Annotated in this window: 53 protein-coding genes (2 of these 53 cut by a window edge); 20 read left to right on the top strand and 33 right to left on the bottom strand. The window is 68.8% G+C overall.

Features of this window, described 5'->3' with window-relative positions; genetic code table 11:
• Window positions 1–1,232 carry the 5' portion of a fumarylacetoacetate hydrolase family protein gene (locus AC07EQ_RS19125; RefSeq protein WP_478389255.1) on the bottom strand. Its footprint begins 280 nt before the window's first position, so the window shows 1,232 of its 1,512 coding nt (coding positions 1–1,232); it begins with the start codon at window positions 1,230–1,232; the stop codon falls past the left edge of the window.
• A 217-nt stretch (window positions 1,233–1,449) separates the two neighbouring features.
• On the opposite strand from AC07EQ_RS19125, the gene AC07EQ_RS19120 reads away from it, so the two are divergent.
• Window positions 1,450–2,166 (top strand): GntR family transcriptional regulator, encoded by a 717-nt coding sequence (locus AC07EQ_RS19120; protein WP_478389365.1) that lies wholly within the window; start codon window positions 1,450–1,452, stop codon window positions 2,164–2,166.
• 133 nt (window positions 2,167–2,299) lie between these two features.
• Here the strand turns inward: AC07EQ_RS19120 and AC07EQ_RS19115 are convergent, their stop codons facing one another.
• The 8 genes from AC07EQ_RS19115 to AC07EQ_RS19080 all read right to left on the bottom strand — a co-directional run bounded on the left by AC07EQ_RS19115 (window position 2,300) and on the right by AC07EQ_RS19080 (window position 12,445).
• Window positions 2,300–3,634 carry an MFS transporter gene (locus tag AC07EQ_RS19115; protein WP_478389254.1) on the bottom strand — a complete coding sequence of 445 codons (1,335 nt, stop codon included), beginning with the start codon at window positions 3,632–3,634 and terminating at the stop codon, window positions 2,300–2,302.
• Window positions 3,631–4,719, bottom strand: a complete 1,089-nt coding sequence (locus AC07EQ_RS19110) for an MBL fold metallo-hydrolase (RefSeq protein WP_478389253.1) — start codon at window positions 4,717–4,719, stop codon at window positions 3,631–3,633. Before AC07EQ_RS19110 ends, AC07EQ_RS19115 begins: the two co-directional genes overlap by 4 nt.
• A gap of 69 nt (window positions 4,720–4,788) precedes the next feature.
• A complete protein-coding gene (locus tag AC07EQ_RS19105) occupies window positions 4,789–5,664 on the bottom strand; it encodes a LysR family transcriptional regulator (protein ID WP_478389252.1) in 876 nt (291 codons plus the stop codon).
• Window positions 5,665–6,143: 479 nt separating this feature from the next.
• A complete protein-coding gene (locus tag AC07EQ_RS19100; protein ID WP_478389251.1) occupies window positions 6,144–7,175 on the bottom strand; it encodes a LacI family DNA-binding transcriptional regulator in 1,032 nt (343 codons plus the stop codon).
• A gap of 104 nt (window positions 7,176–7,279) precedes the next feature.
• Window positions 7,280–9,490 (bottom strand): arylsulfatase, encoded by a 2,211-nt coding sequence (locus AC07EQ_RS19095; RefSeq protein WP_478389250.1) that lies wholly within the window; start codon window positions 9,488–9,490, stop codon window positions 7,280–7,282.
• Window positions 9,491–9,565: 75 nt separating this feature from the next.
• Entirely contained in the window at window positions 9,566–10,525 is a 960-nt protein-coding gene (locus AC07EQ_RS19090; protein WP_478389249.1) for a formylglycine-generating enzyme family protein, read from the bottom strand.
• Window positions 10,522–11,808 carry an MFS transporter gene (locus AC07EQ_RS19085; protein WP_478389248.1) on the bottom strand — a complete coding sequence of 429 codons (1,287 nt, stop codon included), beginning with the start codon at window positions 11,806–11,808 and terminating at the stop codon, window positions 10,522–10,524. The genes AC07EQ_RS19090 and AC07EQ_RS19085 overlap by 4 nt, the downstream gene beginning before the upstream one ends.
• A 502-nt stretch (window positions 11,809–12,310) precedes the next feature.
• Complete coding sequence (locus AC07EQ_RS19080; RefSeq protein ID WP_478389247.1) at window positions 12,311–12,445, bottom strand: hypothetical protein; 135 nt, start codon at window positions 12,443–12,445, stop codon at window positions 12,311–12,313.
• 116 nt (window positions 12,446–12,561) lie between these two features.
• Here AC07EQ_RS19080 and AC07EQ_RS19075 point away from each other — a divergent pair, with 116 nt between their 5' ends.
• Window positions 12,562–13,014, top strand: a complete 453-nt coding sequence (locus tag AC07EQ_RS19075; RefSeq protein ID WP_478389246.1) for a carboxymuconolactone decarboxylase family protein — start codon at window positions 12,562–12,564, stop codon at window positions 13,012–13,014.
• A gap of 104 nt (window positions 13,015–13,118) precedes the next feature.
• Window positions 13,119–14,327 (top strand): MFS transporter, encoded by a 1,209-nt coding sequence (locus AC07EQ_RS19070; RefSeq protein WP_478389245.1) that lies wholly within the window; start codon window positions 13,119–13,121, stop codon window positions 14,325–14,327.
• Between the two features lie 389 nt (window positions 14,328–14,716).
• Here AC07EQ_RS19070 and AC07EQ_RS19065 read toward each other — a convergent pair whose 3' ends face one another.
• From AC07EQ_RS19065 to AC07EQ_RS19055, 3 genes are read right to left on the bottom strand one after another with little or no spacing between them, the layout of a single operon-like run.
• Window positions 14,717–16,012: a metal-dependent hydrolase family protein gene (locus AC07EQ_RS19065; protein ID WP_478389244.1), complete on the bottom strand. Its 1,296-nt coding sequence runs from the start codon at window positions 16,010–16,012 to the stop codon at window positions 14,717–14,719.
• A gap of 4 nt (window positions 16,013–16,016) precedes the next feature.
• The gene (locus AC07EQ_RS19060; RefSeq protein WP_478389243.1) at window positions 16,017–17,486 is read right to left on the bottom strand and encodes an MFS transporter; all 1,470 of its coding nucleotides are present in this window, start codon (window positions 17,484–17,486) and stop codon (window positions 16,017–16,019) included.
• 23 nt (window positions 17,487–17,509) lie between these two features.
• Window positions 17,510–18,172, bottom strand: a complete 663-nt coding sequence (locus tag AC07EQ_RS19055; RefSeq protein WP_478389242.1) for a TetR/AcrR family transcriptional regulator — start codon at window positions 18,170–18,172, stop codon at window positions 17,510–17,512.
• A gap of 82 nt (window positions 18,173–18,254) precedes the next feature.
• On the opposite strand from AC07EQ_RS19055, the gene AC07EQ_RS19050 reads away from it, so the two are divergent.
• Window positions 18,255–18,689, top strand: a complete 435-nt coding sequence (locus tag AC07EQ_RS19050) for an SDR family NAD(P)-dependent oxidoreductase (RefSeq protein ID WP_478389241.1) — start codon at window positions 18,255–18,257, stop codon at window positions 18,687–18,689.
• Window positions 18,686–19,525, top strand: coding sequence for an SDR family NAD(P)-dependent oxidoreductase (locus tag AC07EQ_RS19045; protein ID WP_478389240.1), 840 nt, complete (start codon window positions 18,686–18,688; stop codon window positions 19,523–19,525). Before AC07EQ_RS19050 ends, AC07EQ_RS19045 begins: the two co-directional genes overlap by 4 nt.
• 95 nt (window positions 19,526–19,620) lie before the next feature.
• Here the strand turns inward: AC07EQ_RS19045 and AC07EQ_RS19040 are convergent, their stop codons facing one another.
• The 4 genes from AC07EQ_RS19040 to AC07EQ_RS19025 form a co-directional block, all read right to left on the bottom strand.
• Window positions 19,621–19,836: an acyl-CoA dehydrogenase family protein gene (locus AC07EQ_RS19040; RefSeq protein ID WP_478389239.1), complete on the bottom strand. Its 216-nt coding sequence runs from the start codon at window positions 19,834–19,836 to the stop codon at window positions 19,621–19,623.
• A gap of 571 nt (window positions 19,837–20,407) precedes the next feature.
• Window positions 20,408–21,022 carry a LysR substrate-binding domain-containing protein gene (locus AC07EQ_RS19035; protein WP_478389238.1) on the bottom strand — a complete coding sequence of 205 codons (615 nt, stop codon included), beginning with the start codon at window positions 21,020–21,022 and terminating at the stop codon, window positions 20,408–20,410.
• 40 nt (window positions 21,023–21,062) lie between these two features.
• Entirely contained in the window at window positions 21,063–22,259 is a 1,197-nt protein-coding gene (locus AC07EQ_RS19030; RefSeq protein WP_478389237.1) for an epoxide hydrolase family protein, read from the bottom strand.
• 332 nt (window positions 22,260–22,591) lie between these two features.
• Window positions 22,592–23,305 (bottom strand): GntR family transcriptional regulator, encoded by a 714-nt coding sequence (locus AC07EQ_RS19025; protein ID WP_478389236.1) that lies wholly within the window; start codon window positions 23,303–23,305, stop codon window positions 22,592–22,594.
• A gap of 121 nt (window positions 23,306–23,426) precedes the next feature.
• On the opposite strand from AC07EQ_RS19025, the gene manD reads away from it, so the two are divergent.
• Genes manD through eda form a run of 6 tightly spaced genes read left to right on the top strand, consistent with a single transcriptional unit; the run spans window position 23,427 to window position 30,127 of the window.
• Window positions 23,427–24,635, top strand: coding sequence for a D-mannonate dehydratase ManD (gene manD / locus AC07EQ_RS19020; protein ID WP_478389235.1), 1,209 nt, complete (start codon window positions 23,427–23,429; stop codon window positions 24,633–24,635).
• A 5-nt stretch (window positions 24,636–24,640) separates the two neighbouring features.
• Window positions 24,641–26,095 (top strand): mannitol dehydrogenase family protein, encoded by a 1,455-nt coding sequence (locus AC07EQ_RS19015; protein ID WP_478389364.1) that lies wholly within the window; start codon window positions 24,641–24,643, stop codon window positions 26,093–26,095.
• A gap of 42 nt (window positions 26,096–26,137) precedes the next feature.
• Window positions 26,138–27,508 carry an MFS transporter gene (locus AC07EQ_RS19010; RefSeq protein WP_478389234.1) on the top strand — a complete coding sequence of 457 codons (1,371 nt, stop codon included), beginning with the start codon at window positions 26,138–26,140 and terminating at the stop codon, window positions 27,506–27,508.
• On the top strand, window positions 27,505–28,545 hold the full coding sequence (locus tag AC07EQ_RS19005; protein WP_478389233.1) for an L-idonate 5-dehydrogenase: 1,041 nt from the start codon (window positions 27,505–27,507) through the stop codon (window positions 28,543–28,545). The genes AC07EQ_RS19010 and AC07EQ_RS19005 overlap by 4 nt, the downstream gene beginning before the upstream one ends.
• Window positions 28,542–29,504, top strand: coding sequence for a sugar kinase (locus AC07EQ_RS19000; protein WP_478389232.1), 963 nt, complete (start codon window positions 28,542–28,544; stop codon window positions 29,502–29,504). Before AC07EQ_RS19005 ends, AC07EQ_RS19000 begins: the two co-directional genes overlap by 4 nt.
• Window positions 29,501–30,127, top strand: a complete 627-nt coding sequence (eda, locus tag AC07EQ_RS18995; protein WP_478389231.1) for a bifunctional 4-hydroxy-2-oxoglutarate aldolase/2-dehydro-3-deoxy-phosphogluconate aldolase — start codon at window positions 29,501–29,503, stop codon at window positions 30,125–30,127. The genes AC07EQ_RS19000 and eda overlap by 4 nt, the downstream gene beginning before the upstream one ends.
• Before the next feature lie 213 nt (window positions 30,128–30,340).
• On the opposite strand, the gene AC07EQ_RS18990 is transcribed toward eda, so the two are convergent.
• Both AC07EQ_RS18990 and AC07EQ_RS18985 read right to left on the bottom strand, forming a co-directional pair.
• Window positions 30,341–30,706, bottom strand: coding sequence for a peptidase inhibitor family I36 protein (locus AC07EQ_RS18990; protein ID WP_478389230.1), 366 nt, complete (start codon window positions 30,704–30,706; stop codon window positions 30,341–30,343).
• A gap of 194 nt (window positions 30,707–30,900) precedes the next feature.
• Complete coding sequence (locus AC07EQ_RS18985; RefSeq protein ID WP_478389229.1) at window positions 30,901–31,656, bottom strand: TetR/AcrR family transcriptional regulator; 756 nt, start codon at window positions 31,654–31,656, stop codon at window positions 30,901–30,903.
• Between the two features lie 218 nt (window positions 31,657–31,874).
• Between AC07EQ_RS18985 and AC07EQ_RS18980 the strand changes: the two genes are divergently transcribed.
• A complete protein-coding gene (locus AC07EQ_RS18980; protein WP_478389228.1) occupies window positions 31,875–33,269 on the top strand; it encodes an NAD(P)/FAD-dependent oxidoreductase in 1,395 nt (464 codons plus the stop codon).
• Between the two features lie 211 nt (window positions 33,270–33,480).
• Here the strand turns inward: AC07EQ_RS18980 and AC07EQ_RS18975 are convergent, their stop codons facing one another.
• Together AC07EQ_RS18975 and AC07EQ_RS18970 are read right to left on the bottom strand one after the other, a co-directional pair.
• Entirely contained in the window at window positions 33,481–35,169 is a 1,689-nt protein-coding gene (locus AC07EQ_RS18975; RefSeq protein WP_478389227.1) for an amidohydrolase, read from the bottom strand.
• 30 nt (window positions 35,170–35,199) lie between these two features.
• Entirely contained in the window at window positions 35,200–36,714 is a 1,515-nt protein-coding gene (locus AC07EQ_RS18970) for an APC family permease (RefSeq protein WP_478389226.1), read from the bottom strand.
• Window positions 36,715–37,115: 401 nt separating this feature from the next.
• On the opposite strand from AC07EQ_RS18970, the gene AC07EQ_RS18965 reads away from it, so the two are divergent.
• Window positions 37,116–38,054, top strand: a complete 939-nt coding sequence (locus AC07EQ_RS18965; RefSeq protein WP_478389225.1) for a LysR substrate-binding domain-containing protein — start codon at window positions 37,116–37,118, stop codon at window positions 38,052–38,054.
• On the opposite strand, the gene AC07EQ_RS18960 is transcribed toward AC07EQ_RS18965, so the two are convergent.
• From AC07EQ_RS18960 to AC07EQ_RS18925, 8 genes are all read right to left on the bottom strand, one after another.
• Window positions 38,051–39,046: an amidohydrolase family protein gene (locus AC07EQ_RS18960; protein WP_478389224.1), complete on the bottom strand. Its 996-nt coding sequence runs from the start codon at window positions 39,044–39,046 to the stop codon at window positions 38,051–38,053. The two genes, AC07EQ_RS18965 and AC07EQ_RS18960, sit on opposite strands and share 4 nt — an antisense overlap.
• Before the next feature lie 2 nt (window positions 39,047–39,048).
• The gene (locus AC07EQ_RS18955; RefSeq protein ID WP_478389223.1) at window positions 39,049–39,570 is read right to left on the bottom strand and encodes a 3-hydroxyanthranilate 3,4-dioxygenase; all 522 of its coding nucleotides are present in this window, start codon (window positions 39,568–39,570) and stop codon (window positions 39,049–39,051) included.
• A gap of 280 nt (window positions 39,571–39,850) precedes the next feature.
• Window positions 39,851–40,264: a RidA family protein gene (locus tag AC07EQ_RS18950; protein WP_478389222.1), complete on the bottom strand. Its 414-nt coding sequence runs from the start codon at window positions 40,262–40,264 to the stop codon at window positions 39,851–39,853.
• Window positions 40,261–41,028, bottom strand: coding sequence for a 2-keto-4-pentenoate hydratase (locus AC07EQ_RS18945; protein WP_478389221.1), 768 nt, complete (start codon window positions 41,026–41,028; stop codon window positions 40,261–40,263). The genes AC07EQ_RS18950 and AC07EQ_RS18945 overlap by 4 nt, the downstream gene beginning before the upstream one ends.
• Window positions 41,025–42,053, bottom strand: coding sequence for a 4-hydroxy-2-oxovalerate aldolase (gene dmpG, locus AC07EQ_RS18940; RefSeq protein ID WP_478389220.1), 1,029 nt, complete (start codon window positions 42,051–42,053; stop codon window positions 41,025–41,027). Before dmpG ends, AC07EQ_RS18945 begins: the two co-directional genes overlap by 4 nt.
• Window positions 42,050–42,997, bottom strand: coding sequence for an acetaldehyde dehydrogenase (acetylating) (locus tag AC07EQ_RS18935; RefSeq protein ID WP_478389219.1), 948 nt, complete (start codon window positions 42,995–42,997; stop codon window positions 42,050–42,052). Before AC07EQ_RS18935 ends, dmpG begins: the two co-directional genes overlap by 4 nt.
• Window positions 42,994–43,806: a 2-keto-4-pentenoate hydratase gene (locus tag AC07EQ_RS18930; RefSeq protein ID WP_478389218.1), complete on the bottom strand. Its 813-nt coding sequence runs from the start codon at window positions 43,804–43,806 to the stop codon at window positions 42,994–42,996. Before AC07EQ_RS18930 ends, AC07EQ_RS18935 begins: the two co-directional genes overlap by 4 nt.
• Window positions 43,803–45,278, bottom strand: a complete 1,476-nt coding sequence (locus AC07EQ_RS18925) for a 2-hydroxymuconic semialdehyde dehydrogenase (protein WP_478389217.1) — start codon at window positions 45,276–45,278, stop codon at window positions 43,803–43,805. Before AC07EQ_RS18925 ends, AC07EQ_RS18930 begins: the two co-directional genes overlap by 4 nt.
• A 291-nt stretch (window positions 45,279–45,569) precedes the next feature.
• Between AC07EQ_RS18925 and AC07EQ_RS18920 the strand changes: the two genes are divergently transcribed.
• A complete protein-coding gene (locus AC07EQ_RS18920) occupies window positions 45,570–46,853 on the top strand; it encodes an MFS transporter (protein ID WP_478389216.1) in 1,284 nt (427 codons plus the stop codon).
• A 32-nt stretch (window positions 46,854–46,885) separates the two neighbouring features.
• Entirely contained in the window at window positions 46,886–47,722 is an 837-nt protein-coding gene (locus AC07EQ_RS18915) for an MBL fold metallo-hydrolase (protein ID WP_478389215.1), read from the top strand.
• Between the two features lie 130 nt (window positions 47,723–47,852).
• On the opposite strand, the gene AC07EQ_RS18910 is transcribed toward AC07EQ_RS18915, so the two are convergent.
• The 3 genes from AC07EQ_RS18910 to AC07EQ_RS18900 form a co-directional block, all read right to left on the bottom strand.
• Window positions 47,853–48,779 carry a LysR substrate-binding domain-containing protein gene (locus AC07EQ_RS18910; RefSeq protein WP_478389214.1) on the bottom strand — a complete coding sequence of 309 codons (927 nt, stop codon included), beginning with the start codon at window positions 48,777–48,779 and terminating at the stop codon, window positions 47,853–47,855.
• Complete coding sequence (locus tag AC07EQ_RS18905) at window positions 48,779–49,684, bottom strand: alpha/beta hydrolase (protein ID WP_478389213.1); 906 nt, start codon at window positions 49,682–49,684, stop codon at window positions 48,779–48,781. The genes AC07EQ_RS18910 and AC07EQ_RS18905 overlap by 1 nt, the downstream gene beginning before the upstream one ends.
• 156 nt (window positions 49,685–49,840) lie before the next feature.
• Complete coding sequence (locus AC07EQ_RS18900) at window positions 49,841–50,128, bottom strand: hypothetical protein (protein WP_478389212.1); 288 nt, start codon at window positions 50,126–50,128, stop codon at window positions 49,841–49,843.
• Window positions 50,129–50,599: 471 nt separating this feature from the next.
• Between AC07EQ_RS18900 and AC07EQ_RS18895 the strand changes: the two genes are divergently transcribed.
• The gene (locus AC07EQ_RS18895) at window positions 50,600–51,160 is read left to right on the top strand and encodes a hypothetical protein (protein WP_478389211.1); all 561 of its coding nucleotides are present in this window, start codon (window positions 50,600–50,602) and stop codon (window positions 51,158–51,160) included.
• A 96-nt stretch (window positions 51,161–51,256) separates the two neighbouring features.
• A complete protein-coding gene (locus AC07EQ_RS18890) occupies window positions 51,257–51,592 on the top strand; it encodes a helix-turn-helix domain-containing protein (protein ID WP_478389210.1) in 336 nt (111 codons plus the stop codon).
• 58 nt (window positions 51,593–51,650) lie between these two features.
• Here the strand turns inward: AC07EQ_RS18890 and AC07EQ_RS18885 are convergent, their stop codons facing one another.
• On the bottom strand, window positions 51,651–52,415 hold the full coding sequence (locus AC07EQ_RS18885; RefSeq protein WP_478389209.1) for an SDR family NAD(P)-dependent oxidoreductase: 765 nt from the start codon (window positions 52,413–52,415) through the stop codon (window positions 51,651–51,653).
• Window positions 52,412–52,729, bottom strand: a complete 318-nt coding sequence (locus AC07EQ_RS18880) for a hypothetical protein (protein ID WP_478389208.1) — start codon at window positions 52,727–52,729, stop codon at window positions 52,412–52,414. The genes AC07EQ_RS18885 and AC07EQ_RS18880 overlap by 4 nt, the downstream gene beginning before the upstream one ends.
• A gap of 70 nt (window positions 52,730–52,799) precedes the next feature.
• On the opposite strand from AC07EQ_RS18880, the gene AC07EQ_RS18875 reads away from it, so the two are divergent.
• From AC07EQ_RS18875 to kdpA, 3 genes are all read left to right on the top strand, one after another.
• Entirely contained in the window at window positions 52,800–53,675 is an 876-nt protein-coding gene (locus AC07EQ_RS18875; protein WP_478389207.1) for a LysR family transcriptional regulator, read from the top strand.
• Window positions 53,676–54,451: 776 nt separating this feature from the next.
• Window positions 54,452–54,538, top strand: a complete 87-nt coding sequence (kdpF, locus tag AC07EQ_RS18870; protein ID WP_478389363.1) for a K(+)-transporting ATPase subunit F — start codon at window positions 54,452–54,454, stop codon at window positions 54,536–54,538.
• Window positions 54,538–55,861, top strand: the 5' portion of a protein-coding gene (gene kdpA / locus AC07EQ_RS18865; RefSeq protein WP_478389206.1) for a potassium-transporting ATPase subunit KdpA. 329 nt of this gene lie beyond the right edge of the window; the window shows 1,324 of its 1,653 coding nt (coding positions 1–1,324); it begins with the start codon at window positions 54,538–54,540; the stop codon falls past the right edge of the window. The genes kdpF and kdpA overlap by 1 nt, the downstream gene beginning before the upstream one ends.

The raw sequence follows: 55,861 nt of genomic DNA, 5'->3' as shown, positions 1-55,861 counted from the left end.
CGCCGCCCGAGGACGGCAGGGTGCGGACCTCCGGAGAACGTGGGGATGTCGAGTTCGGCGACCGCGTTCCAGTCCCGCACGCCGCCGTCGGTGACGATGCCGGCCGCGCCCCGGACCTGGGCCCGCAGCGCGAGGATGTCGCCGACCGTCCCACTGCCGTGCTCGCCGCGGGCCTCGACCACCAGCACGTCACCGGGACCGAGCGCGTCGAAGGCCCGCTTCTGCGCGTTGTACCCGCCGCCGTGGCTGCGGAAGAGGTCCTCGCGGGCCGGCACGAAGCGCAGCGTGCGTGCTCGGCCGATCATCTTCCGGCCGGGATGGTTGGTGCGCACGCCGTCGATCGACAGCTGGTTGTAGCCGTGCTTGCGCAGCTGCGACGACAGCGTCGCCACCGAAACCTTCTGCAGCTTCGCCATCAGCTCGCCGGTGAGCTCGAACGCCGCCGGCTCCGCGGCGAGCCCGGCGGCCTCGCGACTCCCCCACGCCTCGGCCCGCTGGTGATCGTCGGGCGCCGGCTGCGCGCTGAAGGCCGGCAGCGGGACCGCCCCCTCGACCACGGTGGTCCGCAGCCGACCTGTGCGGTGCTCGGTGTCCGGGACGTCCACCTCGACCTCGACGACATCGCCCGGGACCACCACCGAGGATCCGGCGGGAGTGCCGGTGAGCACCACGTCGCCGGGTTCCAGGGTGATCAGCTGCGACAGGTCTGCGATCAACTCGCCGAACGGGAAGGTGACGGTGCCCGCGGAATCGTCTTGGACGAGCTCGCCGTTCACCCAGGTCCGGACCCGCAGCGCGGCCGGGTCGACCTCAGCGGCGGGCAGGGCTACGGGACCCAGCGGCGTGTAGCCGTCACCGCCCTTCGAACGTAAGTTCGAGCCCTTGTCCGCGGCCCGCAGGTCGTAGACGCCGAGGTCGTTCGCCGCGGTCACGGCGGACACGTACGACCATCCGTCCTCGCGCGCGACCCGGCGGGCGGCCTTGCCGATCACCAACGCGATCTCGCCCTCGAAGGCCAGCAGTTCGGCCCCCAGGGGGCGTTCGACGGCCTGGCCGGTGACCGCCAGCGAGGTCACCGGCTTGAGGAAGTACGACGGTTTGGCCGGCGCCCGGCCGCGTTGGGCGATTCGCGACGGGTAGTTCAGGTGCAGTGCGATCACCTTGCCCGGCCGCCCGACCAGTGGGTGCCAAGCGAGTCCTTCGGCGGGAGAACGGCCATCGTCGTGCGTCATGCCGTGGATCGTATATGATGACGTATCTGATATCAACGCCGAGTGCACACCCTCGACGGAAGGGATCGGGACGCACGCGGCGCCTCGGGCAAAATAAGGTGGACACCAGCGAAACGAGGACGCATGACACCCCTTGTGTCGACCGGAGTCCTGCTCAACCGCACCTAAGGGGACCGTGATGCAACCCAGCCACAAGAAACCGCGAAACGCGAGTCCAATCCCGGACGCAACCACCACTGAAAATCGCGGAGAGGCGGACAGTGTCGCCACCAGCAAATCCCAACGGGCATACGAGTGGCTCCACGATCGGATCGTCTCGCACCGCTTCACGCCGGGCTACCGGTTGGTGTTGAGCCAGATCGCCGGCGAGCTCGGCATCAGCGTGGTCCCGGTCCGCGAAGCCATTCGTCGGCTGGAGGCCGAAGGACTGGTCACCTTCGAGAAGAACATCGGCGCCCAGGTCGCCCTGGTGGATGAGGGCGAATACGTGACCACGATGCAGACGCTGGCGGTCGTCGAAGGTGCCGCCACCGGTTTCTCCGCCCCGCTGCTGACCGCCGACGACCTCGCCAGGGCACGGGCGGTGAACCAGCGGATGCGGGAGAGCCTCGAGCACTTCGACCCGCGCCGTTTCACCGAGCTCAACGAGGAGTTCCACGCCGTCCTGTTCGCCCGCTGCCCCAACGAGCACATCACCGACCTCGTGCGCCGCGGCTGGAGCCGGCTGCGCATGCTGCGCGACTCGACCTTCAGCTTCGTACCGGGCCGCGCCGTCGAATCCGTCGCCGAGCACGATCACCTCGTCGCACTGATCGAGAACGGCGCCGACCCCATCGAGATCGAACTCGCCGCGCGCCGGCACCGCACCGCCACCCTCGACGCGTTCTGGCGATTCCAGCGCGACCACGATCAGCCGCACGGCACGGAGAAGTAGGGCTCTCCCGGCGTGTCCGGGGGCAACCAGGTGTCCGGGGCCGGAGCCGAGCATTTTCGGACCAGAACCCGCGTGGTCGACTCCACCACGCGAACTGTGGTGATACCGCCATTGCACGCGGTGGCCCCGGCTACTACTTGGTCTCACCGGTGAGGTCGACGTCGCGGCCCTCCCGGGTGGCCAGCACGCAGGCCGCGGAGACCAGGAACGACAAGGCCCACACCAGTCCGATCAGCCACAGGTCGCCACCGGCCGCGAGCACCAACCCGGAGGCGATCACCGGGGTGAACCCGGCGCCGAGCGTGGAGGCCGTTTGGTAGGCCAGGGACGCGCCGGTGTAGCGCATCCGGGTCGGGAAGAGCTCGGCGACGAACGCGCCGAACGGTCCGAAGATCACGCCCTGGATGATGCCGTTGGCCAGGAAGAGGCCGATCGCGAAGCCCCACAGCGTGCCCGACTGCAGCAGCAAGATGATCGGGTACGCCAGCACCGCCCCGGCGAGCATGCCGGCGAGCATCACGGGCTTGCGGCCGAACCGGTCGGACAGGCGGGCGGCGAACCAGATCCCGACGATCGTCAGCGTCGCCCCGACCGCCTTGACGTTGAGCACTCCGGTCCGGTCCACACCGAGTTCGATCGCGTACGCCACCGCCCACACCGTCATCAGACCCTGCACGGTGTAGGAGCTCATCCCGGCGACGATGCCGAGCACCAGGTTGCGCGGGTACTGCGCAACGACCTCCAGCAGCGGGATCTTCCGGCGCTCGGCCTTGGTCTCCAGCTCCAGGAACAACGGCGTCTCGGACACCTTCAGCCGGATCAGCAGGCCGATGGCGATCAGCACGGTGCTGAGCAAGAACGGCACCCGCCAGCCCCAGCTGAGGAACTGCGCGTCCGGCAACGTCGAGAACGCGGACACCACCAGGGTCGCGAGCACGGCACCAGCAGGCCCGCCCATGTTGGCGAAGCTCGCCGCGAACCCGCGTCGCTTCGACGGGGCGTGTTCCAGCGCCACCAGCATCGCGCCGCCCCATTCGCCACCGACGGCCAGGCCCTGCACCAGCCGGAGCACGACCAGCAGGGTCGGTGCCGCGACGCCGATCTGGGCGCTGGTCGGCAGCACGCCGATCGCGGTGGTGGCCGCCCCCATCAGCACCATCGACACGATCAGCACGCCCTTGCGGCCGAGGCGATCGCCGAAGTGGCCGAAGACCGCGCCGCCGAGCGGGCGGGCGACGTATCCGACGGCCAGCGTGCTGAACGAGGCGAACAGGCCCACCGCGGGCGGCATCCCGGCGAAGAACAACTTGCCGAACACGAGGCTGGCGGCGGTCGCGTACAGGATGAAGTCGTAGAACTCGATGGCGCTGCCGATGAAGCTCGACGCCAGGATGCGCCGCATTTCCCTGGTATTGAGACTGTCCGATGTGGATTCTTCGCCCGCTGGAGCGGCGGTCCGCGTCTTCACGATGCGGACACCTCCTCCTCCGGGACGCGGACTCCGGCGTGCGGCGTGCCGAAGGGGAGCACGTCGAGGTCGTCGGGGACGACGAAGGTGCCGTGGCACCGCGCGGCTGCGGCATCCCACACCGATCGCGGCGTGGTGCCGGGCACCAGGTGGTGCAGGGCCAGCGCCTTGGCGCCCGCGGCATTGGCGATGTCCACCGCCTGCGCCGGGCTGGTGTGCGACTTGGTGTGGTGATCGATCGAGGCCTGCGCGGTCGGCCCGCCCTCCGCGTAGGTGCGGTGGACCCAGTCGAAGTCGATCGCCTCGTGCAACAGCAGGTCGGTGTCGCGGGCGAGGCGGACCAGGTTGTCGCACGGCGCGGTGTCCCCGGAGACGGTGACGGAGCCGTGCGCAGTGTCGAAGCGGAACGCGAACGCTGGTGCGATCGGTGGGTGGCGCACGAGGGTGGCCGTGACCGTGACCAGTTCGTCGGCGTAGATCTCGAACGGCTGCATGCCTTCCGGCGTCGGGTTGTCGTTCGGGTGGTAGCCGGTGTCCTCGGGGATGCGGATGTCCTCGGCGCGGAAGTAGTCGAGCGGGCTGGGCCGCAGCGCATCGAGCACGCGGTCGTTGAGGTCGGTGGCGTGGGCGGCCATCAGGTGGTGGAACATCGCCGCCGTGCCCGGGGTCGGCTGCCCGGGGAACACCGGTGACGGGGCCACCATCGCGCGGGGCGCGACGGGCGGCAGCGCTCCGCGGTCGCCCGGTCCGATGATCCGGATCGGGGGCCGGCCCTCGGCCAACGTGAACATGCCGAAGATCGCCAGGCTCGCCAGGTCGACGGTGTGGTCGGAGTGCAGGTGCGTGAGGAACACCGCGCGCAGCGAGTTGATCGGGATACCGGCGAGGTTCAGCTGCCGCCCGACGCCGTGACCGGCGTCGACGAGGTAGGCGTGGTCGCCGGCGAGGACGGCCGTGGCGATGCCGGAGCGCTTGCCCGCATCCGCACCCGACCACCAGCGGGGCCCTCCTGCGGTGCCGAGGGTGACGACCCTCGGGCGCGGATCGGCGGCGCTGCCGCGGCGGAGGATTGTGGTGTCGGTCATGCGGACGATTGGAAACCACTCCACCGATCGGCACAAATACCAAGTTTCGCGCTTACCGATAGATTCCGTCTATGTCCGGTGCAGCAGCATTTCCTGGAACGCTTGCGCGGCAGGGGACAGCTTTCCCGGGCGGCGGAAGAGGCCGATCCGGCGGTTCAGCACCGGTTCCATCGAACACAGCACTGCCCCTTCGAGCTCGGCCAGGCGCGCGAGGGGGCGCGGCAGCACGGCGCATCCGGCGCCGGCGATCACCAGATGCAGCGCGGATTCGCGGTGGCCGACCTCCACCACGACGTTGGGCTCGGTGCCCCGGCGTTCGGCTTCGGCGCGCAGCAGATCGCGCACCAGGGTGCCCTCGAACCCGGTCACCACGTCCCTGGTCAGCAGTTCGTCGATGGTCATCCGCCCGTCCGGCGGAGTGCTGCCCGGCGGCAAGGCGATGACGAGTTCCTGCTCGCCGATCGGGACGCTCTCCAGGTCGTCGGCCGGACGCGACATCACATCGGCGAGGCCGAGTTCGGCCTCCCCGGTGCGCACGGCCGCGCGCACGTCGTCCTCGGACTCCGGCTGGTTCAACCGCACCCTGACCTGCGGATGGCGAGCGCGGAACCGGCCGATCACGTGGGCCAGCGGCTCCAATGCGAGCGTGGGCAACGTGACCAGGTCCAGCCTGCCCGCCATCAGCCCGGCGACCTCGCGCACCGCGGCCCGCCCGGTCTCCATCTCGCGCAGCGCTCGGCGGGCGGAGTCGATCAACGCGGCACCGGCAGCGGTGAGCCGCACGCTGCGCGGTAGCCGGTGGAAGAGTTCCGCACCCAGTTCCCGTTCGAGGACCTTGATCGAATGCGACAGCGAAGGCTGCGCCACGTGCAGTGCGGTGGCGGCTGCGGTGAACCCACCGTGGTCCACCACGGCGAGGAAGTACTCGAGCTGACGTCGTTCCACGCGCTCACGTTAGGCGAAGGGTGACGCGCGACCAGAACCTGCTTTTGGACAACGACTCCCGAACAGCAAACGAGCCGACGCTGGATACGGCACGAACGACATTGCCACCTCACCGCTGCGCATCGCCCGTTGCTTCGCCGGACCCGCGCCAGGGTCATTCACCTTCTGCTGCGGTATCGGCGTGGCGCCGCAGTTCGGCCTCCGCGGCCGAAGCCTTCGTCCCCTGTTCACCAGGAGCCGGTTCCCTGCTGTCCGATTGCTGCTGCGGTCCCTCCGCCGGTTCGGAGGAATGTTCCCTCGGCGTCTGTTTTCCCTGCGTCATGACATCCGCCTTCGCATACGAAGCAACGGCCGGATGATGGAGCATCCGCCCACCTTTCTCATTCCCCCGTGGCCGGTACGGCAAACGCGAGGTCAACGTCAACGTTGCCGACACCGACCGGAACGGCGTCGGACCGGGAGCCGGCGGAGACGAATCGTCAGGAACGCTCGGCGGTTTCCGCCGGATTCACCGAGGAGTCCCGGATGACGAGCCGGTGCGGGAGATGCGTGAGGTGGGGAACGGTCCGCCCGGCGACCGCGGTGGTGAGGGTGTCGACCGTGCGCCGCCCGAGGTCGTCGAGATCGATGCTGATCGATGTGAGGGCCGGGCGGAGGTAGTCGGCCAGGGGGACGTCTTCACAGCTGACGATGCCGACGTCCCGGGGGATGCCGAGCCCGTGCTCGGACAGCGCCCGCATGGCTCCGAGCGCGATCGGCGTGTTCGCCGCGACCACTCCCTGGATTTCCGGACCGCGGTCGAGGAGTTCGCCGAGTGCGAGGTGAGCTTTGTCGTGCCGGAAGTTTCCGGAGATGATCCATCGTCGGTCCGGTTGCCGTCCCGCGCGCCGGCAGGCTGCTTGGAAACCGCTGCGAAGCAGCCTTGAGATCGCGGAAGTGCGACTACCGCCGAGGAAGACCAACGGCCATCGATCCTGCGCCAGCAGATGCTGGGTGGCCTGGTCGGCGGCGAGCTGGTGATCGGTGACGACCGCGGGCACGTCCAGCCCCGGGAGCGGGAGTGCTGCCGACACGACGACGAATCCCTGATCGAGGGCGGCCGCGATCGCTTCCCTGACCGGATCCACGTCGAGGGTGTCCGCGGTGGCGATGATCGCGCCGTCGACGGCGCGGCTCGGCAGCGTTTCGAGGAAGCGGATGAGCCGGTCCTGACGATGGTCGAGGTCGCAGAGCACCACGTTGTAACCGTGCTCTTCCGCTGCGGACTCCACCGCCTTGGCCAGTCTGGCGTGGAACGGCTGCGACACGTCACCGACCAGCAGCGCGAGGGTGTCGAAGTGCCCGCGCCGGAGGTTTCGCGCGACTGCGTTCGGCCGGTATTCGAGCTCGCGCATCGCGGCCAGCACCTGATCGCGCTTGTCCGGCGTGACCATGTCGGGATGGTTGAGCACGCGGGACACGGTGGCGGGCGACACTCCGGCGAGTCGCGCGACGTCGCTGATCTTGGGCATGTCCACCGTTCCGCTACTGGTCCACCGCTACCGATGTTAGCTCCCACCGGCCGCGGGGCCGGCAATCGCCGTGGCCGGAACGCCCGCGGTCCCGGGTGGTCGTCTCATTCGGTGCCGTGGATCGCCTCCGCCAGTTCGTCGAGCGGGAGCTCTTCGAGGAAGTCGATGGTCACGTCGACCAGGGCGTGGCCGGGGAAGGCGAATTCCCCCTCGTACGAGCGGGAAACCTGGCTGACCGGATCGCGCCCGACGTCGAGGCCGAAGCACGAGAGGTGCGCCGAGGTGATCGGGATCTCGGTCTTGGCCACGATCTCGTCCCCGATGAGGAGGTCGACGTGCGCCGAGCGGTCGTCCCGGCGTTCGAGTTGGAATCCGACCTCGCACGGACCGTCGGGCACCGGGGCCGACGAGCAGGTGGACCGCTGGTCGAGCAGGAGGTGCTCGAAAACGGCTCGTCCGTGCTGGAGGTAGAGGACGTACCCCCCATAAGAGCTGCCGCTGGCCAGCAGCACCCCTTGTTCGGTACCCGTGACGCGGTTCAGGCGCGCGGTGACCCGCATGGAACGGTCACTGCCCGTCACGGCGCTCGCCAGGGGAACGTGCCCTTGCCCGGGCCGCAGCACGATGCGCCGACGGCCGGGTAGTCCCTGCGGGCCGCGCAGACCCAGCAGCTCCTTGAGCGGCCGGTCATCGAGCGGGAAGACCGAGTTCGCGGCGGCCTCCTGCTCCCACAGGTCTTTCAGGCGCCGCAGCCGTTCGGGATGGTGGGCGGCCAGGTCACGGTGCTCGGAGAAGTCGGATGTCGTGTCGTACAGCCGCCATTCGTCCCGCTCGTAGTCGGCGCCGGTGGCGTGCTCGGTGACGGCTTTCCAGCCGCTGTGCCAGATCGCGCGGTGGCCGAACATCTCGAAGTACTGCGTATCCCGCGGCGCCGGGCCGTCCTGGAACGTCGGCTCGATGCTTCGACCGTCCATGCCCGGTTCCGCGCCGGTACCGGCCAGATCGAGCACCGTGGGCGCCAGGTCTATGACGTCGACGAACTGGTCGCGCACCTCACCGGCTCGGCTGATGCCGTCCGGCCAGTGCACCACGAGCGGGGACCGAATCCCGCCGAGATCGACGAACTGCTTGTACCTGCGGAAGGGCGTGTTGCCGGCCATCGCCCAGCCCTCGGGGTAGTGGGCGGGACCGTCCGGCCCGCCCAACCGGTCGAGCCGCGCCAGCTGTTGGTCGATCGTTTGCGGGATCCCGCTGTAGGGGCCGTTGATGTCCACGGCACCGTCGGGCCCGCCTTCCCGGCTCGCCCCGTTGTCGGACATCACCGCGATCACGGTGTCGTCGAGCACGCCCCATCGTTCGAGTGCCGCGACGACGCGCCCGAGCTGGGCGTCGGTGTGTTCCAGGAAGCCCGCGTACGCCGCCTGCAGGTGCGTGTAGAGGGTTCGCCGCTCAGCGGACAACGCGTCCCAGGCAGGAACTCCGGGGTTGCGGGGAGCGAGCTCGGTGCCCTCCGGTACGAGGCCGGAGGCGATCTGGCGGGCGAGCCGGTCCTGGCGGGTCCGGTCCCAGCCCTTGGCGAACACCTCGACGTACGGATCGATGTACTCCCGCGGGGCCTGGAACGGTGCGTGCGTCGCGCCGAAGGCGAGTTGCAGGTAGAACGGATCGCCCAGGCGGAACGCGAGGTGGTCGCCGACGAAGCCGATCGCCCGGTCCGCGAGGTCTTCGGACAGGTGGTACCCCTCGGTCCGCGGCGGGGCCACCGCGTGGTTGTCCTCGTACAGCTCGGGCGCGTACTGGTCCGTACATCCGTCGAGAAACCCGTAGAACCGGTCGAAGCCGCGCGCCAGCGGCCAGTTGTCGAACGGGCCCGCAGGAGTGATCTCGTGCAGTGGCGCCAGATGCCATTTGCCCACCAGGTAGCTTCCGTAGCCCGCTGAACGAAGTCGTGTGGGCAGCAGCGGGATCTCCGGGTCGACCCGGCCCCGCGAGTTGGGGAAGCCGGTGTCGGTGTCGGCCAGGAACCGCATGCCGATGGAGTGGTGGTTGCGGCCCGTCAGCAGGGACGCGCGGGTCGGTGAGCACAACGGGGTGACGTGGAAGTTGTTGTAGCGCAACCCGTTGACGGCGAGCCGGTCGATGACCGGGGTCGCGATCTCGGAACCGAAGCACCCGAAGTCCGACCAGCCGGTGTCGTCGAGGATCACGGTCACCACGTTCGGGCGCCGCGCGCCGCCGTGCACCCGCTCCGGCCACCAAGGCGCGGAATCGGCAACGGTGCGGCCAATCTGACCGCTGAATGACGGCTCGCCCACGGCGTCCTCTCCCTCGAATGCATGAAATCGATTTCAAACTATGCCTCGCCCGATCCGCTCCGTCAAGGAGCGCGGTCAGGACTGCGGCAGGTCCGCCGCGCAGCGGAAACCCGTGTGGCAGGTGCTGCTGTCAGGGGTGTTCGACGTCCTCGCCGCGACTCGGTAGCGGTTGCAGTACGAGGCGTGGCACAGGTACGAGCCGCCCCGGATCACCTTCGCCGCACCGCCGGTCGGGCCGACCGGCGCCTCGCGGGTGTTCGCGCGGTCCGGAACGTGCCAGGTCGTGCTCCACCAGTCCGCGCACCACTCCCAGACGTTGCCGGCCACGTTGTGCAGGCCGTAGCCGTTGGGCCGGTAGGCGTTGACCGGGGCGAGGCCCCGATACCCGTCCGCTCCGGTGTTCTCGTGCGGAAACCGGCCCTGCCAGATGTTGCAGCGGTGGCGATCGCGCGGCGCGAGGGTGTCACCCCAGGGATACCGGGCCTGTTCGAGGCCGCCGCGTGCCGCCTTCTCCCATTCGGCCTCCGTGGGCAGGCGTTTGCCCGCCCATGCGGCGTATGCCTGGGCGTCGTGCCACGACACGTGCACCACGGGAAAGTTCGGGCGCTCGGCGACCACCGAGCCGGGTCCGTCCGGGCAGCGCCACGTCGCGCCGGCGACGGCTAGCCACCACGGCGCGTCGGGGACCTCCTCGCGAACAGCGTGCCGCGCGTCCGGGTGGAGTTGTGCGTAGAAGACGAACGACCAGCCGTGCCTCTCCGCGTCGGTGACGTAATCGGCATCCTTGACGAACACTGCGAACTGACGGTTGGTGACCACGCACGGATCGATGCGAAAGGACGGCAACGCCACCCTCCGGACAGGCCCTTCGCCATCCCCGGGAACAGCATCCGCGTCAGCGCCTCCCATCAAGAACTCCCCAGCAGGAACTGCGCACATCCCGCGAAGGGTCGCATTGGGGTCGCGGGGCGCAAGCGTGCTCCGGGAACTCTGCGCATCCGCCTCGCTCCTCCGCGGCCCGCAGCAGTCGCTCACGCGTCCACCTCGTTCTCCGAAGCCCTCTCAGGCGCAGCCGTCCGGCTCCGCCCGGACTCCGCCGGCGGACGCAGTGCCATCACCGATACCAGGCTGATCATCGCCACGACCACCAGCATCAGCGAGACCGGCCAGGTCCCCCGGCCCCCGGTTTGCAGTCCCTGCGCGATGATCGGGCTCAGGCCGCCGCCGAGGACGGTCGCGACCTGGAAGCCGATCGAGATCCCGGTGTAGCGCACCCGAGGTTCGAAGAGCTCGGCGAAGAACGACGTCTGCGGGGCGAAGATCGTCGCCACGATCACCGAACCGACCGCGAACGCGGCGAACAGCGCCACCACGCTCCGGGTGTTGATCAACCAGAACATCGGGAACGCCCACACCGCCAGTGCGACCGCGCCCGCGGCGAGCACCGAACGCCGTCCGAATCGGTCGGCGAGATGGCCGATGACCGGCGTGACCGCGAGGTTCACCGCACTGCCCGCGATGTTGGCCAGCAGTACTGCGGTCGCGTCCATGCCGAGCACCTTGGTCGCGAACCCGAGGAGGAAGATCCCTTGCACGAACCCCAGCGTCGTATCCCCGAGGTGCACGCCGACGGCACCGGCGATCTGCTTGGGGTAGCGGCGCAGCGCGTCGAGGGCGGGCAGCCGCACCCGCTCCGAGCTTTGCCGCGTCCGCACGAACTCGGGGCTCTCGGTGATCCGCCAGCGCAACACCAGACCCACCAGCACCAGCACGATGCTGATCAGAAACGGGATCCGCCATCCCCAGGCGAGGAGCTGCTCCCTGCTCAGGGTCCCCGCGAGGACGGCCACCACGCCGTTCGAGAAGATCACCCCGACCGGAGCGCCGGCCTGCACCAGGCTGCCGAAGAAGCCCCTGCGGCCGGCAGGTGCGTGTTCCACGGTGAGCAGCGCGGCACCGCCCCACTCGCCCCCGAGTCCCACGCCCTGCAGGAAACGCAAGGATACCAACAGGATTGGCGCCCAGATGCCGATCTCGGCGTACGTCGGCAGCAACCCGATGGCGAAGGTGACCACGCCGGTCAGCAGGAACGTCACCACGAGCATGGCCCGGCGCCCGACGCGGTCGCCGAAATGCCCGATCACGATCCCACCGAGCGGACGTGCGACGAATCCGACCGCGAAGGTGCCCAGGGAAAGCAGCAGGCCGGCCTCCGATGACGCAGCCGGGAAGAAGAGCTCAGCGAAGACCAGCGCGGCCATCGGCCCGTAGACGAAGAAGTCGTAGTACTCCAGGATCGACCCGATCGCACTGGCCACGGCCGCTTTCCAAGGCATCGCCCGGTCACGCGTGGCCGGGTTCGCTGTGCCCATGGGCACCTCCCACTCGGTTTCCGTTGTGCAACTCATCCGATGAAATCGATTTCAAAGTGCGTCTACTATGAGCTGGCACATGTCACGCGTCAAGCCCTTCGCCACCGCGGAGAGCGGAAGAGCCGCCAAAAGATCTCGGCACCGGCGACACGCCTGCACGCCAGAAGGAGTTGCCGGCCGTGCACCGCTGACGCGAGCGCACCAGACGTTGACCCGTACGGGCTTTCAGCCTTCGGGCGAAAACAGCCGATGGGGACACACCGCCGGATTCACGGTGAACTGGCCCGGCTCGGATACCCGACCGCCACCTGGGCTACTCGGCAAGCACGCAACGTCGCCGCAGACCTCGGCGCACATATGGACTCACTGCGTTTCCTCATCCGAGACCGCGACAGCAAGTACACCGACGCCTTCGACGCGGTGTTTCAAGCGGAGGAAATCGAGATCATCAAGACGCAGGTGCGAGCGCCGCGAGAGAGTGATCGGCAGCCTCCGCCGAGAAGTCCTCGACCACGTCCTCGTCCTCGGTGAGGCCCATGCGCGCCGCGCTCTCGCCGAGTGCCAGCGGCACTGCAACAAGCATCGCCCCCACCTGCGTCGTAGCGGCGGGCGGCCCGCCCCGCCGCGGAGAATTGACCCATGAACCTTTCGCAGAAATGAACCCCACCCGGGTTCAATTCGGCACCTAGTGTTCTCGGCATGACAACCTTCCAGGTGCCCGAGCGCATGAACTTCGCCGCCGTCTCACCCAAGGTCTTCAAGGCCGTGCTGGCCCTCGACACCGCCGCGCGCGACGGCCTGGACCCGACCCTCCTCGAACTGGTCCAGATCCGCGCATCGCAGCTCAACAAGTGCGCGTACTGCATCGACTACCACACCGGTGACGCTCGCAAGGCGGGCGAGAGCGAGGAGCGCATCTACCAGCTCAGCGCGTGGGAGGAGTCCAGCCTCTACACCGCCAAGGAGCGCGCCGCGCTCGCCCTGACCGAGGCCGTCACGCTCCTGCCCCAGGGTGTGTCCGACGCCGTGTACGCGGAGGCCGAGAAGCACTTCGAGGAGAAGGAGCTGGCCCAGCTCATCGCCCTGATCTTCACGGTCAACGCCTGGAACCGGATGAACGTGACCACGCGCAAGACCCCCGGCACCGAGTAACCGGGCCCTTCTCCGCAGCCGTCCGACGGGCAGTGGCCGCCACCCGGAGCGGCCACCGCCCGCCCGTCCCTGGCCGAACACCCATCCGAAAGAAGGCCGTCGCCGTGACCGCCGTCGACACTCCAAGATCCCAGCCCGCCGATGCGCAACGCTCACCGGTCAAGGGCTGGCTCGCCGTCCTCGCCGTGACCCTGGGCATCTTCGCACTGATGACCTCCGAGCTGCTGCCCGTGGGGCTGCTCACCCCGGTCGGCTCCGCCCTGGACGTCTCCGCGGGCACCGCCGGATTGATGGTGACCGTGCCCGGCCTGGTCGCCGCCCTCACCGCCCCGGTCGTCACGGTGGCCACCGGGAAGATCGACCGGCGCCTGGTCCTGGCCGTGCTCATCGGCCTGGTGGGCGCGGCCAATCTGGCCTCCGCCTTCGCGACCAGCTTTGCCGTCGTCCTGATCGCCCGATTCCTGATCGGGATCAGCGTCGGCGGTTTCTGGTCCCTGGCCGGCGGCATCGCGCTGCGCCTGGTACCCGAGCGCCACGTCGCGCGCGCCACCGCCGTCATCTTCGGCGGTGTCGAGACCGCCTCCGTGCTCGGCGTGCCCCTCGGCACCCTGATCGGCGACGCCACCAGCTGGCGCACGGCGTTCGCGGCCGTGGGCATCCTCGGTCTCGCCTCGCTGGCCGGCATGATCTTCCTGATGCCCCGGGTGGCTCCGGAGCGGACCCTCACCTTCGGCGACCTGCCGCGCGTGTTCCGCACGCACGCCGCCGTGCGTGTCGGCATCACCATGACCTTCCTGGTGATCACCGGCCACTTCACCGCCTACACCTTCGTCAGGCCGATCCTGCTCGGCGACGGCATCGCCGACAGCATGATCAGCGCACTCCTCATGGTCTTCGGCGTCGCCGGCATCTGCGGCAACTTCATCGCCGGTGCCCTGATCGACAAGCGGCTGCGCCAGACCGTCATCGGAGTCCCGGTGATCCTCACGGCCGCCATGGCGATCCTGGCCCTCGCCGACACCGGCACGTTCTCGGCCGCCGCCGTCCTCGTCCTGTGGGGCCTGGGCTACGGCGCGGTTCCCGTCACCTTCCAGACCTGGATCCTCAAAGCGGCCCCCGACGCCACCGAGGCCGCCTCCTCGCTGTACGTGTCGATGTTCAACCTCTCCATCGCCCTCGGCGCGCTCGCCGGCGGCTTCGCCGTGGACGCCATGTCCACCGTGAGCGTCCTGTGGATCGGCGCGGTCCTGGCCGTCCTCACCTTGCTCGTCATCGGCACGGCAGGCCGCCGCAAGACCGCTGTCCGGACATGAGACGTCCAAGTGCCGGTCCGAACCCGACAGGGCGACACGAACGCACACGAACCTCAGACCTGTCCACAAGAGACGTTGAGCGGCGAAAACCGAGAAACCGCAGGACAAACCGATGCAGCACGCTGCCGTTCAGCGCAGTGCGGCGTGGTTTCACTGGCTTCGAACCGACCGGCGCCGCCTGTTGGCCCGGTGTGATTTCCCCGAACACGGGAAATTTCACGCGCGCGGGGTTCAAGTCGCTCGGACACAGATTTACCCCACACGGTAACTTCAGGCGGCGAGCGAGTTGGTGCCGCCCGCGCCCGAGATCGTCGGGCGCGGGCGGGTCAACGGGCGGCTTCGTGGGGCACGGGGGCCGCCCGTTGAACTATTGCGCGGTGCGCAGCTTTCTATCGAGCGGTCAAGCGACCCTCGGCGTCTTTCACGACGTGCCCGCCTTGAACCACCGCGATGATCTCTGCCGGATCGGCCAGGGTTCGGGTCTCCGCGAGGGGATCACGGTCGGTCATGACGAGATCGGCGAGCTTTCCAGGCTCGAGCGTGCCAAGATCGCGGTCGAGGCGGAGGAGCTCCGCGGCGTTGATGGTCCCGGCCTTGAGCGCTTCGGCGGGATCCATACCGAGGTCTACCAGGTGGGCGAGTTCTGTGAGATTTGCACCGTGGGGACATACTCCTGCGTCGGTGCCGAGGGCGATCTTCACGCCCGCGTGGATGGCCCGCCCCACATGTGCGCGCGCGATTTCAGACCACCGGGTCTTCTTCGCGTAGAGGTAGTCGGGGACGCGCGCGGGGTCGGGGACGCGAAGAGCGGAGCTGAGCGTAGGTACCAGAGTAATTCCGCGCTCGATCATGAGCTGGATACCTTCGTCGTCGATCTCGTATCCGTGCTCGATCGAGGTGACGCCGCCACGGATGGCTTCGAGGATGCCCTGGGCACCTTGGGCATGGGCCGCAACGGGTTGCCCTTGACGTCTCGCAGCCTCCTCGACAGCGAGGCGCACCTGGGTTTCCGGCACGCCAAGATCGTGAGGAGTGTCCGAGGGGCTGGAGACGCCGCCGGTGGTGCACACCTTGATGACGTCCGCTTCGGAACGGATGAGTTCGCGGACAGTGCGCCGAAGCTCCTCATCGCTGTCGACGACCCTGGAAATCGTTGCGTCAGGACGACCAGTTCGCATGCCGTTGGGCAGGTGCATATCAACGTGACCGCCGGTCGGCGAGAGAACACTGATCGCCAGGTGGAGCCGGGGGCCCTGGGTCAGTCCTTCAGCGATCGCATTGCGGTATCCGGCGTCGAGCCCACCAAGGTCCCTAGCAGTGGTGATCCCGGCGAGCAACGTACGTCGCATGGTGTCCGCGGCCTGGAGCGCCAGGTGGCTCTGATGCTTCGCCATCAAGGCGGCAGGCGGTTCCTCGATCGAGGATCGCATGTGGACATGCGTATCGATGAAACCGGGGAGCACAGTCGCGCCATCCAGGTCGAAAGTCGGGCCGTCGGACCAATCTTCGGCACGGCGAGGTCCGACGTACTCGATCCGCTCACCGTCGACGACGAGCTCACCATCTTGGATCAGGTGGTCATCGAGCCCGGTCCAGAGTCGAGCACGGATGAGCCGATACGCGCCGCGGCGTGCCGGCGTGCGCGGAAGACGCGCGACGTGCGCAGGATTAGCGTTGTTCTGCAACGGATTATCCTTCCGATCCGTTAGCCGGCCGCGTGATTGCAGTGGTGCGCGGTCGATTCTTCTTGAGCACGAGGACGGCAACGAGGCCTACCGCGAACGCGGACGCGCACACTCCCCAGACAGTCTCATAGCCGCCGAGCGATGCGGCGTTCAGACTGGGGACGGTAAAGGCTGCGAGCAGCATCGCGAAGACTGAACCAGCGACAGCCGCGCCAAGGGTTTTCAGCGAGTTGTAGACCCCGGTAGCAATGCCCGTCGAGTCCTTCGGCACGGCCTCCGCGATGAGTGCCGGCAACGCGCCGAGGAGGAGACCCTGCCCGAAACCGCCAAGCATCTTGCATGCCACGATCACCCGAAGATCATGGTTGAAGAGCATGAGTCCGAGCTGGCCGGCGAATCCGAGAGCGAGCCCGAGCGCGAGGACGCCGAGGAGCCCCATCCACTTGGCGAAGCGTGCGAACACAATCGCTGCGACGCTTGCGAGAAAGACACCGACCACGGTGATCACCGAGATGATTCCGGGTCGGAGATTGAATCCATACCCTGCAGTGCCAGGATCCGCGGCGAGGAACGTCACGAGGACGGTCTGAGTGCCGAGTGCCACCATGCCGAGGATGAAAGACACGACGTAGGCCGGCCAGAGCGTCGGACTCGCTACGAGTCGGAGATCAATCGCCGGTACCTCCACCCTGCGCTCCCACCACACCCAGATGAGAAACAAGACCGCCGCCCCGAGGAAAGGCAGGAACGTGCCGGGGTCGGCGAAGCCGGCGGCCGATGCGCGGTGCAGTCCCCACAAGAGCAGGAGCATGACAAGGGCGAGCCCCGCGAAGCCGACCAGGTCGAGCTTCGGGTTGGCTCGATCGGTGGATTCCGGTACTGCCACGAAGACCGCGACCATGCAGAGGGCGAGCAGAGCGACGGGGATCAGCAGAACGATCGTGAGGTTCGGGATGCGCGCCAGCTGACCCGCAGCAAGCGAACCTACGACCGCACCGAACGTGATGCAGGCGACGAGCATACCGATCGCGCGGCGAGCGGTCTGGCCAGGAAGGCGACTGTGGACGATCCCAATTTCAAGTGGCAGCCACACCGCGAGTGGTCCGCACAGCACCCGTCCGACGAGCGCCAACGCGAAGTTCGGCGAAAGAGCGACGAGTGCGGCACCAATCGCGACGACGATGACGCTGATGCGGAGGATGCGCCGGTGGCCGTAGATGTCTCCGAGCTTCGCGAGCACGGGCACGCTCACACCTGCTGCCAATGTCTGGACGGTCACGAACCAGGTGATCGCTGAATCGCTGATCGCCCAGTGCGCGACCATTTCGCCGAAGAGCGGACTGTAGTAGCCCTGAAGGAAGCCGCTGCTGAATTCGACGAACAGCAGGAACCCGACGATCGCGGCGACCCGAGCAGGTAACGCGGGAGCGGCGGTCCGGCCGCGGTCAGTATCCGCCGTTGGATGCTGAGACATGTTCTTGGAGTTCTCCGTCTGGATTACTGCGGTGCGTGCCCAGCCTCCGAGGAGAGGCCCACCTGAGTGGACAGGAAGTGGTTTCGAAGCGGAGGAGCCTGGGTCAACGCCGTCGCGACCTGACGGAACACGGCTTCACTGAGCGGTTGGTCGCGAAACGTCGAACGGTAGAAAGCGAAACCGGCGATGAGATCGAGGATGGCGTCAGCATCCGACTCCGGTGGAATCTCACCTCGACCGATCGCTCGCCCAACTAGTGTGCGACCGCGTTCCCGCCGCTCGAAAAGGAGCCCTGCGTCCACGATCTCTCGGACCTCTGGCTCGACGAGCAGCGAAAACAAGTTGCGGGGGCCGCGCACAGGGCGCTCGAAGCGCCGGTAGGACATGCTCTGACTCATGTGGATCGTAAGATCCTCGACGAGTGAGCCCGTGTCCGGCATAACGCCGACCTCGGCGTCCCGCAAGAGCACCGCCGCAGCGAGCTCAGCCTTCGTTGACCAACGGCGGTAGATCGCGGTTTTGCCGCACCCGACCGTCGCCGCGACGTGCTCCACCCGAAGACCGGCGTAGCCACCGACCCTGAGGACATCTTCCGTCGCGTCGAGAATCCGCTCGGTGAGCTCAGGGTTGTTGGCTCGCCTCGAGGACGACTTCTCAGCTCGAATCACGAGCAGGATCTTATGCACGCACCTTCGCGATACGCAACGTATCGCATCAAGGTTTTTTCCCACCATGGAGACAGAAGACAACCGATACGAACCGTTCCACATGAGGGAGGCATGGCAGCTCCAGACGGGCCGGGCCCGGGCGCCGCCACGAAGCCAGAGGTGCCGGACCGAGCCGAACCAGGACGCCGAGCGGAGCCTGCTGAACTGCGGACGTGCTGCGGAGCGGGCGGTCAGCTTGGCACGAAGACTTCGCCCAGCGGCTGCAGCGTTCCACCTGACTGCGTGCCTGGCACTCGAATGGGGGCCCCTGGGCATCCGCGTCAACTGCGTCGCGCCCGGCTACATCGACGCCCCGATGAGCAGGTGGATCCACGACGACCCCGAACAGTTCGCCGCTTACATCGCCCGCATTCCGCTGGCCCGGCTCGGGGAAACCGAAGAGATCGCGAAGGCCATCGCCTACCTGGCGTCAGAAGACGCGTCGTACGTGACGGGGCAGGTCATGCAGGTGGACGGAGGAATCACGAAGTCATGAGCCCGCACGACGAATACTGGCAGGGGCGGACCTGCGTCGTGACTGGTGGCGCTCGCGGTCAGGGCGCGGCCGAGGTCGGTCACCTGGTCTCGCTGGGCGCTGCCGTCATCGCGGTCGACCGGTTGCCACAGGACGGGCCGGAGTGGGCTGAGCTGCGGAGTTCGGTCGCTGCAGCGGATGACCTGATCACCTTGGACGGCGACATCACGAACCCGGTCACCTGGGAACGAGTGTCGGCGGCAGTTCGCGAACCCGGCCGTCCGCTCGCAGGCCTGATCAACAACGCGGGCATCACCCTCCGCAAAACCGTCACCGCGACCACGTTGGAGGAGTGGGAGAACCTGATCAGGATCAATCTGACGGGTTCATTCCTGGGAATCCGTTCGCTGGCACCGATCATGGCCGACAGCGCTGCGATCGTGAACGTGTCGTCTACAGCCGGCCTCACCGGCTACTTCTCGGCTGCCTACACGGCGAGCAAGTGGGCGCTGCGCGGACTGACCAAGGCCGCGGCCATCGAACTGGCTCCACGCGGGATCCGGATGAACACCATCTGCCCGGGACTGGTCGATACGCAGATGACGCTCACGGCCGACAACGCGTCCAACGCGACCCAGGCCGAGCTCTTCTACGCGGGCAACCGCACGATGACTCCGCTGGGCCGCGGAGCATCGCCCCAGGAGATCGCCTCGGCGGCCGTCTTCCTGCTCAGCCCGGAGGCGGCGTTCGTCAACGCGGCGGATCTCCCCGTCGACGGCGGCATGATCGGTGCCGGCATCTACTCGTACATCGGGAGGAAGACGGGCGCCGTCGACGACGCCACCCACCATCAGTAGGGGCACCGCGGGATCGTTGATGTCGACCGGGGTGCCGAGGAAACCACTCGGGTTCTCTGCCGGCTCCACGAGCCTGAAGCCGGCGAGGACACCCTTCATTCCTCCGCTGCCTCGACCGGGTCGAGCAGATGCGCAGCGATCCGCACCGGGCCGTCCTCTGCCGTGCCCAACAGGGTTTCGTTGGCCTCCGCGCGCTTGTAGTACAGGTGCGCGTCGTGCTCCCAGGTGAACCCGATACCGCCGTGGTACTGGATCATCTGGAAGGCCGCCTCGAACGCCTGGGGAAGCACGTAGCTCCGGCACAGGCTCACTGAACTCCCGGCCGCCGTCGATGATCGCGATCGCGTCCGGCTTCTGCTGGAGCGACCGGTGCAAACCCTGGGTGAACAACAACGTGACTCCTTCTCCGCGACAACGTCTGCTCAGGCGGTGGCGCGGTCCGACGCGCTGCCGGTGCGGGCGACCGCATCTCCCCCGCACCGGCAGATCTCCGCAACGACTTCGTGGACGGAAGGCCGATCGCTTCCCGAACCGTCCGGCCCGGCGAAGCGGAGAGCGCGTTCCCGACCTGGGCCCCGGCCGACGGCGCCCTTCTCATCCATCCGATGTTTTCGGGCGTTCATCCCGGTAGCCGTATCGACAGGCCCGAAAATCCGACCAGTAACCCAAAAGTCGATATCAGCGGCAACAATCACGCGTATCGCTCACAGCCGGACGCCGCGAGCCAAGAATAATCGTCGGCGGTCGCCAAAAACGGCTCCCCATATCGACAATCGTCATAAGCGCCGCGGCCCGCAACAGCTGGGGCAGTCGCGCTCGCTCTCAGCCGACTCCGTGGCGACGTCTCGGTCACCGGCCGGTCAAGCGCGCAATCGGCGAGGTTCAGCTCTGGGCGATGTGGGGATTCGCCTCAGCCGCCAAGCGCGCGTGCTCGAGCAACGCCCGCACGTGCCGGCTGGAGTTCTCCGTCCTGGCCGCGAAAGCCAGGTGCATCGGCTCGATGCCGACGACCGAGCAGTAGCTCAGCCCCGGCAGGTGCGCGTACCGACGGGCATCCGAGTTGGTGATGCCGACTCCGCGTCCGGTCGCAACCGCGGCGATCCACTCGTAGGCCGTCCGCGCCCGGACGACCGGCTGTCCCACGTTCCACCTCGCGAGGAAAGCAGCGTCCGATGCGCGGTAGGCGACCGTTGGCAGGTCGGCAAGCTCGGTGGCGTCCAAGGTCCGCCTCGTCTCCAACGGATGCCCCTTGGGCAGGGCCACGCAGGGATCGATGGAGTCGACGACGACTTGCTCCAAGCCAGGAAGGCCGTTCGGCCAGTGCAGCACCGCGACATCCGACTCGTCGGTGTCGAGGCCGATCGACGCGTCCTCCCACGGGAACTCCTGGAACCGGACCTCGACGCGGGGACACTCCGCCTCGAAGGCGGCGAGAACCCCACGCGTCGAGTCTTCTACTGCACCCGCGAGGCGCTGAAGCTCATGGAGCCCCAACACGACCGGCTCCGCTGCCTCGTCGCGTGGTCGGCGTGGTGGTTCAGGACGAGTGGTCGCGCAGATCCCGGAACGCGTCCCGGATCTCGGACACCAGCAGACCCGGCTGTTCCAGGCCCGGGAAGTGGCCACCACGGTCCAGCTCGTGCCAGGAACGGAGATCGTGGTAGCGACGCTCCGCCCAGCTGCGGGCGGTCGGCCAGGGATCGGCCGGGAACAGCGAGCAGGCGGTGGGAGTGGTCACGGGTCGCGCGTTCTCCTCCTCCGCGCTGCGCGGCACCCATCTCATCGCCTCCCAGTACCACCGAGCGGAGGAGGCGCCGGTGCCGGTCAGCCAGTACAGCGCGATCGTGTCGACCTGCCGCGCCAGGCTCACACCGCCCCCGACCTCGGGGCGGGTGTCGGAGTAGGCGGCGAACTTCTCGCCGAGCCACGCGGCCAGGCCGGCCGGGGAGTCGAGCAGGGAGTAGCCGAGTGTCTGCGGGCGCGTTCCCATCAGCATCCCGAAGCCGTAGCCGTCGCGCAGGTGCGCGTCACGTCGGTCCAGCAGGCGCTGTTCGGCCGGGTCCGGTGCGATCCGGTCTTCGGACAGGGGCGAGGCCAACGGCATCGTCAGGTGCAGGCCCGCGACGCGATCTGGCGCCAGACGCGCCAGTTCGGTACTCACCTGAGCACCCCAATCCCCGCCGTGCGCCCCGAAACGCTGGTAGCCCAGCACGGTCATCAGCTCGGCCCACGCCCGGGCGGTACGGCCGGGGTGCCAGCCCTGTTCACGGGGACGGTCGCTGAAACCGAAACCTGGCAATGCCGGAACGACCACGTGGAAGGCGTCGCGGGCGGAACCGCCGTGCGCGACCGGATCGCTGAGCGGCCCGAGCACGTCCTCGAACTCGAACACCGAGCCCGGCCAGCCGTGGGTCAGCAGCAGGGGCAGAGCCGTCGGCTCCGGTGACCGAACGTGCCAGAACGCGATACCCAGCCCGTCGAGACATATCCGGTAGTGCGGGATCGCGTTCCACCGGGCTTCCTGCGCACGCCAGTCGTGCTCTCGCCACACGTCGAGCAACGCCGTCAGCTGCCGCAGTCCGATTCCCTGCGCCGCATCCGGCACCGTCTCGGGTTCGGGAAGCCGGACCCGCTCCAGACGAGCACGCAGATCGGCCAGGTCCTGATCGGCGACGCGCATCGGGAAGGGCTCGGCTTCGGGTGGCGCGCCCTCGGCGGAAGAGATGTCGATCATGGACGAAATCCTAGCGACGGGTCGTCACCGCTCCCATGCTCGAGATTGCGGTGCTGCGGTCGAGAATTGCGATAGACCGAGGGGCGGGCTCCGGCGTGCCGCAGGAAGGCGGTCGACAGCGCTGCCCGGGCCGAAAACCGCGTCCACGCTGTTCGAATGCTCGCGCGCAAGGCGGACCAGCAGCCGCGCCGGTGGTGAGTCATCCCGACCGCGGCGATGATCGTCCAGTTTGGACGCGTGGCGGGCCGCCCGCCGGGATGTGCTGCCGTGTAGCGGAATCCCCCGCCGATCTCGTCGTGGCGCTCAACCGCCACCTGGCACGAACGCCGGGTTCACTCCCAGACCACGACGTTGCGCCGCACGGGAGTCGCGGTGGAGTTGGTGACGAACAGGTCCGGGCTGCGCTCGCGGATCCGCTCGATGTCGGCGAAGACCTCGCGCAGGTGCGCGCGCATGGTCTCGCGGGCGCGCGGCGGGTCGTGGTCGAGCACGGCCTCGAGGATCCGGACGTGCTGGTCGACGAACACGCGCGGCGAGTTCGCCTCGTAGAGCCCGAGGCGGCGCGCGCGGTCGAGGTGGCCCTTCGCGGACACCACGGTCGGCCACGCGCTTTCGTGGCCGGACAGCCGCAGGAGTCCGCGGTGGAACTCCTCGTCGAGGGCGAAGAAGTCCTCGAGATCGATCTGCGGCTCCTGCTGGCGCGCCAGAGAGGCCTCCAGCTCGGCGACCACCTCGCCGTCGAGTTCCGCTGGAAGGTCGTCGAGTGCGGCGAGTTCGACGGCCTCGCGCAGGAACTGGGCGTCGGCCACGCGCCGCAGGTCGACCCGGGAAACGAAGGAACCGACCTGCGGAAACACCTGCACCAGCCCCTCCTCGGAGAGGAGGATGAGGCTCTCGCGCACGGGCGTGCGGCTCACGCCGAGGCTCGCGGCAAGCTCGTTCTCCGACAGCGCGGCCCCCGGCCTCAGCTCCAACGTCAGCATCTTGCGGCGCAGCGTCTCGTAGACGGCCCGCCTGCTGGTGCGCCCTCTGGTCCCCTCTGTCACGGATCCAACACTAGTAGACAAGCTTGCCGAACTAGTACACCAGTGCTTGACCCTCTCCGCGACAGATGCTTGTATACCAGTGCTGCTACACCAGTCGCGAGTCCTCGAAGGAGCGGATCCTGTGAGCAAGATCGAGCGGGCCGAGGTGTTCGTCGCCTCGCCCGGCCGGAGCTTCGTCACGCTACGTCTGACCACGTCGGACGGGGTGATCGGACTCGGGGACGCCACGCTCAACGGCCGTGAGCTCGCGGTGGCCAGCTACTTGCGCGACCACGTCGCCCCGCTGCTCATCGGCCGCGACCCCGCCCGCATCGAGGACATCTGGCAGTACCTCTACCGCGGCGCTTACTGGCGGCGCGGCCCGGTGACGATGACCGCTATCGCGGCCGTGGACACCGCGCTCTGGGACATCAAGGGCAAGGTCGCGGGCCTGCCCGTCTACCAGCTGCTCGGCGGCCGCTCGCGCGACGGGGTGCTGGTGTACTCGCACGCCAGCGGCACCGACGTGCCGTCGCTGCTCGACGACGTCGCCCGCTTCCGCGAGCTCGGCTACCAGGCGATCCGCGCGCAGGCCGCGGTCCCGGGCATCGGCGGCACCTACGGGGTGCGCAAGGGCGTGGTCTACGAACCCGCGGCCACCTCGCTGCCGGAGGAGCAGCCCTGGTCCACCGAGGCGTACCTGGACCACGCCCCGACGTACCTGGAGGCGATCCGCGAACGCTTCGGCTTCGGCTTCCACCTCCTGCACGACGTGCACCACCGACTCACCCCGATCGAGGCCGCGCGGTTCGGCAAGCGCGTCGAGGACTGCCGGCTGTTCTGGATGGAAGACCCCACGCCCGCGGAGAACCAGGAGTCCTTCCGGTTGATCCGCCAGCACACCACCACGCCGATCGCGGTCGGCGAAGTGCTGTCGTCGATCTGGGACGTCCAGCACCTCATCACCGAACAGCTCATCGACTACGTGCGCACCAGCGTGGTGCACGCGGGCGGGATCACGCACCTGCGGCGGATCTTCGACCTGGCCGCGCTGTACCAGGTCCGCACCGGCTCGCACGGCGCCACCGACCTGTCCCCCGTCAGCCTGGCCGCGGCGGTGCACCTCGACCTCACCGTGCCGAACTTCGGCATCCAGGAGTACATGCCGCACGCATCCGAGACGATGGAGGTCTTCCGCAGCGGGGTGCGCTTCGAGAACGGCATGCTCCACCCGTCGGAAGAGCCCGGCCTGGGCGTCGAGTACGACGAGAAGGCCGCCGAGCACTTCCCGTACGAGCCGCGCTACCTGCCGGTGGCACGCCGCCTCGACGGCTCGGTGCACGACTGGTGAGCGCGATGCTGAGCCGGTCCACGGCAGGCGAGCTCAGTCCGGAGATGCGGCCGCTGGTCGATCCCGGCGAGCTGCGGCCGCGAATCGTCCACTTCGGACTCGGCGCCTTCCACCGGGCGCACCAGGCGGTGTACACCGAGGCAGCCTCGGCGCGATCCGGGCAGCCGTGGGGGATCGTCGCCGTCGGGCCACGTTCGGCTGCCCCGGTCGAGGCCGCCCGCGCCCAGGACTGCCTGTTCTCGATGACCGAACGGGTGCCGGGCGAGGGCCGGATCCGGGTGGTCGGCTCGGTGCTCGACGCGCTGATGATGCGGGCGGACGCCGAGCGCATCGACCGGCTCATCGCCTCGCCCGAGGTGACCACGGTGACGTTGACGGTGACCGAGAAGGGGTACTCGCGCGATCCCGGTACCGGGCTGCTGAACACCGCCGATCCCGGCGTAACCGCCGATCTGACCGCGACCGCGGTCGGCGATCCGGCGCCGATGCGCACCGTCGTCGGTAGGCTCACCGCCTCGCTCGCCGTGCGCTTCCGGACCTCCGGCGCCCCGGTCAACGTCGTCTCGTGCGACAACGCGGCCGGCAACGGCGCCGCGCTGGCGGCCGTGGTGCACGGCTTCGTCGAAGCATCGGCGTGGCCGGACCGGGAGGCACTGCTCGACTGGTTGCAGACCGCGGTCGCGTTCCCCTCGACGGTGGTCGACCGCATCGTCCCCGCGACGACGCCCGAGGACCGGGCGGCCGCATCGAAGGCGCTCGGCTTGCACGACGAGACGCCGGTGGCGGGTGAGCCGTTCCGCCAGTGGGTGCTGGAGGACCGCTTCGCCGCCGAACGCCCGCCGTGGGAGCTGGACGGCGCGCTCGTCGTTCCCGACGCCGGCCCGCACCAGCTGATGAAACTGCGCCTGCTCAACGGATCCCACTCGACCCTGGCGTACCTCGGGCTCGCCGCCGGGTGCGACACCGTCGCCGACGCCCTGGGTTCGGACTGGGGCGAGCGGGCGGTCCGCCGCTTCGCCGCGGAGGTCTCGGCGACCCTGCCGGAGGCGGGGCTCGACGTCGCCAGGTACGTCGACGCCCTGGTCGAGCGGTTCGGCAATCCGGCCATCGGCCACCGGCTGCGGCAGATCGGTTCGGACGGATCGCTGAAGATCCCCGAGCGTTGGCTTCCCGCCCTGCGCGAGCTCCGGGCCGGCGCGACGGCCACGCCCGTGCTGGAACTCGCGCTGGCCGCCTGGGTCAACGCCACCCGCCCCGGCGACGGCGGAGGCCAGGTGTTCGGTACGGACGATCCGGCCGCGGAGGCGCTCGCGCGGTGCTGGCGAGGCGCCGCCGAACCGGCCGTGGTCGCGCGGCTGCTGACCGCCATCGGCGCCACCGACTTGGCCGAGGACGCGGGCCTCGTGTCCGCGGTCGCCGGCCACCTACCGGCTCTGCGCGCGGGCCGAGTCGAGTTGTGAGACCGCCCGCACCCCCAGTACGTGAAGCAAAGGAGCGCACGGATGACTGAGAGCACGCAGACGGAGCCGGACGGCTCCGTACGGCGGACGACGCGGGACCTCAGCCGCGCCGCCGTGTCCGGCTGGCTCGGCACGGCCATGGAGTTCATGGACTTCCAGCTGTACTCGCTGGCCGCCGCCATCGTCTTCAACAAGATCTTCTTCCCCGACGTGAGCCCGGCCATCGGGCTGATCGCCGCGATGGCCACCTACGGCGTCGGGTACGTCGCGCGCCTCGTCGGCGCCGTCTACTTCGGACGAATGGGGGACCGGATCGGCCGCAAGAGGGTCCTGTTCCTCACGATCATGCTGATGGGCGGCTCGACGACGCTGATCGGCGTGCTCCCGCCGTACCAGATGATCGGCATCGCCGCGCCGATCCTGCTCGTCGTGCTGCGGCTCGTCCAGGGTTTCGGTGCGGGCGCGGAGATCGCCGGCGCTACGGTCATGCTGGCCGAGTACGCGCCGGCGAAACGCCGCGGCCTCATCGCGTCGCTGGCGGCGCTGGGCACCAACTCCGGCACGCTCGCCGCGTCCGGGCTGTGGGCGGTGCTGCTGGCGGTGCTGTCGGACGAGCAGCTGCTCAGCTGGGGCTGGCGGCTGCCGTTCCTGCTGAGCTTCGTGCTGCTGCTGCTCGGCGTGTGGATGCGCTCGAACCTCAAGGAGAGCCCGGTCTTCGAGGAGCGGCCCGACGTCGTCGGCGGTGTCGCCCTGTCGCGCAGCGAGATCGAGAAGTCCGGTGAGCACTCGCTGGAGGCGGGGCTGCGCCAGAGCAAGGGCAAGGCGTTCCTGCTGACGCTGGGGCTGCGGTTCGGCCAGGCCGGGAACTCCGGTCTGGTGCAGACCTTCCTCGTCGGCTACATCGCCACGAACCTGCTGGTGAGCAAGTCCGTGCCGACGTCCGCGATCGTCTACGGCTCGCTGCTGGGGTTCGTCACGGTTCCGCTGGTGGGCGCGCTGGGCGACCGGTTCGGCCGTCGCCCCGTGTACCTCGCGATGACGGCGCTGACCATCGTGCTCGCGGTGCCGATGATGGCGACGATCGCCGCCGGGCACACCGTGGCGCTATCCGTGGCGATGGTCGTGGGGCTGAACATCGGCGTGCTCGGGCTGTTCTCGCTGGAGAGCGTCACGATGGCGGAGATGTTCGGCTCTCGGAACCGCTTCACCCAGCTCGCCGTGGCCAAGGAGATCGGCGGCGTCCTGGCTACCGCGATCGGCCCGGTGCTGGCCGCCACGCTCACCGCCGTGACCGGGCACTGGTGGCCCATCGCGGCGATGCTCATCGCCTATTCGTTGATCACCTTCGCGGCGGCGTACTTCTCGCCGGAGACCCGCGGTCGTGACCTGGTCCGGCTGGAGGACGCGGTATGAGGGCCGTGGTCGTGCATGGCCCCGGCGACGTCAGGGTCGATCGGCTGCCGGATCCGGTGCCCGGCGACGGCGAGGTCGTCATCGCCATGGAGTGGGGGGGCATCTGCGGTTCGGACGTGTCCTACTGGCGGCACGGCGGCTCCGGTACGGCGGTGCTGAAGCATCCGCTGGTGCTGGGGCACGAGGTAGCCGGGCGGGTCGCGAGCGTCGGCCGCGGGGTGGCCGGGGTCGAGGTCGGCCAGCCGGTCACCGTCCACCCGGCCGAGCTGGTCGGTCCCGAAACGCTGCCCGAGCGGCTCGCCGGGCGCACGAACCTCCATCCCCGGGTCCGGTACTTCGGCTCGGCGGCGTTCCACCCGCACACCGACGGCGGTTTCAGCGAGTTCCGGGCCGTGCGCGCCGATCAGCTGCGGCCGCTGCCGGACGGGGTGAGCACTCGGCGGGGCGCGCTGGCGGAACCGCTCGCGGTCGCGCTGCACGCGGTGAACCGCGCCGGGGACCTGGCGGGGCGGACGGTGCTGGTCAACGGGGCCGGGCCGATCGGCACGCTCGTCGTGGCTGCGGCGAAGCACCGCGGGGCTGGCACGGTGATCGCTGCCGATCTCGCCGCTCCCGCGCTGCGCATCGCAGAACGCCTCGGCGCCGACGAGGTGCGGAACCTCGCCGCGGGCGATTCGCTGCCCGAGGACGTCGAGCTGGTCTTCGAGGCGTCGGGCGCGCCGGGCGCGCTCGGGCCGGTGCTACGCGCGACCGCGCGCGGGGGCACGCTCGTGCAGGTCGGCAACCTGCCCGGCGAGCCGGCGCCCGCCGCCCTCGGCGACCTGGTGACCAGGGAGATCACCTGGATCGGCTCGTACCGGTTCGTCGACGAGATCACCGACGCGCTCGGCGCCCTGGCCGACGGGCTGGACGTCGACCCGCTCATCACCCACACCTTCGACCTCGACGATGCCGCGGCGGCGCTCGCCGTCGCGGCGGACCGGACGAGCAACAGCAGCAAGGTTCTCCTGCGGCTGGGCGAGGAAGGGAACGAATGACGCCGGTCGTGACCCTGGGCGAGACGATGGCGCTGCTGAACACCCCGGCGCAGGGACGTGTCGTGGCCGGTTCGGCGCTGCCGGTCGGTATCGGGGGCGCGGAGTCCAATGTCGCCATCGGGCTGGCCCGGCTCGACGTGCCCTGCACCTGGATCAGCCGCGTCGGGGACGACGCGCTGGGCTCGCTGGTGACGCGCGAGATCCGCGCCGAGGGCGTGCGGGTGCTCGCGCACCGCGACCCCGATGCGCCGACCGGGCTCATGCTCAAGGAGATGCGGGGCGGCAAGCCGTGGCGCGTCCGCTACTACCGGCGCGACAGCGCGGCCTCACGGCTGTCCACATCGGACATCGATGAGCCGCTGATCGGCGCGGCCGACGTCGTGCACCTGACGGGCATCACCGCGGCGCTCGGACCCGGGCCGCTCGGCGCCCTCGACCACGTCATCGAGCTCGCGCGAGCCGCCGGCACGCTGATCTCGTTCGACGTCAACCACCGCGCGACCCTGTGGTCGCCGCAGGAGGCTTCACCGGTCCTGGCCCGGCTCGCCGCGGCCGCAGACGTCTTGTTCGCGGGGCCGGAGGAGGCCGCGCTGCTGCTGGGCCGCGACCCCGGCGAGCCCTCGTTCGAGTCGGGCGAGGACCTGGCGCACGCGCTCGCCAAGACCGGCCCGCGCACGGTGGTGGTCAAGCTCGGCGCCCTCGGATCGCTCGCTCTCGACGGCGACCGGATCCACCGAGCGGCAGCGGTGCCGGTCACCGTCATCGACCCCGTCGGCGCGGGTGACGCATTCGTCGCCGGATACCTGAGCGGCCTGGTCGCGGGCAGTCCGGCCCCGGAATGCCTACGGATCGGCAACGCGGCCGGCTCGGCGGTATGCGGCGTGCCCGGCGACTGGGAAGGACTGCCCACGCGCACGGAACTGGAGTCGCAGGCTTTCGCCGGGGAGATCGTCCGGTGACCGAGTTGTTGAGGCGCTGCCCGGTCATTCCCGTTGTGGTGCTGGACGATCTGGCGCAGGCGCTGCCACTCGGCGCGGCACTGCTCGCCGGAGGGATCGACGTCGTCGAGATCACCCTGCGCACCGAAGCGGGAATCGAGGGCATCCGCGCGCTTTCGGAACTGCCCGAGCTGACCGTCGGCGCGGGCTCGGTGCTGCTACCCGATCAGGTCGACCGGGTCGTCGACGCGGGCGCGCGGTTCGTGGTGAGCCCGGGCGTCTCGCACGACGTGCTCGCTCGTGCCGCCACGCGCGGCGTGCCTGCGCTGCCCGGGGTGGCGACGGCTTCCGACCTGATGGCGGTGACCGCGCTCGGGCTCACCGAGGTGAAGTTCTTCCCGGCCGGGCTCCTCGGGGGCCCGGCGGCGATCCGCGCGCTCGCGGCGCCGTTCGGGGACTTCACGTTCATGCCCTCGGGCGGCGTAACCGCGTCGAACCTGGCGGACTACCTCGCACTGCCCCAGGTTCCAGCCGTGAGCGGGTCCTGGATGGTCGATCCAATCCTGCTGCGGGAGGAACGCTGGGACGAGGTCACCGAACGATCGACCGCCGCACTCCGCGCAGCGGGCGCGGAGCGCGGGTAGTCGTCCGCGAGCGGTTCATCCGGGCCCAGGGCACTCCTGGCAGCTCTGCCGCATCGAGCGCACGGCTGTGATCCCGCCCTCGCGCAGGTACCCGGCACTCACACCAGGTGTCTCATCTCGTCCCGACAAGGAGGGATGCCGATCAGAGCTCGTTGCAGGCGTTTGCAGCCGAGCCGGCCAACCCCGGCGATTGCCGGCTGAGGCTGCTTCTCGCTAGGTGCAGACCGCGTACTCGCCCCCGAACGGCCTGCTGTCGGAGCTGCTGCCGCCAGGACGGATTCGCCAAGCGAGATTTCCGTTGGCGTCGAAGAAATCCGCGTAGACGGGCAGGTTGTTGCGGTAGGAGTTGACGTGATCGCGGAGCTCGTAGACGAGGAGGGTCCAACAGCCGACTCCGGTTCGCTCGGTCACGAACCTCATGTCGTTGAATCCGGTGTTGTAGTACAGACACAGACCATTGGGCCGGCAGGCCTCAGCGGCCGAGGCCTGCTGCGGTGCGGCCACGGCGCCGGTGGTCGCCAGCATCACCGCGGCAGCGACGGCGACCCCGCCTCGCCCTACCCGTCGAATGAATCTCATCAGCAATTCCCCTCGCGTCCGATTGGTGCCCGGCCCGTCCCGGGCCCCTCCCGCACAAACGTCCGGATCGAAAGCGTTGTTGCCCCAGAACGCGCACATCACCCAGACGGCGGCCTCCGGCCTTCACGTCGTAGAGCTGCCACGAGGCGTACGGGTTCCTCTCGGGGAAGTCGGGCCCGACAGCCTTGAGAATCCTATTTGGACTTCCTGCCGGCACGGTCTGCCGCGCGTGCGGTCCGCCTCGGTCGGACCTCGGTGGCCGGGGCTTGCGCGGCTATGGCCGAGATCATCAGATCGACTGCGTTGTCGAACGAACTGCCCGCCATCCTGGGCAGTTCGTGCCGTACCGCGGCGATCGCGGGATAGGTCTCCGCGGGCAGGGCTTGGTAGGCATCCGTCCAGGCTTGCGCGTCCGCTTCGTACTTGTCCTTCGGCAGGGCCAGGGCGGCCACGTCCAGAGCCGCGTGACCGAGGACCGTGTCGATGAAGGCGTGGTAGTGCCGGACCGCGGTGCGGGCATCGAATCCCGCCCGCAGGAGCAGGGAGACACCGGTTTCCACCGCGCGGAACTCGTTCTCGCGGCGGGTGACGCGGGATGCGACGAGCACGGCCACCCGGGGTTGGGCCTGGTAGTTGTCGCGAATCCGGTGCGCCATCTCACGCAGCCCGGCCATCCAGTCGTCGCCGACCTGGAGGCCTTCCACAGCTCGGCCGACCAGGCGGTCCGCGATGGCGAGCAGAAGGTCGTCCGTGTCGTGGAAGTAGCGGTAGATCGCGCTGGGGTCGCAGCCGAGCGCGGCACCCAGGCGGCGGACGCTGAGGGCATCGGGGCCGTGCTCGTGGCTGAGCCGCAGAGCGCAGTCGATGATCGTGTCGGTGGAGAGCAGCACGCCGCTGCGCGTGCGGCGCCGTCGTTGCCGTTCATGTGCAACTCGCTGCGTGCTCGCCATCAGGACCTCCGGTGCTCGCTCGTGCGGTACTCCAGTATCGGCGTCCCCGCAAAATTACGTCAACGCCGTTGACTCAGCGAACCCACCAGCACTCCCGGCTGTCATCGCGTTCCTGTCGGCAACAAACCCGCACCCGCCCCTTACGACAACACCATTGACGTTATCTGTGCCCGGCTGTGTCATGGAGATCCACCGAGCACAGAAGGAGTGCTACCCCCATGGATCCGGTGCGATCCCTCCAGGACGCCAAGCCCGCCCCCTTCTGGCTGGACGACCCCGGACGACCGCAGGCCACCTCTGCGCTGGTCTCCGACACCTGCTGCGACCTGCTGGTGGTGGGTGGCGGGTACAGCGGCCTGTGGACCGCGTTGCTCGCCAAGGAACGCGACCCCTCGCTGGACGTCGTCCTGATCGAGGGCCGGGAGTCCGGCTGGGCCGCCTCCGGGCGCAACGGCGGCTTCTGCGCGGCCAGCCTCACCCACGGCCTGGGCAACGGCCTGCGACGCTGGCCCGGCGAGCTCGCCCGGCTGGAACGACTCGGGCGGGAGAACCTGCAGTCCATCGAGGACACCGTCCGGCGCTACGACATCGACTGCGACTGGGAACGCACCGGCGAACTCGCCGTCGCGACCGAGCCTCACCAAGTCGACGAACTGCACGAGCTCCCCGGGATCGCCGCACGTTACGGCAGCGAACTGATCGCCATGGACGCCGAGGCCGTGCGCGCCGAGATCAACTCGCCGACCTTCCTCGGCGCGGTCTGGGACCGGGACGGAGTCGCGATGGTCAACCCGGCCCGCCTCGCCTGGGGCCTCAAACAGGCGTGTCTGGACACCGGCGTGCGGCTCTTCGAGCACACCCCCGCCACCACCATCGCCGAGGACGGTGGCCAGGTCGTCGTCCGCACTTCCTACGGCAGCGTGCGCGCACGCCGGGTCGCGCTTGCCACCAACGCCTTCCCCTCCCCGCTCCGCCGCCACCGCCCCTACACCATGCCGGTGTACGACTACGCCCTGATGACCGAGCCCCTGACCGACGACCGGCTCGCCTCGCTCGGCTGGCGCAACCGGCAGGGCTTTTCCGACAGCGGCAACCAGTTCCACTACGTGCGGATCTCGGCGGACAACCGGATCCTGTGGGGCGGCTACGACGCCGTCTACCACTACCGCGGCCGGGTACGCGCCGAGCACGACCAGCGCCCGCAGGTCTTCCGCACCCTGGCCGAGCACTTCTTCCAGACCTTCCCGCAGCTGGAAGGACTTCGCTTCACCCACGCCTGGGGCGGTGCGATCGACACCTGCGCCCGCTTCTCGGTCTTCTTCGACACCGCCTACCACGGCAAGGTCGCATATGCAGCCGGCTACACCGGCCTCGGTGTCGGCGCAAGCCGCTTCGGTGCTCAGGTGATGCTGGACCTCCTCGCCGGCGAGCAGACCGAGCGCACCGCGTTGGAGATGGTCCGCCGCAAGCCGATGCCCTGGCCGCCGGAACCGATCCGCTCGGCCGGGGTCTCGCTGACCAAGTGGTCCATGGCGCGCGCCGACCGCAACGCCGGTCGCCGCAACCTCTGGCTCCAGGCCCTCGACCGGCTCGGCCTCGGCTTCGACAGCTGAGAATCCGCGAACCGAGGCCGCACGGCGTCACCCGCTGTGCGGCCTCGGCGTCGTCGGCGAGCTGCGCGCGAAAGTCCACAGTGGTCATCGCAAGGTCGTGGAGCGAGCCGCGGGCCTTTCCGATGGACGGCTCGCTGAATCGGTCTTCGAAACCAGCAGACGAGGAACGCGGCCCGGCTACGGGTAGCCGAGCCGCGTGGCGGACCCGCCGTCAGCTCAGGATGTCGTGGACCACCGCGCCTCCCGCCACGGTCAGCAGCACCCGGGCGTCTGCCAGGGGTGCCTTGTCCGCGGTGACGAAGCCTGGAGCGCAGATATCGCTGTCGAGCAGGGTGAGGTCAGCGCGGCGACCGACCTCGACCGCGCCACCGTGGGCATCGTGGTTGACGAAGGCGGACCCGGCCGTGAAGGCGTCGAGGGCATCGTCGAGGGTGAGCCGCTGGCTGGGCAGGAACGGGGCGTTGCCGCGGTTCTCCGGGTCGATCCGGGTGACCGCGACCTCCATCTGTGCCAACGGGTCCGCGGTCGTCACCGGCCAGTCACTGCCCATCGCCAACCGCGCCCCCGAGGCCAGCAGGTCCGCGAACGGGTACTGCATCGCCGCGCGCTCCGACCCCAGCACCGGCAGCGTGAGCTCGTCCATCTGCGGCTCGTGCTGCGCCCAGTACGTCTGGCAGTTGGCGACGACGTCCAGCTCCGCGAAACGCCTGACGTCCTGCGGCTGCACCACTTGGATGTGGGCGATGTGGTGCCTGCGGTCGGACGGGCCGTTGGCCGTGCGAGCCGCTTCGACGGAGTCCAGCGCGTTGCGCACGGCGTGGTCCCCGATGGCGTGCATGTGGACCTGGAAGCCCGCCGCGTCCAGTTCGGTGATGGCTGCGGCGAGCAACTCGGGTTCGATGAAGCTGATCCCGCGGTTGCCGCCCTGGCCGCCGCAGCCGTCGCAGTAGGGCTCCAGCAGGGCACCGGTGCGGTTCTCCAGCACCCCGTCAATCATGATCTTGACGGTCCGCGGGTGGAAACCCGAACCTGGTCCGCCGCTCGGGGCAGCGTCGGCCTTCGACCCGAGCTCACGGCGTGCCAGCAGCTCCGGGATCTGTTCCAGGCCCTGGTGCCGGTCCCACCACAGCGCCCCGACCACGCGGGCGGTCAACCGCCCGTCAGCGGCCAGCACCTGGTACGCCTCCTGGGTCTCGGGACTGACCCAGGCGTCCTGCCAACCCGTGATCCCCAGCGAGTGCAGATACGCCTGTGCGTCCAGGATCGCCGCCTCCCACTCGGCCCGGGCGGGAGGCGGTACGAGTTCGTCGTTCACGCGGTAGGCGGCTCCCTCGTGCAACGTGCCGCTGGGCTCGCCGGTGGCGGGATCCCGCTCGATCCGGCCGTCGGCCGGGTCGGCAGTGTCCCTGTCGATCCCCGCGACCTGCAAGGCGCGGGAATTGACCCACGCCCCATGTCCGTCGCGGTTGACGAGGAAGACAGGCCGGTCCGGCACGATCGCGTCCAAGTCCTCCTTGCGCGGTGTACCACCTGGGAAGCACTCCATCGACCAGCCGCCGCCGAGGATCCACGGCTCCGCGGGATGCGCCTGGGCGTACTCCGCGATCGCGTCCAGGTAGGCGTGGCGCCCAACCAGGTCGTGCAACCACAGCCGCCGGCGGTCACGTCCAGCGGACGGAGCGTGTACATGGCTGTCCTGGAAGCCCGGGACGACCAACCCGCCCCTGGCTGAGACGACCCGGGTGCGGCGGCCGGCCAGGTCGAGCACGTCGGATTCCTCGCCGACCGCGGCGATGATCCCGTCTCGGACCGCCACGGCACCGGCCCAACGGCCGGAACCGAGCCGGACCCGGGCTCCGGTCAGGACGAGGTCTGCGTGGCGGTCGGTCGCCGTTGTCATCTTGATGAGGTTCCTTCCACGTTGGAGTTGTCAGTGCTGCGGTGGATCGACGCGTTCCGCGCCGGGGATGAAGTACGGCGACTTGCGCACGTGCTTCTTCCACATGCCCAGCGGGATTCCCAGCACGAGAATCGCGACGGGCAGCAGGGTCAGGAACCGCCCGTTGGCGGCGTCGAAGGCGAAGCCGTCGGTGCTGGTCCAGTTCAAGTACGCGAGGTAGCCGCCGAGCCCGGCGAGCACGAGGCCCGACAACAGCGGAACGATGACCGCGGTGACGAGCACGCGCAGGTTGCCGAGGGCGCGTGGGAGGAAGAGCACGGCAGACGCGATTCCGGTGAGCGCGTAGGAGAACGAGACGAGGATGCCCACCGCGGTCACCGATCCGACGATGATCGTGTTGACCGTCCCGAGTCCCAGCGAGACGAAGGCGAGCACGCCCGAGATCAGCGCGATGACGGCGGTTCCGCGAGCCGGCGTCGCCCGCCTGGGGTGCAGCTTCGTCCAGACGGTTCCCAGCACACCATCCCGTCCCATCGCCAGCGCCCCGCGTGCCACCCCGATGAGGACGGACTGGATGCAGGAAATGATGCACAGGAACAGCACCCCGGTCGCCACGGCCGCGCCCACCGGCCCCGCGAGCTTGCCGCCGAGGTAGGGCAGCGCGGAGGCCCCGTGCTCCACGAGCTCTTCCGGCGTGATCGCCTTCTGGAACGAGACGGAGGCGAACAGGAACAGCGCGAGCACGATCAGCAGCGTGGTGAAGCCGCCTCTGGACGAGGTGCGCCGGTCGGCGGTCTCCTCGGTGACGGCGAACGCGGCTTCCCAGCCCCAGTACATGTAGACCGACAGCACCAAGCCCGTCGCAAGCACCGATGGTGCAGGAAAGACGGTCGGGGAGAACCAGGACCAGCTGAACTCTGCCACATCCCCGTCCAGCAGCGCCCAACCGCAGAAGAAGGCAACAGTGCCGGCCTCGATGACGACGAGCACCTTCTGGTACTTCGCGCAGATGTCGATGCCGCACGCCGCAAGCCACGTCAGGCCGGCTAGCAACGCCACACCCGCGACGGTCGCCACGAACTGGTACAGGCCGGGGTGCAGGGACGCGACGCCGTCGACTCCGAAGGCGACCAGGGTCTGCAGGCCGTAATCCCCGGCGAGCGGAGCCGAGTAGGCGAGGAAGATGATGCTGGAGGCCAGCATCATCCAGCCGATGAGGTAGCCCCACCAGGGACCGAGCACCTTGCCGACCCACACGTACGCGGTACCGCAGTTGCGGTCGTACTCGTTGAGTTTGGCGAAGGCGAACGCGATACCGGCGATCGGCAGGAACGCGAGCAGGAACACGGCCGGCAGCCCTGCGACGCCGATGACCGCTCCGATGGTGCCAAGGCCGACGCCGATCGACACGACCGGGCTGACGTTCGACAGGGCGATGGCGACGCCATCGGCGACGCCGAGGATCTTGGGCAGGGCGATCGATTTCGGGGCGGCCGATTCCGGAGCGGTCGGGCCGCCAGGGGGCCTGGGCGAGGACGTGGACATCACGCGACTCCTGGCAGGTGTGAGGATGGCGACGGGCGTGTTGCGCGGTGCCCGACATCACACCTGACCCCAACCCCCGCGTCAACGGTGTTGACATAAGGCGCGAATCTTCCGCGACCGCCAGAAGCAGTGCTGCCGTGCGGTAAGCATGCGGTTCACTCGCCGCTGCCGAGCGGGCGATGCGGCGACCCGGCCCGAAGCCTGGGGTGTGTCACCACTTTCGCTGCGACCAGCGAACACCACAATGGACGGGGTTCGGCACCTTCTGGTGGAGGTAGACCGAAATCGCGGGTGTGCGCGGACATCTGCCGTCCCAGGAGTCGACAACGTCCTCAATGGTCACATAGGACACTGAGCAGGAGATCTTCCTGGGACGGGATGCTGTCGATAGAATCCGCCGGATGAAGACGCCTCGTCTGCTGGACGGCCAGTTGAAGCTGCGGCATCTCGTGCTGGTCGACGCGCTCGTCCGGCAGGGCAGTGTTGTCGGCGCCGCGGCCGCGCTGCACGTGACGCAGCCAGTCGCGACGCGGTGCCTGCACGAGCTCGAAGAGATACTCGGCGTCCCGCTGTTCGAGCGCGGTCCCCGTGGCGTGACCGCCACCGTGTTCGGCGAGGCGTTCGCCGAACATGCCCGGGCCGTGCTCGCCCAGCTCACCCAGGCGGGTCGTCACGTCGCGGAACTCGCCGATGCCGATCGTGGCACGGTCGTGGTCGGCACCCATCTCGCGGGGTCGAACGTCCTCCTGCCGCTGGCGATTACCGACGTCAAGGCGGAGCACCCGCACCTGACGGTCATCGTGCGGGAGGGCACGCCGGAGGCACTGCTGCTGGAGCTGGAAGCCGGCCGGATCGACCTCGTCGTCGGCCGGCTCACCGCGCCGTCCGATGAGCAGTTCTCGCGCCGCAAGCTGTACGACGAGTCCGTCGAACTCGTCGCCCGCAAATCCCATCCTCTCGCGGACCGGGTTGACGTCGACCTCGCCCAGCTCACTGAGTTCCCGTGGATCCTGCCGGGCGTGGAAACCGCGCTGCGCCAGGAGCTCGAGGAGTTCTTCGCCCAGCATGGTGTTCCGCTCCCGGTCAACCGGGTCGAGACGACTTCTTTCCTCATCGTTCGGCAACTGCTGCTGGAAACGGACACCATCGCGGTCCTGCCCAGCCTCATCGCAGCAGAGGACGCCCGGGTCGGTCGCATTTCGATCTCGCTGGACCCGATCGGACACAGCGTCGGAGTGACGTTCTCCAGGAGCCGAACCCTGAGCCCGTCAGCAGAGCTGCTGAAGAACACGCTGCACGAGGTGTCCATGCGACTGTCCCGGGCGGCACGCGCCGACTAGGCGATTCCGAGGAATCGCTCTGCGTTCTCCCTGATGATCAGCTCCCGCCCCCTGTCGTCGAGGAATCCGCTCTTGCGCACGACGTCGCCGACCGGCCGCTCACCCAGCGGGTACGGGTAGTCGCTGCCCACCACCACGCGATCAGCTCCGATCGTGTCGACCAGCAGCCGGAGCGCGCGTTCGTCGAACACCACCGAATCGACGTAGAAGCGGCCCAGGTAGTGCGACGGCGGGAACTCCGACGTCCCGATCACGTCGTGGCGGCCGTACCAGGCGTTCTCCATCCGGCCGAGCCAGAACGCGAACGAACCGCCGCCGTGCGCGAAGCAGATCTTCAGCCGGTCGTCGATCCGGTCGAAGACGCCCCCGAGGATCAACGCGAGGATGGACAGGTGCGTCTCGGCCGGCATCGCCGTAAGCCACTGGGCCATCCAGCGGTCCAGCCGCGGCGAGCTGGCCATGTCCCACGGGTGCACGAACACCGGCACGTCCAGGGATGCGCAGTGCTGCAGGAAGGTGACAACCCCTGCGCTGTCCAGGTCGAGATCGCCGACGTGGTTGCCGATCTCCACACCCTGGTGCCCGTTGGCCACGCAGCGCTCCAGTTCCCGGCAGGCCGCGTCGGTGTCCTGCAGCGGGACCTGGCAGAACGGGATCAGCCGGTCTGCGGCGGGCGCGACGATATCGAGGGCCAGGTCGTTGAAGATGCGGGCGATCTTCGCCGCCTGGTCGCCGGTTCGGCCGTAGTTGAAGAACGCCGGGGTCGGGGAGACCACTTGCGCCTGCACGCCGTCGGCGTCCATGTCGAGCAGTCTCGTCCCGGCGTCCCAGCAGTCGGCCTGGATCCGGCGGAACTCCCTGGTACCCATCATGATCATGGCGTCGGACTCGGACTCGACCTTCAGCCAGGGCGCATCCGGCCCGGCCTCGGCCGTCAGATCCGGCCACCCGTTCGGCACGTAGTGGCTGTGCACATCGATGATGCCGGCCACGATCAGCCCTTGCCCGGGTGCAGCGCGCCGCACTCCCGGCAGGTGCGCGCTTCCTCGTCGGCGTAGAACTCGGCGAAAACCGGTGGCAGGTCGTCGACGATGTCCCGGACCTGCAACTCGATCTCGTGCAGCAACGAGTCGCATTCGAGGCAGTACCACTGGAAGCGTTCGAGCGTTCCTTCCTCCCGGACCCGTTCGATGACCAGTCCGATCGAGTCCGGGTCGGGCCGCTGCGGCGAGTGCGGGACGTTTCCAGGAAGCAGCCAGGTCTCGCCCTCCCGGATGTGCACCGTCTCCTTCCCGTCCTCGGTCATGACGTTGACGTGCATGTCGCCCTTGACCTGGTAGAACCATTCCTCGTACGGGTCGAAGTGGTAGTCCGTCCGCTGGTTCGGGCCGCCGACGATCTGAACGATGAAGTCCTTTCCGAGCGCCATCGTGCGGTTGTTCACCGGCGGCTTGAGCAGGTGTTCGTGCTCTTCGATCCACTCCTGGAAGTTGATCGTCTTCGGCAGGTTCGCCATGCCGGTTCCTCCTCATTGAGCGTTTTTCATCCTGGTCGGCCCGCCGGTCGCGGGTCGCAAAGCCGCACGTCGACGGGATGTCGCATGCGCCGCAGGCGCATAGCCCACCCTCGCAACTGGCACCGCCGCGGGTTCACCGTGCCCACCCCTCCGGGGTTCTCCCGGCGAGGACGGCCCCTCCGCCGTGTATTGGACATACATCAGGAGGGGCACCCACAGACCAGGAAGCCTCTGAGGTTCCGCCACCCGCACCGCCACGCAAAACGAGATTGGAAAAACCTCATTGCTTCCGATGTGCGATGGCCTGGATCTCGATCAGCAGGTGCGGGTGCGGCAACTGGTGCACCGCCACCGTCGTGCGGGTGGGCCCCTGCTCGTCGAAGTACTCGCCGTAGACCTCGTTGTATCCGCCGAAGTCGTTCATCGAGACCAGGAACGTGGTCATCTGCGCGATGTCGGACAGGTCGGCCCCGACGTCGTGCAGGATCTCGCGGATGTTCTCGATCACCGCTCGCGTCTGCTCGCGGATGTTCAGGTTCGTCGTGCCGAACTCGTCCACCTCGACGCCGGCGAAGGTGTTGTCCGGTCTCCGGGAACTCGTGCCGGAGACGAAGATCAGGTCGCCGACGACCTTCACGTGCGGAAAACGCCCCCGCGGCGTGGCACGCCCTTTGACGACGCGTGCAGCGTTCATGCTCTCCCCTTCACCGATACCGATCCGATGCCGGCGATCCGGCATGCCACAACCCCCGCCGTCAGCGGCGCTGCCGCGGTCGCCGCCCCGGCGAGCACGACCTGTCCGGCCCGCAGCGGGATCCGGTAACGGCGGCACGTGCCCAGCAAGGCGTGCAGAGCCCGGACAGGATTGCCGAGGACGGCAGCGGTGGAACCCACCAGCTCGGTTTCGCCCGCCCGCAGCTGCACCGCTCGGTTCGACACGTCTTCGACCGGACGCCACGGCCCCACCGCGTAAGCCGATGCCGAGGTGTTGTCGGCGATGACATCGGCGTAGGTGAACCGGAAATCCCGGTAGCGGGAATCGATGATCTCCAGCGCGGGGGCGAGTGCGTCCACGCAGGCCGCGATGTCCGCGGTCGGATCGTCCGGGTGGACATCGCGGCTCAGCCGGTAGGCGACCTCGGGTTCCACCTTCGGGTGGATGAAGCGGGAGAGGTCGACATCGGCCCCGTCGTCGATCCGCATGGCATCGGTGAGCCTGCCCACGATCACCTCGGAGACGCCCATCTGCGCCATCTTCGCCTTGCTGGTGAAGCCGAGCTTCACCCCGACCACTGATTCTCCGCGGGCCTCGCGGCGGGCGACCAGCGCGTCCTGGATCGCATAGGCCTCAGCTACACCGAACTCGTGGTCGTCGGCGAGGCTTGGTGTGTCCTGGCGGTTCGCCTCCGCCGTGTGCAGCCGGTCGGCCAGCGCCTCGATCTTCTCGGTAGGGATCATCGGTCCCTCCCCGCTGCCGCGTCGCGCCGAGCGGCGAGGTCGAGCGCGATGTCGACGATCATGTCCTCCTGGCCGCCGACCATGTGCCGGCGCCCTGCCTCGAGCAGGATCTCCCTGGCGTCGAGCCCGTAGCGCCGCGCCGCCCGCTCGGCGTGCAGCAGGAAGCTCGAATACACCCCGGCATACCCCAACGTGAGTGTTTCGCGGTCGACCTGCACTGGTCGGTCCCGCAACGGCCGGATGACGTCGTCGGCCGCGTCCTGCAGCGCGAACAGGTCGCACCCGTGCTCCCAGCCCAGCAGGTCGGCGACCGCCACGAACGCTTCCGCCGGGCAGTTCCCGGCACCGGCGCCCTGCCCGGCCAGCGCGACATCGACCCGGTACGCGCCGCGTTCGACCGCTGTCACGCTGTTGGCCACCGAGAGGGAGAGGTTCTCGTGCGCGTGGATGCCGATTTCCGTGCCTTCGCCGAGGATCTGCCGGTAGGCGTCGATCCGCTCGGCGACGCCGGCCGTGGTCAGCCGTCCCCCGGAGTCGGTGACGTACACGCAATGCGCGCCGTAGGACTCCATCAGCGATGCCTGTTCGGCGAGCCCGGTGGGCGAGTTCAGGTGGCTCATCATCAAGAAGCCCGACACGTCCATGCCGTGCTCCCGCGCCCAAGCGATGTGCTGGGCGCTGACATCGGCCTCGGTGCAGTGCGTCGCCACCCGAACACTCCGGACACCAAGCGCGTGCGCCCTGCGCAGGTGCTCGATCGTGCCGATTCCGGGCAGCAGCAGCGTGGTCAGCGTCGCGTTCTCGACGACCTCGGCCGCCGCCTCGATCCACTCCTCGTCAAGGTGGGCGCCGAAACCGTAGTTCGCGCTCGACCCGCCGAGGCCGTCGCCGTGCGCGACCTCGATGGCCGCGACACCGGCGGCGTCCAGCGCGCGGACTACCTGCCGGACCTGGTCGACCGTGTATCTGTGCCCCATGGCGTGCATCCCGTCGCGCAGGGTCACGTCCTGGACGTAGATCTTCATGCGCGCACCCATCCCCGGAGTTCAGCGATCCGCTCCGCGGTGCGAAGCGCGGCGGAGGTCATGATGTCGAGGTTCCCGGCGTAGTCGGGCAGGTAGTGGCCGGCGCCGAGCACCTCGAGGAAGACCGAGACCTGCACGCCGGTGACCCTTCGCCCGAGCGCGGGCACGAAGGTGTCGTCGACCGCGTCGAACTGCACCTCCTGCTTGAGCCGGTACCCGGGCACGTACTCCCGGACGGACTCGGCCATCTGCTGCACCGAGGCGGCGATCTTGGTCTGGCCGAACTCCGCGTCAGCTCCCTCGACGAGGCAGAACACCGTGTCGCGCATGACGATCGGCGGATCAGCCGGGTTGAGCACGATGATGGCCTTGCCGACCTCCGCACCGCCGACCAACCGGATGGCTTCGCTGGTCGTCTCGGTGAACTCGTCGATGTTGGCGCGGGTGCCGGGGCCGGCGGACTTCGACGAGATCGACGCGACGATCTCGCCGTAGGCGACCGGGGCGACCCGGGAGATCGCCGCGACGATCGGGATGGTGGCCTGGCCGCCGCAGGTGACCATGTTGACGTCCGGCGCGTCCAGGTGTTCGTCGAGGTTCACCGGGGGCACCACGAACGGCCCGAGGGCGGCCGGGGTCAGGTCGACCACCAGCTTCCCGTTCTCCCGGGCGATCTCCGCGTTGCGCGGGTGCGCCTTCGCCGAGGTAGCGTCGAAGATCACCTTGATGTCGGTGAACTCGGGCAGCTCGACCAGTCCGTCGATGCCGCGATGCGTGGTCGCGATCTTCAGGCGGCCGGCCCGGGCGAGCCCGTCCGACTTCGGATCGATCCCCGCCATCGCGCCCATCCGCAGGGTCTCCGAGACTCGCATGACCTTGAACATCAGATCGGTTCCGATGTTTCCGGATCCGATGACGGCCACCGGGATGCTGCCAGTGCTCATGCTCGTTCCTCTTCGATCAGGGCCTCGACCTCGCCCAGCCCGTCCAGCTCCAGCCGGAACCGTGCCGGCCCGTCGATCGGCACCATCGGGCCGAGCGCACCGGACATGACCACGTCGCCCGCTCGCAGCGGCTGTCCCCGCCGGACCAGTTCGCGAGCCAGCCACGCCACGGCCACGACCGGTGACCCGAGGCAGGCGTGTCCCGCACCGAACGAGACCGGCTCCCCGTCTCGCGCGAGCGTCATACCCACCTGCGAAAGATCCCTGCCCGCCAAGGGAAACGGCGTGGTTCCGAGCACGACAGCGCCGCTCGACGCGTTGTCGGCCACGGTGTCGGTGATGGTCAGATCCCAATCCGCGATCCGCGAGTCCACGATCTCGATCGCGGGGAGCACGAACTCGGTGGCCCGCAGCACGTCCGCAACGGTCGCGCCGGGAACGTCGATTCCGCTGCCCAGGACGAAAGCGATCTCGCCCTCCGCCCGGGGTTGCAGGAAGCGGCTCCTCGGCAACGGCTGTGCGTGGGCGAACACCATGTCGTCCAGCAGCACGCCGAAATCCGGCTGAAACACGCCGAACTGCTGCTGCACGGCCGCCGCGGTGAGCCCGATCTTGGCCCCCACCACCCGGGCACCGGCCTCGACCCTCGTGTCGACCACCCGGCGCTGCACTCGGTAGGCCGCGGCGACACCGGTGTCGCCGAGCAGATCGCGGACCGGTGGACACGGGGCCCGGGTTGCGGCCGCGGCGATCAGCCGAGTTGCGGCGGAGTCGATCCGGCTTTCGGTCGCTGCATCGAGAACTGTCATAGCTGCACGCACACATTCGTCGGTTCGGTGTAGAAGTGGAGCGAGGATTCGCCGCCTTCGCGGCCGATGCCGGAGAGCCCGACACCGCCGAAGGGCGCCCGCAGGTCGCGCAGGAACCAGGTGTTCACCCAGGACATGCCCACGTTCATGCGCTGCGCGACCCGGTGCCCGCGCCGCAGGTCGTTCGTCCACACCGAAGCCGCGAGCCCGTAGTCGGTGTCGTTGGCCAACGCGATCGCCTCGTCCTCGGTGCTGAAGGGGATCAGCGCGGCCACCGGTCCGAAGATCTCCTCCCGCACCGGTCGGTGGCCGTTCGTCAGCCCCGTCCACAGCGTCGGCTCGATCCACGATCCCCCGCTGAGCTCGGCACCGAGCTCGGGCACGCCCCCACCGGTGAGCACGGTGGCACCGTCCTGTTCGGCCAGTGCGAAGTAGTCGAGCACCTTCTTGCGGTGCGCCCGCGAGATCAACGGACCGGTGGTCGTCGAAGGGGCCTCCGGCGAGCCCAGCCGCAGTCCGCGTGCGCGCTCGGCGAGTCCGGCTGCGATGTCCTCGAAGACGCCGCGCTGGACGTAAACCCGCTCGGTGCACAGGCAGACCTGACCGGTGTTGGTGAACACCGACTTGGTCAACCCGGTCAACGCCTCGTCGAGGTCGACGTCGTCGAACACGATCGCGGCGTTCTTCCCGCCGAGCTCGAAGGACACCGGGCGCACCCGGGGCGCCACCAACTTCATCACCTGCGAGCCGGTGGCCGAGGACCCGGTGAACGTCACGCCGTCGATGCCGGGATGCGTGACCAGATGTTCGCCGGCCGAACCCCCGCCGAAGCCGTGCACCACGTTGTAAACGCCTGCTGGCAGGCCCACTTCCACGAGGACTTCCGCCAGCAGCGTTGCCGTGGCCGGGGTTTCCTCGCTCGGTTTCACCACCACCGCGTTGCCGCAGGCCAGTGCCGGCGCCACTTTCCAGGTCAGCAGCAACAGGGGCAGGTTCCACGGCACGATCACGGCGACCACACCGAGCGGTCTGCGCACCGCGTAGTTGAGCGCCTGCCTGCCGTCCGCCAGATCGGTGCGGAAGGATTCCTGTCCCGCAGCGGCCACCACGTCGGCGAAGGTCCGGAAGTTCTCCAGCGCCCGCGCGACGTCCAGTTCGCGCGCCTGGGTGATCGGCTTGCCGGTGTCGGCGACCTCCGCGGCGACGAACTCCTCGAAGCGCTCCTCGATTCGGTCTGCGGCGCGGCGCAGCAGCGCTGCCCGCTCGCGCACCGGGGTGTCCGCCCAGCCGTTGGCCAGCGATTGGCGAGCGGCCTGGACGGCGCGGTCGACGAGCGCGGCATCGGCCTCGTGCACGTGCGCGACGAGCCGCCCCGTCGCCGGATCGATCTGCTCGAAACCGCGATCGGTGTCGGGTTCGACGAACTGCCCGTCGACGAAGTTGCGCGTCCAGAGCCCGTTCTGTGCCGTCATGGCTTCCAATCTGAACTCCTCGGCCATGCCGATCAAATGCGCTTTTCCGCGCGAGGTATACCCGGTTCGCATAGCTCGGCGACGCGCCGACAACACCATGCTGACCTGCAGCTATGCCACCAGTCGCATAGCCGTGGACGAGATGGGCATTCGCCTTCGCCGGATCCTCAGCACATCCTCGACGCGACCCGGTGACGTTTCCCTGGTAGTCCCGGCTCGCCACCACGGAGGTTCCTGGAGATGTGTTCGGCAGCAGCAGATCCCGACCGCCCGGCAGCGCGGAGCGGATCAGTGCGGAAGGTCGCCTGGGCATCGGCGATCGGCAGCACTATCGAGTGGTACGACTTCTTCCTCTACGGCACCGCGGCCGCGCTCGTGTTCGACCGCCAGTTCTTCCCCGAGCTGGATCCCGCGGTGGGCACCATCGCCGCGTTCGGCACTCTCACGGCGGGATTCCTGGCCCGCCCGCTGGGTGGCGTGATCTTCGGCCATTTCGGAGACCGCGTTGGCAGGCGCAACACGTTGATCGTGTCGCTGCTGATCATGGGCCTGGCCACCACGATGATCGGCGCGTTGCCCACCCACGCCGACGTCGGAATCTGGGCCCCGGTCCTCCTGGTGCTCCTGCGACTGGTGCAGGGGATCGGACTCGGCGGCGAATGGGGCGGCGCCATCGTGCTCACGCTGGAACACGCCCCAGCGGGCAGGAAGGGCTTCTACGGTTCGTTCCCGCAGCTGGGCACCCCGGCCGGGCTCATCCTCGCCAATGGCGCGTTCCTCGGCTGCCTCGCGCTCGTCGGGAAGGAGGAATTCGTCCAATGGGGATGGCGCATCGTCTTCCTCATCAGCATCGTGCTCGTGGCCGTCGGCCTCTACCTCCGCGTGCATGTGCAGGAGAGCCCGGACTTCGTGCGGACGGCGCGGCGCGAGCGCGTCGATCGGGCACCGGCCGCGGTCGTCCTCTCCCAATACTGGAAGCAGCTCGTCCACGCCACGCTGGTCATCGTCGGCAACAGCGCTGCTGCGTACGTCTTCATGGTCTACGTGCTGTCGTACGGCACGACCGCGCAGAACCTGAGCCGGTCGTTCGTGCTCGGGTGCGTGATCCTTGGTTCTGTGGCCTGGTTGGTGTCCGTGCCGTTCTGGGCCCACCTCGGTGACAGGTTCGGCCTGCGGACGGTGTTCGTGCACGGATCGGTCATTCGCCTCGTCTGGTGCGTGGCCTTCTTCCCCGTCGTCGACACCGGCAACGAGCCGGTCATCCTGCTGTTCATGGTGTCGATGGGGCTGGTCCTGTCTGTGACGAACGCGCCCATCGGTACGTTGACCGCGAGCTTCTTCCCGGTGGCAGTCAGGTATTCCGGTGCCTCGATCAGCTATCAGATCGGCTCGCTGCTCGGTGGCGGCATCACGCCGCTGGTGGCCTCCGCGCTGTTCGCGGCAACGCGATCGTCGTGGTCGGTGACGGCCTACCTGGTGGCGATCTCCGTGCTGAGCCTTGCCGCGTCGAGCGCGATTCCGCGCCGGGATGCCGCGCCCGTCCACGAAACGAGCGCACCGACCGGGGTGCGCTGAATCTTCGACCTACCGATTTGGGAAGAGGGACGATGGAACTCGTCATCCTGGGCAGCTCCGGCGGACCGCAGCCGAACCGCGAACGATCCGCTCCCGCGACAGCGATCGTGCGCGGCGACGACATCCACGTGATCGACTGCGGCAACGGCGTAGCGAGGCAGTTGGTGTCGGCAGGTCTGCGCCTGCGCAACCTTCGATCAGTGCTCGTGACGCACCACCACGTCGACCACAACGCGGACCTCGGGGCCCTGCTCCACCTGGCGTGGACCGCAGGTTTGGCCAGTCCCGTCGACGTGTACGGACCGCCCCCGCTGGAGCACATGGTCAAGCTGATCCTGGAAGTCGGCAGGCCCGACATCGAGCACCGTGAACTGCTCGGCAGGCCTGAGTTGGCCGGCCTGCTGCGCGTCCGCGAAGTCGCAGAACCCGGGGTCGTCGCAGCCACCCGGGAGATGACCATCACCGCAGGCACAGCGCTGCACCCGCCGATGCCGGCGTTCGCCTACCGGGTCGACGCCGACGACTCCTCGGTGGTCGTGTCGGGCGACACTGCCGCCTCCGAGCAGGTCGCCGAGCTCGCCAGCGGCGCCGACGTCCTGGTGCATGAGGTTTACTCGCCGAACCACCTCGATCGGCTGCTCGCGGGCACGAACGCTGGAGTCATGGAGCTGCAGCGGCACTTCGCCCGCGCGCACACCGATGCCGAGAGCGCCGGGAGGATCGCGAAGCGTGCGGGCGTGCGCACCCTGGTGCTCTGGCACCTCATCCCGTACGACCTCGACGAGGACGAGTGGCTCCGGCAGGCGAGCCGCCACTTCGACGGCGAGATCCTCGTCGCCCGAGACCTGATGCGGATTCCCGTGGCGTAGGGCGCCGCAGCCGACGCGGGTCCGGGCTCCTGCCGACCTCCGGGTCATCGGCAGGAGCCCGTCGCGGCTCCGGGTGCTCCTCCAGCTTTCCGAGCTGATGGAGAATCGCTTGGGGCGCGCCGGAAACCGCCTACTTCTCGGGCATGTGCGTCGACACCGTGCGCAGCTCGTCCGCCAGCGCGTGCGCGGACGGGCTCAGTCTGCGTCCTTTGGCGACCGTCATCCCCACGCTGTGGCCAACGGGGTCCAACGAGAACGGCAGGGTGGTCAGCCGCAGGTCGTCGTGGGGGATCAATCTCGGCAGCACCGCGATCGCATCGGTCTCGATCAGCAGGTGGCGCACCGTGAGGAACGATGTGCACTCCACGCAGTTCGCCGGCATCGGAAGGCAGTGCTGGGAGAAGAACTGCTCCAGTTCGCGTCGCAGGACCGTCTCGACGCCCGGCAGGATCCATGGGTAGCCCACCAGTTCCGCCAAACCGCACGCGTCGCCTGCCGCGAGCGGATGCTCCGCCCGCACGACCAGGCAGACCGACTCGTGGTAGAGGGCGATCCGGGTCACCGATTGGTTGCTCGGCGCGGTCAGCCGACCGACGATCATGTCGATGCGCCCCGCTTCGAGCTCGACCAGCAGGCTCTCCGGGGTGCCTTCGCTCACGACCACGGTGAGCAGCGGTCGTTTCGCCTTCAGCTGCGCGATGGCCGCGGGCAGCAACATGTTCGACCCGGCCAGGTGGGTGCCGACGACGGTCGTGCCGCGCGTCGCGCCGGCGAGCTCGTCGACGTGGCGGCCGGCCTGGGCGAGCTGGGCGAGCACGGCACGCGCGTGCTCGGTGAACGCCTCGCCGAACACCGTGGGGGTCACGCCCCGCGGGCCGCGCTCGTAGAGCGTGACGCCGAGGATCTCCTCGACCTCGTGGAGGCTCCGCGTCGCCACCGGCTGGGTCACGTGCAGTGCCGCCGCGGCGCCCACCACGCTGCCCTGCTTGGTCAGGGCGTCCACCAGGATCAGGTGCCGGATCTTGAGCCGGCCGTCGAGCAAGCGGGGCAGGTCCATCAGGCGTCCTGCGGGAGCAGCGAACGCAGTTGCTCGCCGCTGGTCTGCTCGATCAGGGCGAGCAGCTTCGCGGTAAGGGCCGAGTCCGGATCCGCCAGGTCGAGGAAGACGTCGTAGTGGTTCCGCCCGGGTACCACGAAAAGCTCGCTCGGTGAGTGCTCGGCCCATCGCTGGTGGAATCGCGCGCTCTGCTCCAGGAACCCGCTGCCGTCGTGCTCGGCGACGGCGATCAGCGCCGGAGGACCGGGCTGGCGCGCGTGGCACATCGGACTCATCGCGGCCGCCCGGTCCAGGTCGAGGCCGAGCCATTGGTTGGCGAACGAGGTCACCAGCGGGCGCAGCTCGAACAGCCCGCTGATCGGCAGCGCGGCCTTGACCACGTCATCGGGCAGGCCGAGCTGCCGCTGCCAGCCGGCGACCATCGTGCAGGCGGCCAGGTGACCGCCAGCGGAACTACCGCCCACCGTGATCCGCTCCGGATCCAGGCCGTACCGGTGTCCGTAGTGGTGGACGTGCGCGATCGCCGTGCGCACCTGGCGCACGATCTCCTCGATCGGGGTGCCCGGCGCGAGCCCGTAGTCGATGCTGACCGTGGCAACTCCGGCGTCGGCGAGAACACCCGCCATGAAAGCGGTGTCCTCGCGCGACAGCATCCGCCAGTAGCCCCCGTGGACGACCACGAACACCGGGCGCGGGCGCGGCCCGACGCCCCAGATGTCCAGCCTCTGCTCGCTGAGCGGGTCATAAGCCACGCCGGTGAAGCCGCGCAGCCCCTCGACCGCGACCTGCGAACGCCTCCGGTACTCGGCGATCACGTGATCGAACACATCGGGCGAAACCGTGTTGCGCACGTTGTACGCGGCGTCGACGCTCGGATCGGACACCTGCAATGGCGGTTCGTCCATGCGTCCATCGTCATCACGTGCCACGAACCACACCAATACCTGTTCCCGCCGGACCTATACCTGTGGAACATGGCAAGCCGCAGTTCGCGGGGTTGCTGGACCATTGCTGTTCCAGCGGCGAGGACGGATGGCGAGCTGCACCGGCGTCGAGCGTGATCAGTTGCGGGGCTTCCCCTGTTTCACCGGGATGAGGCGATCGAGGCCGCGTTTGAGGACCCGGGCGAACGGCCGCTCGACCTTGGCCTGCAACAGGTGCGCGACCAGACACATCAGCGCGATCGTACCGCCGACCAGGAGATGGGGATTCACCGTTCCCGCCAGCCGGCCCATGACGATGAATCCGATGTACGCGTGCACGAGGTACAAGGGGTAGGTGAGCGATCCGAGGTTTGCGAACCAGGGGCGCGCAAGACGGTTCGTGACGAGAGAAGCAACAAGAATCATCACGACGAAGATCGCCGCTGCGACTCCTTGACCCCCAGTCATGTCCACAAGGGACACGGACCAGCGAAAACCCTGAAACCGCAGGACAAATTGGTGCAGTTTGCTGACGTCGAGCGCAGTACAACACAGTCCAGGACAGCACAATCCTCCCACTTTCCTCCCACCGCCAGCGTCAAAACTGATCACCTGAACATCGCCCTATGGAAATCAACTCCTCGACCGGACTGCCCCATACACCTGACGGGAACGCGGGGGGCCGGGGGTGTCGGCTCTGGCTCCTGGTGGGTGATCAACGTCGTCTCGGGCGACGGAGACCCGCTCCGCTGCGGTGATCACGATCGGTGGGATCGTGGCTGGTGGAGCGGATTGCTGCGGCCCCGGGCCGGGGTCGTGATCGAGCACATCGAGCCTGGCGGCGCAGTCGCGCGAAAGCGCGCACCGCTGGACGCGTCCTCGGCTACGCTGCCCGTCGTGTCCGAACAAACGTGGTCGCCCGATCCTGGGACGCCCGTGGTCGAGTACCGGTCCGGCCGGTCGATGTTCGTCGGCGGGCTGGCCATGTTCGTCTTCTTCGGGCTGGTCGCCGTCTTCCCCGACATCGGGAACGCGTCGGCGAACTCGAAGGCTGCTGATCTCCCTCCGGCCGCCGCGTCGTTCCTCTTCGGCGCGCTCGCGCTGGGCGGCCTGCTGATGTCGGTCGCCTCGATCCCCCGCACGCACCGCTTCGCCGTCGATGAACGCGGGCTGTGGTGGCGAGCCGGTCGCAAGTCCGACCTGATCGCGTGGGAGGAGTTGCGGGCCGTGCGCGGCCAGGAACCGCGCCCGCCGGTCAAGGGCGACCCGAGCTCGAAGGCGATGGTCTCGGCCCTGGTGCTCACCCCCGTGGACCGTCGCTTCGTCACCCGCCACAGCGCGCTGTTGAACCGCCTTCCCACTGCCGACCCGGAAGTGGAACTGAGGCTGCCGGGCGTCGCCGCGGTCCGGCAGCTGACCCAGGAGGTGGCCAGAGTCCGGCCGGACCTGCTCCGCTAGCGACCAGCCGCCGCCCAGCACGTGCTACCGCCGCATCGGGAGGGCAGCCAACTCCAGTACGCCGCACAGCCCGCCCCAGCCAGGACGGACGAGTCATTGGCGCCACTACTGGAGTGGGCCACCTCCCAGCTCGGCACCCTGACCGTCGCCAGGCTCGCCGAACGCGCCGCGCTGTCGATCCGAACTCTCGCCCGGCGGTTCGCCGAACAGCTCGGCACCAGCCCGGGACAGTGGCTGCTCGACCAACGCCTCGACGCGACACGGGTACTGCTGGAACAGACCGACCTTCCCGTGGAAGCCATCGCCACCCGGGTCGGACTCGCCTCAGCGGTCAACCTGCGCCGCCACTTCCGGGCACACCTCGGCACCACACCCGGCGCCTACCGACGGGCCTTCGGCGAAACCCGGAAGGAAAGAAGGCCCAGCACCTGACATGCCACGACCACATGCGACAGGTCGTGGACATGTGCTCTTCGGCCGCGACGGTCCTTCATGCCCGCCGCCCGCCGTCGACCGACATCGCAATCCCGGTGACGTAGGACGCGGCGTCCGTGCAGAGCCAGACCGCTGCCGCCGCGGCCTCCTCCGGGGTGGCCAATCGGCCGAGCGGCGTGATTGCCTCCTGCATCGCGAGCATGTCGGTGCCGGCTGCCACCTCTTCGAGCCCGGGCGTGCGGGTCGGGCCGGGGCAGACGGCGTTGACCCGGATGCCGTCGGTCGCGTAGTCGACCGCGGCGGCTTTGGTGAGCCCGACGATGCCGTGCTTGGCGGCCACGTAGGCGGGGGCGTGCGGGATCGCGCACAGGCCGCCGTTGGAAGCGACGTTGACGATCGCGCCGCCGCCTTTGAGCAGGGGCAACTCGTACTTCATGCACAGGAAGGTCCCGGCCAGGTTGACGTGGACCACGCGCTCGAACTCGTCCAGGGTCATCTGGTCGAGCTGCCGGTGGTGCGAGGCCATTCCGGCGTTGTTCACGGCGAAATGGAGGCCGCCAAAGGCCTCGACCGTGCGCTCGACGGCCGACCGCACGGAGTGTTCGTCGGCGATGTCGACGACGACGGCCAGCGCTTCGCCGCCGTCCTTCTCGATCATCTCCGCCGTCTCGGCCGCCGTCGTCTCGTCGATGTCGAGCACGGCGACCGCGGCGCCTTGCCGGGCGAACTCGATCGCCGCCGCGCGGCCGATCCCGCTGCCCGCGCCGGTGACCAGCCCCGCCTTCCGGGTGTTGTCGCGCATGGAGGCCGCGTCGCTCATGCCAGCGGCCCGTGGTTCGCCCAGGCGACCTTGTACGGGTGCCGCGACTGCCAGCGCTCGATGACCTCGTGCATACCGGGCGCGGCGAACGCCTTCGCCAGCGTGTCGGTGTCGGCCACGGCGACCTGCACGATCGCGGTCGCGATCAGCGCCGGAATGGCCTCCTCGCCGGGGATCGGAAGGTGGCGCCGGGTCGCGACCGACCGGGTGAGACCGGTGTCGAGCATGACCCGTTCGATGTCCGCCAGGTATTGGTCGAGCTCGCTGTCCGGCAAGGGCTGATCGAAGGAAACGATCATCGTGTGGTTGATCATGCCTCAATTCTTGACAGCGTGCGTGGCCTACGTCCAAGATCGATTCGCTATTCAGCGATAACCTGGAGGCATGATCGAACTGGAGAACCGCGAGCTCGAGTACTTCATCGCGGTCGCCGACGAGCTGCACTTCGGCCGGGCCGCCGCCCGGCTCTCGATCGCCCAGCCGGCGCTGTCGAAGGCGATCCGGCGGATCGAGACCCGGCTCGGCGTCCCGCTGTTCATCCGCTCCAGCCGCCACGTCGAACTCACCCCGGCCGGGCAGGCATTGCAGGAGCACGGGCGGCACGCGCTCAACGCGGTCAGCGCCGCCGTCCGCAACGCCCGGCGCGCCGGCGACGCCGAAGCCCACCTGCGGCTCGTGATCAAGCCCGGCGGCGACGCCGGCCCGCTGTCACCGATCCTGGCCGAGTACGGCCACCAGCCCGACGCCCGCCAGGTGGACATCCTGTTCAGCGGCGCGAGCGACCGCGCCGACTTCTTGCTTGACGGCCGGGCCGACGTCGGCCTGCTCTACGCGCCGTTCGACGATCTCAACGGCCTGGCCCACGAGACGCTGCACACCGAGGACCGCGTGGTCATCGTCCCGCCAGGCCACCGGCTGGCCGGGCGCACTACCGCGCGAATGTCCGATCTGGACGGTGAGACACTGCCGCGCTGGAAAGGCATCCCCGGAGGCGACGGCACCGGCCCCGAAGTCGCCGACGTCGTCCAGCTGCTCCACATGATCACGGTGAACCGGATGATCGGAGTGCTGCCCCGCTCCCTGGTCGAACCGGCCCCGACCGGCCTGATCCGCATCCCCGTCACCGACGCACCACCCAGCCGCCTCGTGCTCGCCTGGAACGAGCAGGACCGCCGACCGCTGGTCGCGTCGTTCGTGGCCGCCGCGCTAAGTCATCGCGACAGCGCCCCAACCGCGATGGTTCGGCCCCAGTCCAGCTAACGCCGTACATGCCTGACGTGCTGATCGCCTGCAAGACACCAGGGCCTGCTGCTGGACCGCCTTGCCGATTTCGGCAGCGACGAGCACCGCACAGCGAGTTCGGAGACATCCACCGGGTGGCGTCCTTCTGGACTGTCCACAACGGCCTGGTCACCAGCGGCCGCGAATACTGGACGGAGCTAGGATCGGACCCCTCTCCGGCATGGCGGGCGCCATACGTCGAGCGCATCTAACGCCCTTCAACGCGTGGCCCGCTGCCCTCACGGGCGGCGGGCCGCCTGCATCCGCATGTCGGAGTGCCTTCATTTCCCAGCCACCCCGAGATCGGCGTCGATCAGTCCACATGCGACAGATCAGGGCTGCGGTGCGATCACGGCCGCTTCTCCAGTACGCGCAAGGTCAGCGCTGCGGCGACAAAGCACGCGATCAAACCAGCCGTCCATACCAGGTCCGACACCGTGCACCTCACTCCTCAGCCAGCACGAGCACCAGAGGTCAAGTACACCCGCAGTGCCGACGCTTGAGTCCTGGATTTACGTGATCCGGGCATCCTCTGCCCGCATCCAGACGCGTTGTTGACACCACGACCGTTCACCGACCAGTTCTCGTCGTGCGGGACCCGGACTCACTGGCTCTAATGGCAGCGTTGTGGTTGTGCCTGGTCGGATGGGGTATCTAGCGATGGCCGATCTGCTGTGGGTGGTGCTGTTGATCGTCTCGTTCGCCGCGCTGGTATTGGTGCTGCGGGGATGTGAGCGGCTGTGAGCGCGTCCGAGATGCCTGCCGATGTCGCTGGTGGCGTACTCGCACTGCTGCTGATCGGGTACCTGTTCGTCGCGCTGATCCGCCCGGACCGGTTCTGATGCCGGCGGGCCTGGCGCAGGTGGGGCTTCTGCTCGTGGCGCTGGCCGCGGTGTACGCACCATTCGGGCGATATCTGGCGCATGTGTATTCCAGTCACGAGCACTGGCGGATCGAGCGGGCGCTGTACCGGTTGGTGCGGGTCGACCCCGATTCCGAGCAGCGCTGGAGCGCCTACGCCGTCGGCGTGCTGGGGTTCCCGTTCGTGTCGATCGTGCTGCTGTACCTGCTGCAGCGCCTGCAGCCGTGGCTACCGCTGAGCTTCGGGCGTGGCGCGGTCGATCCGGGGATCGCGTTCAACACCGCGGTCAGTTTCGTGACGAACACGAACTGGCAGTCCTACGTGCCCGAGGAGGTCATGGGGCACACCGTGCAAATGGTCGGCCTGACGGTGCAGAACTTCGTCTCCGCCGCGGTCGGGATGGCGGTGGCGATCGCGCTGGTGCGCGGTTTCGCCCGGGCCGAGGTCGATCGGGTCGGCAACGTGTGGGTCGACATCACCCGCGGCGTGGTCCGGGTACTGCTGCCGATCTCGTTCGTCGCGGCGATCGCGCTGGTGGCTCTGGGCGTCACGATGAGCCTCGCCGGGGGCATCGAGGTCACCGGCCTGGACGGGCAGACCCATACCCTCGCGACCGCACCGATCGCCGGTCAGGAGGCGATCAAGGAGCTGGGCACCAATGGCGGCGGGGTGCTGAATGCGAACTCCGCGCATCCGTTCTCGAACCCGAACGGTTCGTCGAACCTGCTGGAGAACTTCCTGATGCTGGTGATTCCGGTCAGCCTGACCCGCACGTTCGGGATCATGGTCGGGGATCGCCGCCAGGGGCACACGATCCTGGCCGTGATGGGCGCGCTCTGGGTGATCGTGCTCGGCGTCGTGTGGTGGGCCGAGACGCATCCCAATGGTCCGGCGACGGTGGCGGCCGGGGCGGCGATGGAGGGCAAGGAGACCCGCTTCGGGATTCCGGCATCGGTGCTGTGGGCGGTCAGCACGACCGGGACCTCCACCGGGGCGGTGAATTCGATGCACGACAGCTACACCGGTCTCGGTGGCGGCGCGCTGATCCTGAACATGCTGCTCGGGGAGGTCGCGCCCGGCGGGGCCGGGGCCGGGCTGTACGGGATTCTGGTGCTCGCGGTGATCGCGGTGTTCCTGGCCGGGCTGATGGTCGGCCGGACGCCGGAGTACCTGGGCAAGAGGCTGGGACGGCGGGAGGTCACCGCGGCGGCGATCGCGATCCTGGCCATGCCGGCAGTGGTGCTGCTGGGCAGCGGGATCGCACTGGCCCTACCCGCGACTGCGGATGCCATGAACAACAGTG

This window comes from Saccharopolyspora sp. NPDC045839, assembly GCF_056431645.1.
The sequence above is the reverse complement of the archived record's forward strand: the minus strand, read 5'-3'. Positions and strand labels throughout refer to the sequence as shown.

Bases quoted from the DNA above. Each gene is read 5' to 3' on its own strand.
- AC07EQ_RS18900 (WP_478389212.1), bottom strand. From the start codon at position 50,128: ATGATTCTTGTTGCTTCTCTCGTCACGAACCGTCTTGCGCGCCCCTGG.
- AC07EQ_RS19045 (WP_478389240.1), top strand. From the start codon at position 18,686: ATGAGCCCGCACGACGAATACTGGCAGGGGCGGACCTGCGTCGTGACT.
- AC07EQ_RS19075 (WP_478389246.1), top strand. From the start codon at position 12,562: ATGACAACCTTCCAGGTGCCCGAGCGCATGAACTTCGCCGCCGTCTCA.
- AC07EQ_RS19080 (WP_478389247.1), bottom strand. From the start codon at position 12,445: ATGCTTGTTGCAGTGCCGCTGGCACTCGGCGAGAGCGCGGCGCGCATG.
- AC07EQ_RS18875 (WP_478389207.1), top strand. From the start codon at position 52,800: ATGATCGAACTGGAGAACCGCGAGCTCGAGTACTTCATCGCGGTCGCC.
- AC07EQ_RS18885 (WP_478389209.1), bottom strand. From the start codon at position 52,415: ATGAGCGACGCGGCCTCCATGCGCGACAACACCCGGAAGGCGGGGCTG.
- AC07EQ_RS18955 (WP_478389223.1), bottom strand. From the start codon at position 39,570: ATGGCGAACCTGCCGAAGACGATCAACTTCCAGGAGTGGATCGAAGAG.
- AC07EQ_RS19100 (WP_478389251.1), bottom strand. From the start codon at position 7,175: ATGCCCAAGATCAGCGACGTCGCGCGACTCGCCGGAGTGTCGCCCGCC.
- AC07EQ_RS19110 (WP_478389253.1), bottom strand. From the start codon at position 4,719: ATGACCGACACCACAATCCTCCGCCGCGGCAGCGCCGCCGATCCGCGC.
- AC07EQ_RS19015 (WP_478389364.1), top strand. From the start codon at position 24,641: ATGCTGAGCCGGTCCACGGCAGGCGAGCTCAGTCCGGAGATGCGGCCG.
- kdpF (WP_478389363.1), top strand. From the start codon at position 54,452: ATGCCTGCCGATGTCGCTGGTGGCGTACTCGCACTGCTGCTGATCGGG.
- AC07EQ_RS18965 (WP_478389225.1), top strand. From the start codon at position 37,116: ATGAAGACGCCTCGTCTGCTGGACGGCCAGTTGAAGCTGCGGCATCTC.
- AC07EQ_RS19005 (WP_478389233.1), top strand. From the start codon at position 27,505: ATGAGGGCCGTGGTCGTGCATGGCCCCGGCGACGTCAGGGTCGATCGG.
- AC07EQ_RS18945 (WP_478389221.1), bottom strand. From the start codon at position 41,028: ATGATCCCTACCGAGAAGATCGAGGCGCTGGCCGACCGGCTGCACACG.
- AC07EQ_RS18980 (WP_478389228.1), top strand. From the start codon at position 31,875: ATGGATCCGGTGCGATCCCTCCAGGACGCCAAGCCCGCCCCCTTCTGG.
- dmpG (WP_478389220.1), bottom strand. From the start codon at position 42,053: ATGAAGATCTACGTCCAGGACGTGACCCTGCGCGACGGGATGCACGCC.
- AC07EQ_RS19050 (WP_478389241.1), top strand. From the start codon at position 18,255: ATGAGGGAGGCATGGCAGCTCCAGACGGGCCGGGCCCGGGCGCCGCCA.
- AC07EQ_RS18880 (WP_478389208.1), bottom strand. From the start codon at position 52,729: ATGATCAACCACACGATGATCGTTTCCTTCGATCAGCCCTTGCCGGAC.
- AC07EQ_RS18975 (WP_478389227.1), bottom strand. From the start codon at position 35,169: ATGACAACGGCGACCGACCGCCACGCAGACCTCGTCCTGACCGGAGCC.
- AC07EQ_RS18915 (WP_478389215.1), top strand. From the start codon at position 46,886: ATGGAACTCGTCATCCTGGGCAGCTCCGGCGGACCGCAGCCGAACCGC.
- AC07EQ_RS18935 (WP_478389219.1), bottom strand. From the start codon at position 42,997: ATGAGCACTGGCAGCATCCCGGTGGCCGTCATCGGATCCGGAAACATC.
- AC07EQ_RS18985 (WP_478389229.1), bottom strand. From the start codon at position 31,656: ATGGCGAGCACGCAGCGAGTTGCACATGAACGGCAACGACGGCGCCGC.
- AC07EQ_RS19030 (WP_478389237.1), bottom strand. From the start codon at position 22,259: ATGATCGACATCTCTTCCGCCGAGGGCGCGCCACCCGAAGCCGAGCCC.
- AC07EQ_RS18930 (WP_478389218.1), bottom strand. From the start codon at position 43,806: ATGACAGTTCTCGATGCAGCGACCGAAAGCCGGATCGACTCCGCCGCA.
- AC07EQ_RS18910 (WP_478389214.1), bottom strand. From the start codon at position 48,779: ATGGACCTGCCCCGCTTGCTCGACGGCCGGCTCAAGATCCGGCACCTG.
- AC07EQ_RS18970 (WP_478389226.1), bottom strand. From the start codon at position 36,714: ATGTCCACGTCCTCGCCCAGGCCCCCTGGCGGCCCGACCGCTCCGGAA.
- AC07EQ_RS18925 (WP_478389217.1), bottom strand. From the start codon at position 45,278: ATGACGGCACAGAACGGGCTCTGGACGCGCAACTTCGTCGACGGGCAG.
- AC07EQ_RS18905 (WP_478389213.1), bottom strand. From the start codon at position 49,684: ATGGACGAACCGCCATTGCAGGTGTCCGATCCGAGCGTCGACGCCGCG.
- AC07EQ_RS18990 (WP_478389230.1), bottom strand. From the start codon at position 30,706: ATGAGATTCATTCGACGGGTAGGGCGAGGCGGGGTCGCCGTCGCTGCC.
- AC07EQ_RS18950 (WP_478389222.1), bottom strand. From the start codon at position 40,264: ATGAACGCTGCACGCGTCGTCAAAGGGCGTGCCACGCCGCGGGGGCGT.
- AC07EQ_RS19060 (WP_478389243.1), bottom strand. From the start codon at position 17,486: ATGTCTCAGCATCCAACGGCGGATACTGACCGCGGCCGGACCGCCGCT.
- AC07EQ_RS19000 (WP_478389232.1), top strand. From the start codon at position 28,542: ATGACGCCGGTCGTGACCCTGGGCGAGACGATGGCGCTGCTGAACACC.
- AC07EQ_RS19010 (WP_478389234.1), top strand. From the start codon at position 26,138: ATGACTGAGAGCACGCAGACGGAGCCGGACGGCTCCGTACGGCGGACG.